The sequence below is a fragment of the Nonomuraea sp. 3N208 genome (genome assembly GCF_052245935.1).
Lineage (GTDB): Bacteria > Actinomycetota > Actinomycetes > Streptosporangiales > Streptosporangiaceae > Nonomuraea.
Genome location: NZ_JBQQBR010000057.1, coordinates 1 through 57,671, shown reverse-complemented (window position 1 = coordinate 57,671; position 57,671 = coordinate 1). Strand labels below are relative to the sequence as shown.

The 57,671-nt window shown below is 66.6% G+C and carries 50 protein-coding genes and 2 pseudogenes (1 of these 52 running past the window's edge); 28 read left to right on the top strand and 24 right to left on the bottom strand.

Features of this window, described 5'->3' with window-relative positions; all coding sequences use genetic code 11:
- On the bottom strand, window positions 1–1,187 hold the 5' portion of the coding sequence (locus tag ACTWPT_RS52010) for an ATP-dependent DNA helicase UvrD2 (RefSeq protein WP_443185019.1). The gene continues 832 nt to the left of window position 1, outside the view; 1,187 of the gene's 2,019 nt are visible here — the first part of the coding sequence; its start codon is at window positions 1,185–1,187; the stop codon falls past the left edge of the window.
- A 170-nt stretch (window positions 1,188–1,357) separates the two neighbouring features.
- On the opposite strand from ACTWPT_RS52010, the gene ACTWPT_RS52005 reads away from it, so the two are divergent.
- The gene (locus ACTWPT_RS52005; protein ID WP_443184995.1) at window positions 1,358–2,263 is read left to right on the top strand and encodes an alpha/beta hydrolase; all 906 of its coding nucleotides are present in this window, start codon (window positions 1,358–1,360) and stop codon (window positions 2,261–2,263) included.
- An 84-nt stretch (window positions 2,264–2,347) separates the two neighbouring features.
- Complete coding sequence (locus tag ACTWPT_RS52000; protein ID WP_443184994.1) at window positions 2,348–2,599, top strand: glutaredoxin family protein; 252 nt, start codon at window positions 2,348–2,350, stop codon at window positions 2,597–2,599.
- 101 nt (window positions 2,600–2,700) lie between these two features.
- Here the strand turns inward: ACTWPT_RS52000 and ACTWPT_RS51995 are convergent, their stop codons facing one another.
- A complete protein-coding gene (locus ACTWPT_RS51995; protein WP_443184993.1) occupies window positions 2,701–3,012 on the bottom strand; it encodes a hypothetical protein in 312 nt (103 codons plus the stop codon).
- Window positions 3,013–3,075: 63 nt separating this feature from the next.
- Window positions 3,076–4,050, bottom strand: coding sequence for an NAD(+) diphosphatase (gene nudC / locus ACTWPT_RS51990; RefSeq protein ID WP_443184992.1), 975 nt, complete (start codon window positions 4,048–4,050; stop codon window positions 3,076–3,078).
- A 144-nt stretch (window positions 4,051–4,194) separates the two neighbouring features.
- On the opposite strand from nudC, the gene ACTWPT_RS51985 reads away from it, so the two are divergent.
- From ACTWPT_RS51985 to ACTWPT_RS51970, 4 genes are read left to right on the top strand one after another with little or no spacing between them, the layout of a single operon-like run.
- The gene (locus tag ACTWPT_RS51985; RefSeq protein WP_443184991.1) at window positions 4,195–5,340 is read left to right on the top strand and encodes an ATP-grasp domain-containing protein; all 1,146 of its coding nucleotides are present in this window, start codon (window positions 4,195–4,197) and stop codon (window positions 5,338–5,340) included.
- Window positions 5,337–6,821: an IucA/IucC family protein gene (locus tag ACTWPT_RS51980; protein ID WP_443184990.1), complete on the top strand. Its 1,485-nt coding sequence runs from the start codon at window positions 5,337–5,339 to the stop codon at window positions 6,819–6,821. Before ACTWPT_RS51985 ends, ACTWPT_RS51980 begins: the two co-directional genes overlap by 4 nt.
- A complete protein-coding gene (locus ACTWPT_RS51975) occupies window positions 6,822–8,363 on the top strand; it encodes an IucA/IucC family protein (RefSeq protein ID WP_443184989.1) in 1,542 nt (513 codons plus the stop codon).
- Entirely contained in the window at window positions 8,360–9,424 is a 1,065-nt protein-coding gene (locus ACTWPT_RS51970; RefSeq protein ID WP_443184988.1) for a type III PLP-dependent enzyme, read from the top strand. Before ACTWPT_RS51975 ends, ACTWPT_RS51970 begins: the two co-directional genes overlap by 4 nt.
- Window positions 9,425–9,712: 288 nt before the next feature.
- Here ACTWPT_RS51970 and ACTWPT_RS51965 read toward each other — a convergent pair whose 3' ends face one another.
- Together ACTWPT_RS51965 and ACTWPT_RS51960 are read right to left on the bottom strand one after the other, a co-directional pair.
- On the bottom strand, window positions 9,713–12,985 hold the full coding sequence (locus tag ACTWPT_RS51965) for an ATP-dependent helicase (RefSeq protein WP_443184987.1): 3,273 nt from the start codon (window positions 12,983–12,985) through the stop codon (window positions 9,713–9,715).
- Window positions 12,979–16,131: an ATP-dependent helicase gene (locus ACTWPT_RS51960; RefSeq protein WP_443184986.1), complete on the bottom strand. Its 3,153-nt coding sequence runs from the start codon at window positions 16,129–16,131 to the stop codon at window positions 12,979–12,981. The genes ACTWPT_RS51965 and ACTWPT_RS51960 overlap by 7 nt, the downstream gene beginning before the upstream one ends.
- Between ACTWPT_RS51960 and ACTWPT_RS51955 the strand changes: the two genes are divergently transcribed.
- Together ACTWPT_RS51955 and ACTWPT_RS51950 are read left to right on the top strand one after the other, a co-directional pair.
- Window positions 16,036–16,569, top strand: a complete 534-nt coding sequence (locus tag ACTWPT_RS51955; protein WP_443184985.1) for a group II intron maturase-specific domain-containing protein — start codon at window positions 16,036–16,038, stop codon at window positions 16,567–16,569. The genes ACTWPT_RS51960 and ACTWPT_RS51955 overlap by 96 nt on opposite strands.
- 732 nt (window positions 16,570–17,301) lie before the next feature.
- A complete protein-coding gene (locus tag ACTWPT_RS51950) occupies window positions 17,302–17,868 on the top strand; it encodes a hypothetical protein (RefSeq protein ID WP_443184984.1) in 567 nt (188 codons plus the stop codon).
- Between the two features lie 1,097 nt (window positions 17,869–18,965).
- On the opposite strand, the gene ACTWPT_RS51945 is transcribed toward ACTWPT_RS51950, so the two are convergent.
- Entirely contained in the window at window positions 18,966–19,898 is a 933-nt protein-coding gene (locus ACTWPT_RS51945) for an inositol monophosphatase family protein (protein WP_443184983.1), read from the bottom strand.
- 17 nt (window positions 19,899–19,915) lie between these two features.
- Window positions 19,916–21,058, bottom strand: a complete 1,143-nt coding sequence (locus tag ACTWPT_RS51940) for a hypothetical protein (RefSeq protein WP_443184982.1) — start codon at window positions 21,056–21,058, stop codon at window positions 19,916–19,918.
- A gap of 159 nt (window positions 21,059–21,217) precedes the next feature.
- Here ACTWPT_RS51940 and ACTWPT_RS51935 point away from each other — a divergent pair, with 159 nt between their 5' ends.
- The 3 genes from ACTWPT_RS51935 (at window position 21,218) to ACTWPT_RS51925 (ending at window position 22,861) form a co-directional block, all read left to right on the top strand.
- Complete coding sequence (locus ACTWPT_RS51935; protein ID WP_443184981.1) at window positions 21,218–21,622, top strand: hypothetical protein; 405 nt, start codon at window positions 21,218–21,220, stop codon at window positions 21,620–21,622.
- The gene (locus tag ACTWPT_RS51930) at window positions 21,619–21,828 is read left to right on the top strand and encodes a hypothetical protein (protein WP_443184980.1); all 210 of its coding nucleotides are present in this window, start codon (window positions 21,619–21,621) and stop codon (window positions 21,826–21,828) included. The genes ACTWPT_RS51935 and ACTWPT_RS51930 overlap by 4 nt, the downstream gene beginning before the upstream one ends.
- A gap of 433 nt (window positions 21,829–22,261) precedes the next feature.
- Window positions 22,262–22,861, top strand: a complete 600-nt coding sequence (locus tag ACTWPT_RS51925) for an NUDIX domain-containing protein (protein WP_443184979.1) — start codon at window positions 22,262–22,264, stop codon at window positions 22,859–22,861.
- A 141-nt stretch (window positions 22,862–23,002) separates the two neighbouring features.
- On the opposite strand, the gene ACTWPT_RS51920 is transcribed toward ACTWPT_RS51925, so the two are convergent.
- The 9 genes from ACTWPT_RS51920 to ACTWPT_RS51880 all read right to left on the bottom strand — a co-directional run bounded on the left by ACTWPT_RS51920 (window position 23,003) and on the right by ACTWPT_RS51880 (window position 32,926).
- Window positions 23,003–25,750, bottom strand: a complete 2,748-nt coding sequence (locus ACTWPT_RS51920; protein ID WP_443184978.1) for a CDP-glycerol glycerophosphotransferase family protein — start codon at window positions 25,748–25,750, stop codon at window positions 23,003–23,005.
- A gap of 208 nt (window positions 25,751–25,958) precedes the next feature.
- The gene (locus ACTWPT_RS51915) at window positions 25,959–26,273 is read right to left on the bottom strand and encodes an MGMT family protein (RefSeq protein WP_443184977.1); all 315 of its coding nucleotides are present in this window, start codon (window positions 26,271–26,273) and stop codon (window positions 25,959–25,961) included.
- The gene (locus ACTWPT_RS51910) at window positions 26,261–26,620 is read right to left on the bottom strand and encodes a hypothetical protein (RefSeq protein WP_443184976.1); all 360 of its coding nucleotides are present in this window, start codon (window positions 26,618–26,620) and stop codon (window positions 26,261–26,263) included. Before ACTWPT_RS51910 ends, ACTWPT_RS51915 begins: the two co-directional genes overlap by 13 nt.
- 67 nt (window positions 26,621–26,687) lie before the next feature.
- Complete coding sequence (locus ACTWPT_RS51905; protein WP_443184975.1) at window positions 26,688–27,851, bottom strand: S8 family serine peptidase; 1,164 nt, start codon at window positions 27,849–27,851, stop codon at window positions 26,688–26,690.
- Window positions 27,845–28,747, bottom strand: a complete 903-nt coding sequence (locus ACTWPT_RS51900; RefSeq protein WP_443184974.1) for a hypothetical protein — start codon at window positions 28,745–28,747, stop codon at window positions 27,845–27,847. The genes ACTWPT_RS51905 and ACTWPT_RS51900 overlap by 7 nt, the downstream gene beginning before the upstream one ends.
- A gap of 53 nt (window positions 28,748–28,800) precedes the next feature.
- Window positions 28,801–30,012: a S8 family serine peptidase gene (locus ACTWPT_RS51895; protein ID WP_443184973.1), complete on the bottom strand. Its 1,212-nt coding sequence runs from the start codon at window positions 30,010–30,012 to the stop codon at window positions 28,801–28,803.
- A gap of 20 nt (window positions 30,013–30,032) precedes the next feature.
- Window positions 30,033–30,749, bottom strand: a complete 717-nt coding sequence (locus tag ACTWPT_RS51890) for a hypothetical protein (protein WP_443184972.1) — start codon at window positions 30,747–30,749, stop codon at window positions 30,033–30,035.
- A 48-nt stretch (window positions 30,750–30,797) separates the two neighbouring features.
- Window positions 30,798–31,979, bottom strand: a complete 1,182-nt coding sequence (gene moeZ / locus ACTWPT_RS51885; protein WP_443184971.1) for an adenylyltransferase/sulfurtransferase MoeZ — start codon at window positions 31,977–31,979, stop codon at window positions 30,798–30,800.
- A gap of 47 nt (window positions 31,980–32,026) precedes the next feature.
- Complete coding sequence (locus tag ACTWPT_RS51880; protein ID WP_443184970.1) at window positions 32,027–32,926, bottom strand: alpha/beta hydrolase; 900 nt, start codon at window positions 32,924–32,926, stop codon at window positions 32,027–32,029.
- A gap of 364 nt (window positions 32,927–33,290) precedes the next feature.
- Here ACTWPT_RS51880 and ACTWPT_RS51875 point away from each other — a divergent pair, with 364 nt between their 5' ends.
- The 11 genes and pseudogenes from ACTWPT_RS51875 to ACTWPT_RS51825 all read left to right on the top strand — a co-directional run bounded on the left by ACTWPT_RS51875 (window position 33,291) and on the right by ACTWPT_RS51825 (window position 42,354).
- Window positions 33,291–33,638 carry a hypothetical protein gene (locus ACTWPT_RS51875; protein ID WP_443184969.1) on the top strand — a complete coding sequence of 116 codons (348 nt, stop codon included), beginning with the start codon at window positions 33,291–33,293 and terminating at the stop codon, window positions 33,636–33,638.
- 503 nt (window positions 33,639–34,141) lie between these two features.
- On the top strand, window positions 34,142–34,501 hold the full coding sequence (locus ACTWPT_RS51870; RefSeq protein WP_443184968.1) for a hypothetical protein: 360 nt from the start codon (window positions 34,142–34,144) through the stop codon (window positions 34,499–34,501).
- Between the two features lie 501 nt (window positions 34,502–35,002).
- Window positions 35,003–35,326 (top strand): annotated as a pseudogene (locus ACTWPT_RS51865) (MmyB family transcriptional regulator); the annotation flags it as partial.
- Between the two features lie 37 nt (window positions 35,327–35,363).
- Entirely contained in the window at window positions 35,364–35,573 is a 210-nt protein-coding gene (locus ACTWPT_RS51860) for an MmyB family transcriptional regulator (protein ID WP_443185018.1), read from the top strand.
- Window positions 35,574–36,060: 487 nt separating this feature from the next.
- Window positions 36,061–36,408, top strand: a complete 348-nt coding sequence (locus tag ACTWPT_RS51855; protein ID WP_443184967.1) for a hypothetical protein — start codon at window positions 36,061–36,063, stop codon at window positions 36,406–36,408.
- A 520-nt stretch (window positions 36,409–36,928) separates the two neighbouring features.
- Window positions 36,929–37,222: a hypothetical protein gene (locus ACTWPT_RS51850; protein WP_443184966.1), complete on the top strand. Its 294-nt coding sequence runs from the start codon at window positions 36,929–36,931 to the stop codon at window positions 37,220–37,222.
- 1,506 nt (window positions 37,223–38,728) lie between these two features.
- Entirely contained in the window at window positions 38,729–38,983 is a 255-nt protein-coding gene (locus ACTWPT_RS51845; RefSeq protein WP_443184965.1) for a hypothetical protein, read from the top strand.
- A complete protein-coding gene (locus ACTWPT_RS51840; RefSeq protein WP_443184964.1) occupies window positions 38,973–39,401 on the top strand; it encodes a hypothetical protein in 429 nt (142 codons plus the stop codon). Before ACTWPT_RS51845 ends, ACTWPT_RS51840 begins: the two co-directional genes overlap by 11 nt.
- A gap of 451 nt (window positions 39,402–39,852) precedes the next feature.
- The gene (locus ACTWPT_RS51835; RefSeq protein ID WP_443184963.1) at window positions 39,853–40,260 is read left to right on the top strand and encodes a hypothetical protein; all 408 of its coding nucleotides are present in this window, start codon (window positions 39,853–39,855) and stop codon (window positions 40,258–40,260) included.
- A complete protein-coding gene (locus ACTWPT_RS51830) occupies window positions 40,260–42,053 on the top strand; it encodes a DUF4012 domain-containing protein (RefSeq protein WP_443184962.1) in 1,794 nt (597 codons plus the stop codon). The genes ACTWPT_RS51835 and ACTWPT_RS51830 overlap by 1 nt, the downstream gene beginning before the upstream one ends.
- A gap of 157 nt (window positions 42,054–42,210) precedes the next feature.
- The gene (locus ACTWPT_RS51825; RefSeq protein ID WP_443184961.1) at window positions 42,211–42,354 is read left to right on the top strand and encodes a hypothetical protein; all 144 of its coding nucleotides are present in this window, start codon (window positions 42,211–42,213) and stop codon (window positions 42,352–42,354) included.
- 286 nt (window positions 42,355–42,640) lie between these two features.
- On the opposite strand, the gene ACTWPT_RS51820 is transcribed toward ACTWPT_RS51825, so the two are convergent.
- The 7 genes from ACTWPT_RS51820 to ACTWPT_RS51790 all read right to left on the bottom strand — a co-directional run bounded on the left by ACTWPT_RS51820 (window position 42,641) and on the right by ACTWPT_RS51790 (window position 51,327).
- Window positions 42,641–44,113: a polysaccharide biosynthesis tyrosine autokinase gene (locus ACTWPT_RS51820; RefSeq protein ID WP_443184960.1), complete on the bottom strand. Its 1,473-nt coding sequence runs from the start codon at window positions 44,111–44,113 to the stop codon at window positions 42,641–42,643.
- Window positions 44,114–44,117: 4 nt separating this feature from the next.
- Window positions 44,118–45,152, bottom strand: a complete 1,035-nt coding sequence (locus ACTWPT_RS51815) for an MraY family glycosyltransferase (RefSeq protein WP_443184959.1) — start codon at window positions 45,150–45,152, stop codon at window positions 44,118–44,120.
- Complete coding sequence (locus ACTWPT_RS51810) at window positions 45,149–46,123, bottom strand: NAD-dependent epimerase/dehydratase family protein (protein WP_443184958.1); 975 nt, start codon at window positions 46,121–46,123, stop codon at window positions 45,149–45,151. Before ACTWPT_RS51810 ends, ACTWPT_RS51815 begins: the two co-directional genes overlap by 4 nt.
- Before the next feature lie 28 nt (window positions 46,124–46,151).
- Window positions 46,152–47,147, bottom strand: coding sequence for an NAD-dependent epimerase/dehydratase family protein (locus ACTWPT_RS51805; RefSeq protein WP_443184957.1), 996 nt, complete (start codon window positions 47,145–47,147; stop codon window positions 46,152–46,154).
- 18 nt (window positions 47,148–47,165) lie between these two features.
- Complete coding sequence (locus tag ACTWPT_RS51800; protein WP_443184956.1) at window positions 47,166–48,335, bottom strand: glycosyltransferase; 1,170 nt, start codon at window positions 48,333–48,335, stop codon at window positions 47,166–47,168.
- Window positions 48,336–48,820: 485 nt separating this feature from the next.
- On the bottom strand, window positions 48,821–49,939 hold the full coding sequence (locus tag ACTWPT_RS51795; RefSeq protein ID WP_443184955.1) for a glycosyltransferase: 1,119 nt from the start codon (window positions 49,937–49,939) through the stop codon (window positions 48,821–48,823).
- 425 nt (window positions 49,940–50,364) lie between these two features.
- Window positions 50,365–51,327: a deacetylase gene (locus tag ACTWPT_RS51790; RefSeq protein ID WP_443184954.1), complete on the bottom strand. Its 963-nt coding sequence runs from the start codon at window positions 51,325–51,327 to the stop codon at window positions 50,365–50,367.
- Between the two features lie 730 nt (window positions 51,328–52,057).
- Between ACTWPT_RS51790 and ACTWPT_RS51785 the strand changes: the two genes are divergently transcribed.
- A complete protein-coding gene (locus tag ACTWPT_RS51785; RefSeq protein ID WP_443184953.1) occupies window positions 52,058–53,482 on the top strand; it encodes a lipopolysaccharide biosynthesis protein in 1,425 nt (474 codons plus the stop codon).
- A gap of 226 nt (window positions 53,483–53,708) precedes the next feature.
- Here the strand turns inward: ACTWPT_RS51785 and ACTWPT_RS51780 are convergent, their stop codons facing one another.
- The gene (locus tag ACTWPT_RS51780; RefSeq protein ID WP_443184952.1) at window positions 53,709–54,134 is read right to left on the bottom strand and encodes an integrase core domain-containing protein; all 426 of its coding nucleotides are present in this window, start codon (window positions 54,132–54,134) and stop codon (window positions 53,709–53,711) included.
- Between the two features lie 65 nt (window positions 54,135–54,199).
- On the opposite strand from ACTWPT_RS51780, the pseudogene ACTWPT_RS51775 reads away from it, so the two are divergent.
- From ACTWPT_RS51775 to ACTWPT_RS51755, 5 genes and pseudogenes are all read left to right on the top strand, one after another.
- Window positions 54,200–54,310: pseudogene (locus tag ACTWPT_RS51775) on the top strand (IS3 family transposase); the annotation flags it as partial.
- A gap of 115 nt (window positions 54,311–54,425) precedes the next feature.
- Window positions 54,426–54,785, top strand: coding sequence for a DDE-type integrase/transposase/recombinase (locus ACTWPT_RS51770; RefSeq protein WP_443185017.1), 360 nt, complete (start codon window positions 54,426–54,428; stop codon window positions 54,783–54,785).
- A gap of 132 nt (window positions 54,786–54,917) precedes the next feature.
- Window positions 54,918–56,267 (top strand): IS21 family transposase, encoded by a 1,350-nt coding sequence (istA, locus tag ACTWPT_RS51765; protein WP_443184951.1) that lies wholly within the window; start codon window positions 54,918–54,920, stop codon window positions 56,265–56,267.
- An 85-nt stretch (window positions 56,268–56,352) separates the two neighbouring features.
- Window positions 56,353–57,126, top strand: a complete 774-nt coding sequence (istB, locus tag ACTWPT_RS51760) for an IS21-like element helper ATPase IstB (RefSeq protein WP_443184950.1) — start codon at window positions 56,353–56,355, stop codon at window positions 57,124–57,126.
- A 48-nt stretch (window positions 57,127–57,174) separates the two neighbouring features.
- A complete protein-coding gene (locus ACTWPT_RS51755) occupies window positions 57,175–57,429 on the top strand; it encodes a hypothetical protein (RefSeq protein WP_443184949.1) in 255 nt (84 codons plus the stop codon).
- Window positions 57,430–57,671: the final 242 nt, after the last annotated feature.

The window sequence follows — 57,671 nt, the reverse complement described above, 5'->3', positions numbered from 1 at the left end:
GAGCGCGCGGCGCCGCGCAGCAGGACGACCGCCTGGCGGACCTCGGGGCGTTCGAAGAAGCGCTCGGCGCCGCGCAGCATGTACGGGATCTCGGCCTTGGACAGAGCCTCCTCGTACGCCTCCGACTGGGAGTTGACCCGGAACAGAACCGCGATCTCGCGCGCCGCCACACCCTTGTCGAGCAGTTTCCTGATGGCCCTGGCCACCCCAGCGGCCTCGGCCGGCTCGTCGTCGTAGTCGGCGAACACCGGCTTGGGCCCGTCCGGGCGCTGGGCGAGCAGTTCGAGGCGGTGCGGCGACCTGCTCTTGGCAATGACCAGGTTGGCGAGGTCGACCACCTGCGGGGTGGAGCGGTAGTCGCGGACCAGCTTGATGACGGCGGCCTGCGGGTGCTCCACCGCGAACCCGGTCAGATAGCGCGGGCTGGCGCCGGTGAAGGAGTAGATCGTCTGGTTGGGGTCGCCGACCACGCAGATGTCGTCGCGCCCGCCGAGCCAGGTGTCGAGCAGGAGCTTCTGCAGCGGATTGACGTCCTGATATTCGTCGACCACGAAATAGCGGTATTGCTGGCGGATCTGCGCCGCCACCTCCTGGTGCTCGGTCATCACGGCCGCGGTCAGCTCCAGGATGGTCTCGAAGTCCACCAGGTGACGCTCGCGCCGGAGATGCTCGTAAGCCTCGTAGAGCCGGGCGATCTCCTCGGCCGGCGTGGGCGGCGTGCGGTGGTGCTTGGCCGCGGCGGCGACGTAGTCCTCGGGGCCGATCTGCGTGACCTTGGCCCACTCGATCTCGGACGCGATGTCCCGCAACTCGGACCGGTCGGGATTTTTCCGGATCTGGCGGCATGCCTCCGCCAGCACCGGCAACTTCGACTCGATGATCGAGGGCGCCTGGCCGCCGATCACCCGTGGCCAGAAATAGGTGAGCTGCCGTAGCGCGGCCGCGTGGAAGGTGCGAGCCTGCACGCCGGGCGCTCCCAGTGCGCGCAGCCGCTGGCGCAACTCGCCTGCCGCCCGCGTGGTGAACGTCACAGCCAGGACGCTCTGCGCGTCGACGGCACCGCTGCGTACCGCGTGCGCGATGCGATGGGTGATCGCCCTGGTCTTGCCCGTGCCCGCGCCCGCGAGCACGCACACTGGCCCCCGCACGGCCTCGGCAACCGCACGCTGCTCGGGGTCTAGGCCCATCAGGACGTCGTCCACCACATTCGTCACCCATTCATCTTCCCAGTACTGGCGGCCTAGGACCTTATTCTGGCAACATGCCTGCCGGGTTATGTTCCTAGTCAACGAGATGCAAAGAACTGGTCTCTTCCCCCACAATGGGGCCGACCATCTGCATGGGGGAAAGGAAGGCCGTGCGAACTGCGGTTTACGTGGGCGCTCTTGCGCTCGCTGCCGTGGTGCTCACACCTGTCGCCGCGACCGCGACGACAAAGGAGCCCACACCCGCCCCTGCCGTGACCAACCCGGTCGACTCCGACGGCATCGGCGGCCTGAGCACGGAGACGGTCGCGTACGGCAGCCACCGGCGCCAGCAGATGGACGTCTGGTGGACCCCCGACGGCATGCAGCGGCCCGGCGTCTTCCTCATCCACGGCGGCTGGTGGTCGAGCGGCGACAAGAAGTACATGAAGGAGATCACCCGTAGCTACGCCGAGCTCGGCTACACGGTCTTCAATCTCAACTACCGCCTGTCCGGCGACGCGCCCTGGCCCGCCCAGCGCACCGACGCGCTGGCCGCGATCGCCGCGGCGCGCAAGCACGCCGACCGGTGGGCGTTCGACCCGAACAACTACGTGCTCGTCGGCTTCTCCGCGGGCGGCCACATCGCCGCGGCCGTCGGCACCTACGGCGACGGCATCGGCGGCCTCAAGGGCGTGGTGGGCGTGTCGCCGATCATCTCGCCCCTGCGGGCCTACTCCGACGGCGAGGACACCACCGACACCAGTAAGCGCAAGCTCCGCGAGTCCGCGATCCGCCTGGCCGGCGGCTGCGCCCCCAAGGGCAAGTGCTCGCGAGTCTGGGCCAGCATGGAGGTGGCCTGGCACGCCAGCCGCCACGACGCGCCGGTGCTGACCGTGCACGCGCAGGACGAGTTCGTGCCGCCGGCGCAGAGCATGCTGCTCAAGCAGATGCTCGGCCAGGTGGGCGTGCCGGTGACGGTGCTCACCCAGCCGGGGGCCAACCACAGCGCGCCTCTCTACCGCGAGCCCGGCGTGGCCGAGCGCGTGCAGACGTGGATCGCCGAGCGCATCGGGTAGCTTCACGAAGCTCGCGGATTAACCACGCACTTCGCGTTGTTGCACGGAGCGTCTGTCTTCCTGACCTTGGAGGGATCCCCCAACATGGCGCTCACCGTCTACAGCACCACCTGGTGCGGCCCATGCAAGCGGCTCAAGGCCCAGCTGACCCGCGAGGGCATCAGCTTCCGCGAGGTCGACATCGAGCGTGACCCGTCGGCGGCCGAATTCGTGATGAGCGTCAACAACGGCAACCAGACCGTGCCGACTGTGGTGATCGAGACGCCGGATGGGCGGGTCGTGCGGACCAATCCGTCGGTCGGGGAGGTCAAGCTGCTGCTGGAGAGCGCGGCCTGACCTTCTCGGGTATGACACGAGCCCCCGGCCGGGAGGGCAGGGGGCTCGTGAATTAGCATGGCCGCGAGGACCTGGGTGCTAAGGTCACTCAGGTCCTCAGATCAGTGGGCGTGGTTGTCGATCTTCTCTTCGAGACGGGCGATGTCCGCCTTGAGTTCCGTCCGAACGTGCCCGATCTCCGCCGTGAGCTGTCCCTTCATGACGCCGAGGTGGGTCTTGAGCCCGACGTCACGCACCATGTTGTCCTCTTTGAGCTGGGCCACGGCTGCGGAGATCGCCCCGCTCACCACATCGACGATCTTCTTCGTCTGAAGCTGGATCTTGTCGTCGATCGCGACCTCGACAGCCGCGAACTGGATGGCGAGCTTGTGCCGCTCGAGCTCCATGAGCTCTCGCATGTGTGTTTCATTCATGGGCATGACTTTACCCTTTCCCTGACGCCTCGTGTTCATGGAATCACGCAAAGCGAAATCGCGCTACCAGTCGCCCGACAGGGGGCCGCCGTACCAGGTCTCGATGAGGCGGCGGGCGATCGACACGGGCGGCGGCAGGCGCAGCTCGCCTGACTCCAGCGCCGCCGCCAGCTCCTCACGCGAATACCAGCGTGCCTCGGCGATCTCCTCCGCGTCGGGCGTGAGCGTGGTCGAGGTCGCCTCGGCGAAGAAGCCGAGCATGAGGCTGCGCGGGAACGGCCACGGCTGGCTGCCGAGGTAGCGGGGATTGATGACGGTGATGCCGACCTCCTCCGCGACCTCGCGTACGACGGCGTGCTCCAGCGACTCCCCCGGCTCCACGAACCCCGCCAGGATCGACAGCCGCCCCTTCGGCCATTGAGGACCGCGGGCGAGCAGGCAGCGGTCCGCCTCGTCACGGACCAGCATGATCACGGCGGGGTCGACGCGCGGGAAGTGCTGGCTGGCGTCCTGCGGGCAGACGCGGATGTGACCGCCCGCCTGGACTTCGGTGCGGGTCCCGCAGCGCGGGCAGTATTCGTGGGTCGCGTGCCAGGCCTCCAGCGCCACGGCGTAGACCAACAGGCCCGCGTCGCGGTCGCCGAGCAGGCCGCCGACCTGGCGCAGCCCGGCCGCCACCGGCCGGCCCTCGGGGGCGTCGCTCAGCGTCATCGCGAATGTCACGCGGCCGTTGACCTCGCCCTTCGGCACACCGGGCAGCGGCGCGGCGACCGCGAAATAGGCGACGCCGTCCTCGACTCCCAGCAGATAACGCTCCCCGGGCGGCGCGTCGGCGGGGCCGTACAGCACGGCCCGCACCTCGTCGCCGATCCGCTGCACCAGCGTGTGACCGTCGTTGATCACCAGCACCCTGGTCGTAGGGTCGGACCACGCTTGCTCCAGCCACCGCTCGTCGGCACGCAGCGCCGAGGACCGGTCAATGGTGCCGCGCGCCAGAAGCAAGGGTCCGATGAGTTGCTCTTCCGCGGTCGTCTCCACTGGCCGCCCCCTCCCAAATCCCATGTCATCCTATGACCTTGCGGTTAGCCCCTGATTAGGGAATCCGGGTCCCGGAGTGATCTCGGTACGGCTAAGATCGAGCAGTTAGGTTAGCCTTACCTGATCCCCGGGGGTGCCTTCGCGTTGCGGCTCTACCTGACCGCGCTCAAGCCGACCGACTCCGTGACGGACGGCTTCCTGCCCGCGGCCCGCGCGCTGGGCTGTGAGGTGACGATCCTGACGGATCGGCCGGAGCGGCATCCGGACGCGGTGGCGTGCGACGTACGCGACCCACGTGCCCTGATCGACACGATCGAGCGGCTCGGCAGGCCCGGCGCGATTTTCTCCAACTCCGACCACCTACAGGCGGAGACCGCGCTGGCCGCCGCCTACTTCGGGCTGCCTGGCAAGGACTGGCGGGCGTGCGTGGCCGCCAAGAACAAGTTCCTGATGCGTCGCAAGCTCGTCGAGACGGGGGTCGAACAGGTCAGGTCGGTACGGCTCGCGCCCGGCGACCCGGTGCCTGACGGCCTGCCCTACCCGGTTGTGCTGAAACCCCGGGAGGGTGTGGCCAGCGAGGACGTCATGCTCGTCGAACGCGACCTGGCCGGTGCCGTGGCCACGGTCAGGAGGCGGCGGCCGGGTGAGGCGCTGGTCGTGGAGGAGTACCTCGAAGGTCCGCTGCGGACACTCGAGACGCTGGGTGATGGCGACGAGGTGCGGGTGCTCGGGGGATTCGAGACGACGCTGGGCGCGCTGCCGTACTTCGTCGAGGAGCGGCTGGACTGGGTGCCGCAGCCGGATGACGAGCACGTGCTGACGGCGCTGCGGGCTCTGGGGGTGGGATTCGGGGCGTGTCACACCGAGTACGTGCTCACGGCCGATGGGCCCCGCGTCATCGAGGTGAACTATCGGGTGATCGGGGATCACTGCGACTTCCTGATGGGGGACGTGCTCGGAGTGCCGTTGTTCGAGTGGATCCTGCGGGTGCATCTCGGCGAGCGGTTGCCGACCATGCCTGCCGTGCCTTCCGTGGCCCGTCACGGGTGCGCGGTCAGCGTCGTGGCCGACCGGGCGGGGACGATCAAGGCCACACCGGAGTTCGAATTCGTTGAGCGCGGTGACGTGCGGCTGTGGCATCGGCCGTTGCGGCACGTGGGCGACGTCGTTTCCCTCACCCATACGAACCGGGACTATCTGGGCGTCATCCGGGCGGTCGGGCCGGATCGGGTACGGGTGGACGCGGTCGTGGAGGAGTACCGGGCCGCGCGCCCGTGGGTGATCGAATGAGCGATCGGGAGGCTTATCTGGCCGCCCGGGTGCTGGACGCGTTGCTCCGTGAGGACTACGGAGGGCTGGCCTCGCGCGTCACCAGGACCAAGGACGGCGTGGGGATGCTGCTGGCGGACGGGCGGTGGGTGCGGCTGGCGCCAGGCGTGCTGTTCCAGGACTTCGTCGTGGCGGAGGACGAGCGGCTGGGACTGGAGCAGGTGCTGGAGACGCTGGTGGAGGTGGCAGATCCGGCCGATTCCGAGGGCGTCGCGGCCTTCTTCGAAGAGTGCCTGGCGGCGTTGACGGCGCTTGAGCTGCACGACGCGCACGCTGTTGAGGTCCTTCGGCGGGGGCCGTCTTATGAGGCTTTGGCGGCTTTTGTGGATCATCCGGTTTACCCGACGTCGCGGGCGCGGTTGGGGTTGTCGGAGGGTGACCTGCTGGCGTATGCGCCGGAGTTTGCGCCTTCGTTCGAGCTGCGCTGGGCGGTGGTGCCGCGCCGTGCCCTAGCGCCGGGCTCCGCCGCGCACCTTCCCGCCGACGCGGCGGTGTGGGACGCCGGTCCTGATGAGGTGCTCTTTCCCGTGCATCCGCTCACGGTGGATGAGGTGCGGAAGGTGGACGGGGTTCGGGTGCTGGATGAGGCGCGGGTCACCGTGCGGCCCACGCTCTCCATGCGGACCGTCGAGCTGGGGCCCCGCACGCACCTCAAGCTGCCGCTGCCGATCAGCACGCTCGGGGTGCGGAATCGGCGGTCGATCAAGCCGGGGACTCTGGGCGACGGGGCGAAGGCCGAGCTGTTGCTGCGGGAGCTGGCCGACCCCGATGTGGTGCTGGCCGACGAGCAGACCTACGCGCACGCCGGCCATGAGTATCTCGCGTGGATGGTCAGGCGGCTGCCGGAGGGAAAGATCGTGCCGGTGGCCGCGCTCAACGCACCCGGCGTGCTCACCGCGGTCGGCGACGTCATTCCCGCATATCTGCGGCTGCTGCTGCGCTGGAACGTGCGGCTGTTCGTGCGGTACGGCGTCGCCCTGGAGGCTCACCAGCAGAACCTCGCCCTGGTCTTCCAGGGTGACCGCATGCAGCTGCTGGTCAAGGACAACGACGGGCTGCTGGCGTCCCCGGCGAGGCTGCGCGCCGCGGGGATCGAGGCGCCCGCGTTCGCCGACGAGCGCATGCTGAACGACGACCCGCACGCGCTCGCCGACGTGTTCGTGACCATCACGCTGCACCTGGCCGCCGCGGCCGTGGCGTTCGGGGCGCTGCCGCACGCCCAGGCCGCGGCCCTGCTACGCGACACGCTCGCCGAGGCGCTCGCCGAGTACGGCGACGACCCCATGGCCAGGCTCCTGCGCGCCAGGACCCTGGACGCGGCCCGGCTGACCGGCAAATCCATGATCACGGCCGGGACGCTGGTGGCCAAGGAACGTTCCGGCGCGCGCGACATCAACAAGTACTACGGCACCAGCGGCCCCAACTACCTGAGGAGAGCTTGAATGCCGAGCTCGGACGGACTGGTCATCGACGCGCCCTCCGCCCTGGCCGAGGAGGCGACGCTGGCGGCCCTGCTGCGCTGCTGCGTGCGGGAGGTGGCCGGGCCGCGCGGCCTGGTGTGGCCGGCGCCGCCGTACCTGCTGTTGCGGGTGGCGGGCACGCTGCTGCGGGCCCGCACGTACGGCGGCGCCGCGCTGCGCTTCGATGGCCCGCCCGAGCGGCTCCAGGACGGCGTCTGGCGGCCGCTGACGACCGATGAGCTGGTCGGGCTGGTCGAGGCCGGCCTGCAGGGGCACAACGCCGAGTTCGCCGGGCAGGTGGCGGCCAGCAGAGAGGCGGTTGCGGCGATCCTGCGGGCCAGAGCCGGGGCCGAGCCACCCGCCGATCCTTGGCTGGCCTCGGAGCAGGCCCTGGTGTACGGGCACCCGTTCCACCCGAGCCCCAAGGCGCGGGACGGGGACGGCTGGCTGCGGTACGCGCCCGAGGCGCACGCCGCGTTCCCCGTCCGGCTGCTCGGCGTGCGCGAGGACGTGCTGGCCGAGGAGGGCGACATGTCGGCGCTGGAACGGATGGGCCGGGCTCCGGGCGGTTACCGGCTGTTGCCGGCGCATCCATGGCAGCTCGACCTCCTGCGGCCCGCGTTCGGGGCCGAGCTGATCGATCTGGGACCCGGGCCGGTCGTGGCGCCTACTTCGTCGGTGCGGACGGTGTACGCCCCGGAAGCGGAGGCCTGCCTGAAGTTCTCCCTGAACGTGCGGATCACGAACTGTGTTCGGAAGAATGCCTGGTATGAGCTGGCCGGAGCTGTGGAGCTCTCGTCACGACTCAAGCCCATATTTGATGAAATATCGGCCAAGCACCCCGCCACCCGCTGGCTACCCGAGCCCGGCTACCGCTCGGCCGCCCTGGGCACCCGGCTTCACGAGGGCCTGGGCGTGATCGTCCGGCAGAGCCCGTGGGCCGCCTGCGACCCCGGCGTGACCCCGGTCATGGCCGGAACACTCGCCCTGGACGCCCCGGCACGGGAACCGCTGGCGTGGTGGTCGGCGTACGTGTCCGCGGTGGCGCTGCCCGTGGTGGAGCTGTACTTCGCGCACGGCGTCGTACTGGAGCCCCATCTGCAGAACGTCCTGGTCGGCCTCGACGCGGCCGGGATGCCCGCGCAGGCCGTCTTCCGCGACCTGGAGGGCACCAAACTCGTCGCCGGCCGCCATGACCTCGGCGGGCTGCGCCCCGAGGTCGCGCGGGCCCTCACCTACGACGCCGAGCGCGGCTGGGCCCGCGTCGTCTATTGCCTGCTCGTCAACCACCTCACCGAGATCGCCGCCACCGTGGCCGGGCCCGACGACGGACTGCTGCGCGAGTTGTGGCGGATCGCCCGCGACCTGCTCGCCAAGCTCGCCGCCGACCTCGGCTGGCCGCTCCCGCTGTCGGACCTGCTGGCCGGCGCCCCGCTGCCTGCCAAGGCCAACCTGGGTGTGCGCTGGGCCAGGGCGGCCGACCGCGCCGCCGGTTACGTCCCGATCGCGAACCCGCTCGCATGATCCCCGCCCGCGTCCAGGACGCCGCATCGGGCTTGACCGCTCCTGCCTACGTCTACGACCTGCCCGCGCTGGAGGCGCACGTCGCGGCCGTGCGGCAGGCGCTCCCGGGGATCGAGCTGTACTACGCGGTCAAGGCCAACCCGGACGCCGAGCTGCTGCGCGTGCTGGCCGGGCACGTGGACGGGTTCGAGGTGTCGTCAGGCGGCGAGCACGCGCACGTCACGGGCCTGTTCCCGGGTGTTTCCGTGGCGCTCGGCGGGCCCGGGAAGACCGACGCCGAGCTGCGGCTGCCGCACCACCGCATCCACGTCGAGTCACCGAACGAACTGCGCCGCCTCCTCGCCACGGGGCTGGAGGCCGACGTACTGATCAGGGTCAACCCCGACCTGCCGGTCGAGGGAGCGGCGCTCACGATGAGCGGGCCGTTCGGGATGGACGAGGAAGGCGTGAAGGAGTGCCTGCCGCTGTTCGGTGAGCGGGTACGGCTGCGCGGCCTGCACACCCACCTGGCCAGCGGGCTGGACGCCGCCCAGTTGCTGCGGCTGGCGGGGACGCTGCTGGACAACGACCACGAGGAGGTCAATCTGGGCGGGGGCATGGCGGTGTCATACGAGTCGCCGGAGTCCAGGTTCGACTGGGCCACGTACGGGGCCGGGCTGGCGGAGCTACGGCGCGGGCGGCGGCTGCGGATCGAGCCGGGCCGGGCGCTGACCGCGTACTGCGGCTACTACGTGACCAGGGTGGTGGATGTGAAGCGGGTGCGCGGCGAGGCGTACGCGATCGTGCTGGGCGGCACCCACCACCTGCGGACGCCCGTGACCAAGGGCCACGACCAGCCGTTCGCGATCCTGCCCATGGGCACGGGGCCGGGCGTGACGGACGAGCCGATCACGTTCGTCGGCCAGCTGTGCACGCCGAAGGACGTTTTCGCCCGAAAAATCGCGACTTCTGCTCGGGTTGGGGACATGGTGGTGTTCGAGATGGCCGGGGCCTACGCCTGGAACATCTCGCACCACGACTTCCTCATGCATCCGAAGCCGGCGTTCCACTATCTATCGTGATGCGGGCCAGTGCTCCCGCCTTCAGGCGGGAGGTGAAGGCCCGCGCGTGAGTGCCCCCTGGGGACGAGCGCGCCTTTGACCGTAACTTCTTGCACTGTCTCGGCCACGGTGGGTATGGTTCGAGTGATCGAACGGGAAGGCGATAACCAAGCCCATCGGGAGATCGTGTCCTTGTCGGTACAGCTAGGCCGCCGGAACGGCGGTGACAGCGTGTGGAGACTCGGGGTTGCCCGGGTCGGTGAAGCGCGAACCCCCGCACCTGAGGGTGACGGGAAGAATCTCCACCGTTCACGGTGGAGAGGAGTTCAAGAGCTTGACGCTCTCGATGAGCGCGACCAGGCCGGCGTGGTCGAGCAGGTTCACGGGGCGCACGGTGCGGTTGGCGCGGACGTAGTGGAAGGCCGCGGCCACCTTCTCCAGGGGCACGCCGGCCAGGTGCGACCAGGCCAGCCGGTACGCCGCCAGCTGCACCGAAGCCCCCTTGGCCGCCTTGCCCCTGGGCGGCTGCCCGGTCTTCCAGTCCACGACCTCGTAACCGCCGTCGGGCAGCTCGAACACGGCGTCCATCCGCCCGCGCACCAGCCGGTCGCCGATCATGGTCTCGAACGGCACCTCCATGTCGACCGGCCGCCGATCGGCCCACTCGCTCTGCTCGAACCGCTCCTGCAGCTCGGCCAGGCGCACGTCCGCCTCTTCCAGTTCGTCGTACAACTCGAGGTCGTCGATCAGCCGCTGCTGATCCCACCGCGTCTCCAGCCACTTGTGGAACGACGTGCCGCGCCGGGCCAGCGGCGCGGGCTTGCCCGGGACGGGGCGGCGGATCCTGCGGGCCAGCTCGCGCGCGTCGGTGGCCAGCGTGACCAGCGACGACACGGTCAGCTTCGCCGGCAGCTCGACGATCGTGGCCGGCCGGCGCACGTGCAGCTCCCGCTCGCGCAGCAGCAGCTCCGTGTCGCGCTCCCAGGCCCGCAGCCGCTCCTCCTCGTACGCCCGCAGCGGCTCGTCGTCCTCGGACTCGGGCTCGGCCGTCGTGCCGGCCAGCGCGTCCTCGACGAGCCGGGCGCCGTCGAGCACGGACTCGTACCGCAGGCCCTCGGGCGTGACCGGCCAGACGGCTTCTGGGGGCTCGGCGAGCAGCGGGTTGGTGGCGCCCTCGGCCACGTCCCCGGCCCAGAACGCGACGCGGTCGGCGGTGTCGCGGATCTCCAGCAGGAAGTCCGACGGCTCCAGCGGCTTGGTGGCGGTGCCCCAGCGGTAGCCGGAGGCGATCAGTTGGTAGTGGGCGCGGGTCACGGCCACGTACGCCAGCCTGCGTTCCTCCATCAGATCGCGCTCGCGGCCGTGCTCGTCGAAGCCGGCCAGTTCCTCCTTGCTGAGCCCGCCCAGCCTGGGCAGGTCGGCGACGTCGCCGCGCAGCGGGTACGGGAGCTTGCGGGGGTTCTCCGTCCACCGGCTGTTCATGACCGGCGTGGCGGGGAAGATGCTGCCCGTCGTGATCGTTCCCTTCGAGCTGACCAGCTGCGACAGCCCCGGCACGACGACGATCGGCCACTCCAGGCCCTTGGAGGCGTGCACGGTCATCAGCTTGACGCTGTTGCTCTCCCCGACCCGACCGGCCTCCAGCCCGAACTCCTCGCTCTCGGCCGCCTGCAGATAGGCCAGGAACGCCCCGAGCGTCGGATCCTCGGCGTCGCCCGCGAACCTGGACGCCGCGTCGAGGAACGCGTCCAGGTCCGCCCGCGCCGCGAACGCGCTCGCCGTGCCGCTGCGCGCGGCCACCTCGACGTCCAGGCCGAGCTTGCGCTCCACCTCCGTGATCAGATCGGGCAGCGGCTGCGCGGTGTGCGCCCTGAGTTGCCGGAGCTCGTGGGCGAGGGCGACGAGCCTGGTGCGGGCCAGCGGCGACAGCGACTCCAGCCACTCGTCCCGGTCCGGCAGCTCGTCCAGGGCGTCCACCAGGCTCCCCCGCTCTTCGGCCAGGTCGGCCACCACCTGGTCGAGTGGGTCCTCCGCCCGGTTGCTCTCGCTCAGCTCGCGGGCCAGCTGCCTGGCGTGCTCTCCCAGCACCCGCAGGTCGGCGGGCCCGATCCGCCAGCGCGGCCCGGCCATCAGCCTGGCCAGCGCATCGCCGGCGGTCGCGTCGTACAGGACGCGGAGGGTGGCGACGATGTCGCTCACCTCGGGCACGGTCAGCAGGCCGCCGAGGCCGACCACCTCGACCGGGATGTCACGTTCCTCCAGCGCCCGGCGCAGCGCCGGGAACTGTGAGCGTTTCCTGGCCAGAATCGCGACGTCCTGCGGCTGGATGGCGAGGGTCTTCTTGCGTTCCTTCTCGCCCCACGGCAGGCCGTCGGGGGCGACCTGCTGGCCGAGGATCTTGGCGATGCCGTCGGCGACCCACCTGGCCTCGTCCTCGGCGGTCTCATGGAAAGCGCAGGTCACTCGGCCCCGGTCGACCCGGTTGGGGCCGGGGACGAGGACGGGGACCTCGCGGGCCTCCATGCGGAGCGGGAGCTGGACGCGGGCGGCCACGTCAAGGACGCGGTCGCCGTTGCGGAAGCTGACACTGAGCTGGCGGACGGGGGCCGGATCCCCCGAGCCTGTTCGGAAATCTCGGGAAAAACGACGAAGGTTGCCTGCGGAGGCGCCGCGCCAGCCGTAAATCGACTGGCACGGGTCGCCCACGGCCGTGACCGCGTGGCCGCCGCCGAACAGCGAGCGCAGGAGGACCAGCTGGGCATGGCTGGTGTCCTGGTACTCGTCGAGCAGGACCACCGCGTAACGCTCGCGCTCGATCTGTCCCACTTCTTTGTGGTTGGCGGCGATCCTGGCGGCCAGCGCCATCTGGTCGCCGTAGTCGATGACCTCCCGGCTCCGCTTCAGCCGCTCGTACGCCTCCACCAGCGGCAGCAACTGCTCCCTCGCGGCGTGCACGTCCACCGGCTTGCGCTGGGCGAGCGTCTTCCTGCCCGGCAGCACGTCGTGCCGTTCGCGCAGCCACTCCCCCACCCGCCGGACGTCGGCCGGCGTACGCAGGTGCTCCGACAACTCGCCGGCCAGCTCCAGCACGGCAGCGGTGACCGACGGCGGGCCCAGCTCGATCTTGTCCATCGGCCCGTCGTACATCGCCACCACCCGCGAGGCGAGCTGCCACGACACGGCCGGCGTGACCAGGCGCATGGTCGGCTCCAGGCCCTCACGCAGCGCGTGGTCGGTGACCAGGCGGGCGGCGTAGGCGTGGTAGGTGGAGACCGTCGGCTCGTTGTCGAGCGCGCCCGGCTCGACAAGACCCGCCTCCGCCAGTCCGGTGAGGCGTTCCCTGACCCGGGTGGCCAGCTCGGCGGCGGCCTTGCGCGTGAAGGTCAGGCCCAGCACGTTCTCCGGCTTGACCAGGCCGTTGGCGACCAGCCAGACCACGCGCCCTGCCATGGTCTCGCTCTTGCCTGAGCCCGCGCCGGCCATGACCACCATCGGCTCGAGCGGGGCCTCGATGACCACGGCCTGCTCGCTCGTGGGGGGAAGGATGCCGAGCTTGCCGGCGAGTTCGACGGGGGTCAGCACACCTGGCCCCCGTTGTCGTTGACCGGGCAGCTCGCCCTGGCCGCGCAGGTGCGGCAGCCGTCGTTGACCTTGGCCTGGAAGAACGGGCCCGACATGCCGGTGGCCACGGTGTCCACCAGGTCGCCGGCCCAGCCCGGGTTGTTGTCCTCGCTCAGCGGTTGCTGCCCCTGCTCCAGGGCGTCGTTCTTGCCGCCGGCCTTGCCCAGCTGGACGAGCGCGGCGCCGCCCGGCTCGGTCATGCCGTGCCGGGCGAACGCGCCCAGCAGCGCGGCGAGCTGGTAGACGCCGAGCTGCGGGTGGCGGTCGATCTCGCCGGCCTTCGGTTTGGAGCCGCCGGTCTTGAGGTCGATGATCACGGCGCGGCCGTGGTCGTCGCTCTCCACGCGGTCCACCCGGCCCTTGATCTGCACGCCTTCCGACACCATGGCGGTGAACGACTCCTCCATGGCCTTCAGCTCGCGCGGGTTGTCCTTCTGCCAACGCAGGAACTTGCCGATCATCTGCTCGGCGACCTGGCGCTGCTTGCGGTTGTACCAGGTGCCGCCGAAGTCGAGCTCGTGCCAGACCTGGTCTAGGCGCTCGCCCAGGAGGTCCTCGCTGGGCAGGTCGGTGTTCGCCAGCACGGCCAGGGCGTGGATGACGTTGCCCAGGCCCTGCGCGGTGCTGGTGCCGGCGGCGCCGACGGCGGTCTCCAGGAGCCAGCGCAGGCCGCACTTGGTGAAGCTCTCGACCGCCGACGGCGAGATGCTCACGATGCCGTCGGGCCAGCTCAAGGGGCGGTCGTCGGAGATGGGCGTGAGGGCGTACCAGTCGTTGGGGTGGGCGCCCTGGACGCCTGCGGCGGCGAGGCGGGCGAGTTGCTGCGCCGCTCTCTGCCGGAGTCTTCGGGGTTTGGTTGGGTCTGTCACCGCACTGCGGAGGTCCGCCACCAGGGCGGGCATGTTCAGCCAGCGGGCCCGGTCGTCCATCGTGGCCGTCTCCACCGCGCCAGGCAGCAGCTCCGACAGGAACCTGGACGCACGCTCGTCGGTGTCCTCACCGCCCACGGCCGTCACCACCAGTCTGCGCCTGGCCCTGGTGACGGCCACGTAGAACAGCCGGCGCTCCTCTGCGAGCAGCTTGGAGGCCAGCGAGGCGGCGTTCGGCTGAGCGCCCTCGACCACCTCGACGAGGTCCTCCACGCCCAGCATCGACCCGCGCAGCCGCAGGTCCGGCCAGACCCCCTCCTGGACGCCGGCGACCACCACGACGTCCCATTCGAGGCCCTTGGAGCGATGGGCGGTGAGCACGCGTACGGCGTCGCCGTCGGGGGCCCGGTCGGCCAGCGTGTCACCGGGGATCTCCTGTGCGGCCAGGTCGTCGATGAACACCTCGGGGCCCGCCTTCGGCATCCGGTCCACGAACCTGGCCGCATGGTCGAACAACGCCACGACCGCGTCCAGATCGCGGTCCGCCTGCGCGCCCCTGGAGCCGCCCGACATGCTCAGCTCGGTCCAGCGCTGGGCCAGCCCGCTGGCGTGCCACACGGCCCATAGGAGGTCTTCCGCCGTGCCCTGCTCGCGTACCGCCTCCCTGGCCACCGCCAGCAGCTTGGCCACCCGCTCGGCCGGCACGGCGACGTGGGGCTCGATCCTGGTGAGCTCGCGGACGTCCTGCACGGCCGCGACGAGCAGCTCGCCCGACGAGCGTGCCTCGCCGGCGTCGGACGCCTCGTTCTCGGCAATCTTGAGTGCCCGGCGGAGACGGCGCACGCCGATCATGTCGGTGCCACCGAGCGGGCCCGTCAGCAGCTCCTCGGCCACCCCTTCGTCGAGGTGGGCGGGGTCGAGCACCACCCTCATCAGGGTGAGCAGCGGGCGTACCCCGGGCTCCTGGGCGATCGGCACCTCGTCCCCCGCGATCATCGTCGGCACCCCGGCGTTGGTCAACGCCCGGCGCAGCAGCGGCACCTGCCGCCTGGCCGAACGCACCAGCACCGCCATCCGGTGCCAGGGCACGCCATCGATCAGGTGGGCCCGCCGCAGCGTGTCCGCGACGATCGCGGCCTCCTGGCTGGTGCTGTCGGCCAGCAGCACGCGTGCGTCGCCCTCCGGCGTGTCCGGCAGCGGGACCAGGTCGCGGTGGCCGGCTCCCGGCCCCGCAGGAAGGCGGGTGGCGACCCTGCGCGAGGCCTCCAGCAGGCCGGCGCCGCTCCTGCGGCACACGCGCAACGCCAGCACCGGCGCGTCCTGGCCGTCGAGGGTCTTGAACCGCTCGGGGAACTTCATGATCCCGTGAACGTCCGCGCCCCTGAACCCGTAGATCGACTGGTCGGGGTCGCCCACCGCCACCAGGTCACGCCCGTCGCCCGCGAGCTGGGCCAGCAGCAGCTCCTGCGCCGGGTCGGTGTCCTGGTATTCGTCCACGAACACCACGTCGTGCGCCGCCCGTTCGCGCTCGCGCACGTCCGGCCTGGCCAGCAGCGCGGAGGCGGCGCCGATCAGCTCCGCGTAGTCGTAGGTCTCCTCCGGGTCGAGGTCGAACCTGTCCTGGTAACGCTCGGCGAACCGGCCGGCCGCCACCCAGTCGCCCCTGCCGTGCCGCCGGCCGAGCTCGACGAGCCGCTCGCCGTCGAGTCCGCGTTCGTTGGCCCGCGACAGGAAGTCCCGCAGCTCCTCGGCGAACCCGCGGGTCTTGAGCGGCTCGCGCAGCGACACCGGCCAGTCGAGCCCGCCGCTCTCCAGCTCGCCGTGCAGCAGCCGCCTGATCTCCAGCAGCTGCTCGGGTCCGGTCAGCAGGCGTGGCGGGGCCTTGCCCTCGAGGATCGACTCGCGGCGCAGGAGGGCGTACGCGTAGGAGTGGAAGGTCAGGGCGAGCGGGGTGCGGGTGGTGCGGCGCAGGCGTGCGGTGACGCGCTGGCGCAGCTCCTCGGCGGCCTTGCGGCTGAAGGTGAGGATGAGCACCCGCTCGGGGTCCAGGCCGCGGCGCTCGATCCTGTCCACCACGCTCTCCACGATCGTGGTGGTCTTGCCGGTGCCCGGACCTGCGAGAACGAGGAGGGGTCCGCTCTGGTGTTCGACCACGGCACGTTGGTGCTCGTCGAGCACAGGGGGCACAACAGGTCCGCCGTTGCCGCGCCGCACCAACCGCCAGGTCTGACCACTCACAACCCTAGATTCCACCAGACCACAGGGGTAGATCGTGCCGACTTGCCCGGTCTCCCCACGCGAATCCGCCTACCGTACCTGCGCCAATCCCGACTTTTCCGACGACACGCCGCCCGTACCTTTCCAGACATAGCGCGATATATCGCGTGCAGACTGGAAAGGAGACCCGGCTTTAAAGACATTGCCAAGCTGATCAACGTCAAGGCCGGGCCGTGGGCTGCCTACTTCGGGCGCTTTCGCCCTTCAGGGGCTGCTCATGTGCTGTCACACATCGATCAGTACCTGGTTCGGTGGGCCAGACGGAAGTACAAACACCTGCGGCGATCTCCACGTCGGGCGTGGGAGACCCTGAAGAAGATCATGAAATCTCATCCGGGGCTCTTCGCGCACTGGAAGTGGAATGCGCTCAGGCGATCAGTGCCGGCACGAGCTGGATGACAGGAGCCGGATAAGCCGAGAGGCTTACGTCCGGATCTGTGGGCCACCCGACCGGTATGAGCTTGCGCAGCGTGCGCGCTGGATCACCACGTGAACGGAGGGCTACCCTCGCGCATCGTCCGGGCCAGGGCCTTCATCTTCCAGACTGCAGCGTCCCCGAAATGCGAGCAAGCATAGCTTTTTGCTCGGCCACGCGATCGCCCCAGGAGCCTGCGGAGAGCGACTGTCCAGATGCATCACCCGCCCCACAGAATTACAAGGAAATCAAGCCTTACTCAGAGCAAAAGATCGTGTTAACTTTGCCGCCGAAACCCCTCAAGTATGTGGAGGTAAAATGGCGGAAAGTTCTTCAGGGTTACCAGATGGGACAGCTGCAAGGCGGGTAACGTTCCTGGCCATCGTGGCGCTACTACTGCCGTTGTCGGCGTTTAGCCTCGCAGGTTCTCCCGCTGCGGCATCCCCTGCTCGGACCGAAACCGTGGTGCTGGCCGCTGAGGGGCAATCGAAAGTCCACCGCCCAACACTGGAAAGACTCAAGCGGGACGCGGCCCGCAAGGGGATCTCCCTGGAGCAGGCCGTGGACGCTTACATCGCGCAGAAGGCAAAGACTGATCCAGCGGCGACCGCGAATTGGCCGGACGGCCCGGTACCTCCGCCTCGGTCTCCACTTCTGCCGCGGACCCTTACATTCGGGGTGGGGGGAATCTGGGAGACTGCACGTCCAACTTCAACGTGGTAGCCACCTGGGATTATGAGACGCGGCGCCATGGCACGGCTGGGCACTGCGCTAACGGCGCATCGACGAGGACATACTGCAACTATTCCATCGATGGCGGCAACTGCACCGGGATCAGCTTGACCAACTCATGTTGGTTGGGTTGCGCCTACGGTGAAGCTGCGCTGTACACCCGGGGCGGTCTGACGCTCACCCGGACCTTCTACTGGAGCTCCAACCAGAAGGCATATGTGGATGCCGAGGATCCCGTTCAGTGGGTCGGTGATGACGTATGCAAGTGGGGGAAGAAAACCGGGACCACTTGCGGCACTGTACAGAGAACCAACTGGTCCAACGGCACCGCAGATAATCTCTTCGTCACCGACCAGCCCGCCGGAACCGAGTGTGACCATGGTGACAGCGGTGGCCCGGCCTTCATGGGAGGTCCGTCGGCAGGCTTCACCGCATATGGCATCGTCGTCGGACAGGGCGCGCTCGTGGGCCAGACGGGCCTGTACTGCGCGTACAGCCACGTGACGGTGTACCGCGATGCCTTCGGCTACAGGATTTGGAACCGAGAATAGAGGGGCAAGGAGTAGCGTAGAGGGCTGGACCGCGGTCTTATAGGGCGGTCCAGCCATCCCTCGCCAGAAGGGGTTGTCTCCGTGAGACGACTATCCGCAATCGCTGCGATGCTTGTTGCGGCCGTGAGTTTAGTGGCCTGCACCGCAGACGCCCGCCGAAGCGGATCATCCGCGGCCGCCCCGCCTAAACCGTGCCCGTCGGACAAGGTATGCCACGCCGTTATTGGCACCGACCCGGCCATCGCTGTATATCAGGGGGAGTTCTACTCCACCTTGATGCCGTTGACGGCACGGCTTGAATGGGTGGAAAGTGAGTCCTGCCTTGTGGTTACGAGACACGGCGATCACTATCGGCAATTCAGGACGCTAGTTCCCCTATGGCCCGAGGGTACGAAACCGGTCCGAGCACCAGACGGCAAACGAGGCATCGAAATTCCCCAAGTTGGACAGATCCTCGAGGGTGCATTATTTACGGCGGGCGGCACAGATTATCCGCCTAATCTCAAACCACCCGTCCCTCGGATCTCTACTCTTACCCAACCGCCTGGCGCGTGTACCGCCCATGACGGATTTTTCGTCATCGAACCGTCTGCGATTAGGCGTTTAGAGAGTTAGTCTCGCGGGCCCTTTACGCCAGATGCGGCGCATCGCGCCTCCTGGGCGTAGTAGTACGTGATGCGACCGTCCTGCCACACGACGACGGCGGGCCCGTCGAACTGATTCTTCTCGATATAGGCACGCGGGCCGCTCATTGTTCTCGTCCTCACACCGCGCGGTTTGGAGCATCGTACGCCGAGTGGAATAACCGCCAGGTCGGCAAGCGCCGATACCTTGTCACGCAGCATCGCCGAGCTGCTGTCCGCAGGAGGACTGGAGGCACGATTCAGGAGCTTGGCCACTCAAGCAGGCCACTGGCCGGACGCCCCACGAGTGCCCAGGTGCGTCCCTATTGCTTGCCTATCCGCATCCATCCTGAGCAGGCGACTCAGCTGAGATCCGGGCCGGCGTTCGCCGCGGCGATGGCGTAGCCGTGGCCGGCCCTATCCTGGGATATCTGGCTTCGACCGTGGCTGGCCTCTTCCTCATCTACAACCTCTTCAACTGAAGGTGATAGCAGACAGGATGTCTCGGGCCAGAGGCAGGCTGGAGGCGGCGACGAACTTGTATCGGTCCTCCATGGCCTTCGTGATGTCGGCCACAGTGCCAAATCCGTAGTCCAGTGGAATGGGACGGCCTTCCAGATCCAGGACCGTCCCACCCGCCGCCTGAAGGATGTAGTGACCAGGAGCGAGATCCCACGTGGCGAAGCCCTTGGCAAACTCGATCATGGCATCACTGAAGCCCGCCGCGATGTGGCATAGCCCGATCGATCCGAAGTCCACGCCGATACGGCCTCGCCTTGCCCCGTCTGCCGCTGGGCGGCTCAACTCCTCCATCAGTCCGGCTTGCTGTGCGAGCGGTATGAAGCGCTCGCTGGGTTTCATGAAGAAGTTCGTAACGAGGGACTCCCCCAGCGGCGTCGACCGGTCCAGCCGTAGGGCGTGAGGAGTCCCGTCCTGGGTGATGACGAAGGCACGCTCCTGGCCGTCATCGTCACGGGCCGCGGCGTAGATCTGTAGGTGATGGAAGATGTCGCCCACTACGGCCGCGATCGGACGCGCGAGGCTCCGCGAGTAGATCAGGACATGCGTGTAGCCGTATAGCGCTCGAACTGCCATCTCACTCGTGTCGAGTGGGTCCACCAGGACGCAAAGGTCCGGCTCCGGATCATCTCCGATGACTTGGGGGTCTGCCTCCTCAGAGGCGTAGACGTACGAGGGGATGATCTCGGTCAGCAACTCCCGGTAGCGCTCATGCATCCAAAGGTCGTACTTGGACAGGAAGTTGTCGGAGTGTCGGGTATTTCGGCTCTCTGAACGGTTGCCCGACAGTGCAGCCTCGATAAGCCGCGGCCGAAGCTCGCGGATCACCGTCGCCACGAGCCCCGCGAGCTGGTGAGCAATGCCGAAGAGAGGGGGATGGGATGTCACGACGCACCTCCGTGCCGTCAGCGTAGCTCTAGGGGTGGCTCGATCCCAGGAGGGCTCATCGTCGCGGCGATGAACACGGCCTTGAAGTCCGCAGCCCGCATGATGCCCGCGCCAGTGAGATCGTCAAAGCGCGCTACCTCAAGGTCCCGTTCCTTCGTCATCGCGCCAAAGACAGCGAAGTAGATTTCGGCACCCGGGTAACGCTTTCTGATCTCTCGCGTAATGAAGCCAACTACATCGGCGTGCTTGACCTCGAAGTCACACAAGATGATTGAGGGCGCGTCTGGTAGGTGCGGGCACATGGATGCCTGATCGAGCTCGATGAAGTCGCGGCTCTTGTTGCACTTGAGGTAGCCGATGGGGCAGCGCCCGAACTGGGCGGATGCAAGGAAGGTTGCCATGACGAGGCCGGCCTCGTTGATGCCGAAGCACGCATCGACGTCTAGCCGGCGCCCCACGTTCTTAATCTGGTGAATGAGCCGCTCGATCCCGTAGCCGAACGATGCCCAGCCCTGGTTAAGCAGCTGCCCCGGTCTGGGGTTGGGGAGGGTATAGAGCCATCTGTCTGGGCTGCCGAACTCCATGGTGGGGACGACAAGGTTGAAGTCCGCGCCGATGATGCTCTCTTTAGCGGCGTTCACCTGTCCGTTTGACCTGGCCTGGCGCCCTCTGGGGTCTGCTTGCGGTTCCTCCCCCACGGTGGACGAATCGGCCTCCGCGTACCTCCTAAGCGAGAGCTGATCTTCTGGTGTGAGACGTTCATATGCCTCCGCCACCAGATCAATGGGAGCGATGTGCTCATTTGCCACGCCAAGAGGACCACTGCCGTATGCAGTGGCAAGGACCAGCAGGCTTGAGAAGCTTGGAGGCGATCCCGCTCCGCCACGTTCACGTGCCCAGGTCTCCCAGGCATTGATTGTTGTACCGCCCAAGCTGGTCTGATTGCCTGTCACCTGGTTGTACCTATCAGCCGCTTGCACCTGAGAAAGCCCGCACACGTAGCGGTAAGCCTGAAGGCTAGGTATGTCCGGGTGCTGATTGAGTAGCTCTATTGCGGCCTTTTTGACAGAACCTGCCTCTTGCCACAATTCTCGCCCGATACGTGCCAGTTTGCGCCCCTGTGCTTGCGGGCTTTCCTCTATTCCTCGTCGGGTAGGCATCCTTGGCCTCCTCATCGGCTCAACGCTAGATTACCCATTTCGATGGGCAATCACTTGAGATCCGTAAAAGTGCGCAGGTCAGGGCTACCTTGAGATCCGATTGTTTGTGGACGCCCTCAAAGGTGCGGGTGAGGCTCACGCGCTCCTACCGTCAAAGGTATGGGCGTTACGCATACAACCGCATCAGCCGATTACCTGCTAGGCGAGCCGATACCGGAGGAGCAGGCGGCGGCACAGAACGCCGCCCTAGATCGGGTTCTAGAGCATCTGACCGCCGTAAGTGTCCATGCGCAACTGATCAAGCGCCTCGTGCTCCGGTGCGAGACCAAACCCGATCCCTTCGCTGAGACGCTTTGGTATCCGCCGCAGCTGATCATCTACGCGGATGCGGGCTGGAAAGTTGCGACCATAAGCATCGGTCCCCGTTCCGGTAGCTACATGGTCGAGCTGGCGCGCGTCGGCCCCGAGAACGAGCCGCAGGCCAACAGGGTAGAGGTCGTGCCGGCGTGCCTGCCGAGCCGTATCGCCCGTCTCGTGGCGCAGAACGCGGGGGTAGCGGCGTGATCACCCGTGATGAGCTGCGGAAGGCTGACAAGCTGCGTTCGGTGTACGGGAACGCATGGGAAATCTGTACTGACGTGCCTGATGTTCTCTACGCGTGGCGACACGAGAACCTTGCCAAGCTGGACGGCCATCTAGTCAACGTCTTGCGCGCGGGCGACATTGACGAGCTGGCGAACAAGCTTGCCGAACAGGAGGCGCCGCAATGAGCAGCGGGCAGAGGCGTCCGCCCGTGAGCGTGCCGGCGTTTCCTACAGATCTGAAGAGTTCCAGAGGCCTGAGAAGGCGCGGGAGCGGGCCGAGGCGATACGAGAGGCGTGGCGGGAAGACCTCGCCACCCCATACGAAGGACCGTTGCAGCGGGCGTCATAGACGCCCCCGGCTACGGCTTCCCCGCGTTCTTAGTCGGGGCGCCAGCCCCCGGCCAGAAGGCAGACGAACCCCCGGTTTTCCTGCCTGAGGATCGCGAGCGCCCGCGCGATCGGCCGCCCCGCTGGTCGGGGGCGTCAAAGCAAAAGGCCCCCGGGCTCAGTCCGGCAGTCTGGCTTCCCCGCACACGACATCCACGTGTCACCGCTCGCTCTGGGGGGTACCTGCGAAAGCGAGGTGCGCACGGAACGTGCGTCCTTGTAACGTAGGGTCATGTTCTGGCAGGTCCACTCCGAGAAGACCCTGTACGCCGCCGCGCGGGTGGACGTCCGGGTCGCGGACGTGGAGCTGCCCGACGGGCGGCATCTCGATCATCACCTCGTCCGCACCGCACCCGCGGCCGGGGCGGTCGTCACCGACGAGCAGGACCGGGTCCTGCTGATCTGGCGGCACCGGTTCATCACCGACAGCTGGGGGTGGGAGATCCCGCTGGGGGAGGTCGACGAGGGTGAGATGCCGCAGGCAGCCGCGGCGCGGGAGGTCGAGCAGAAGACCGGCTGGCGTCCGGGCCTCCTGCGCCCGCTGCTCGCCGTCCAACCCGCCAACGGCTTCACCGACGCCCTGCATCACGTCTACTGCGCCGAATCGGCCACGCACGTCGGCACGCACGCGGATCCTTCACGGGCCGACCGCATCGACTGGCTCCCCATGTCCGGGATCCGCAAGCTGATCGACAACGGCGACATCGTCTGCGGCACCACCTTGTCGTCCCTGCTCTATCTCCTGCTCGACCACATGCCTGGGGACCGCGAGCCGACGTTCGACCCCACCCGTCAGATCCTCCTCCGCGACATCCCGGGCCTCCAGTTGTAACCCCTGAGCCGGTCAACTAGACGCTCCGTCACGGCGAGCAACCCGTGAGCCTTCACGACCGGCCATGACAGACGGCAAGGGTCTACGGCGCGTGCGGTGACGTTGGGCGACCGTAAAGGATGGCGGGTTTGGGGTTGGGTGTCACGAGAACAGGTGGTCGACCACCCGAGCGGTGGCTTTGCCGTCGTCACGGGGAGCAAACGTCGCGCGGAACGCGTCGTAGCGGTCGGCGTGTGCTGCGGCGACCGAGTCGATCGACCGTAGAGCATCGATCACCTCGGCCGACGTCGACAGCACCGGGCCCGGCGCCTGCTCGGTCAGGTCGAAGTACATGCCCCGCTTCGACGAATACTTCGCCAGGTCGTAGCCATAGAGCACGATCGGGCGGCCGGTGCACGCGAAGTCGAACATCACCGAGGAATAGTCCGTGACCAGGACGTCGGCCACCAGCAGCAGATCGGCCATGTCCGGATATGTGGTGACGTCGTGGGCGATGTCGGGGACGGCCGGGATGGCCTGCATGGGATGGGCGCGGACCAGGATCTCGTGGTCGGCGCCCAGCGCCTCGCGGGCCTTGGCCAGGTCCAGCTTCACCATGGCGTTCTTGCGGTCGTAGTCCCGCCACGTCGGCGCGTACAGGATCACCCGCTTGCCCTCCGCCAGCCCGAGCCGCTCGCGCACCGCGGCCGCCAGAGCGTCGCGGTCCGGCGAGTTGAGCACGTCGTTGCGGGGCAACCCGCTCTCCAGGATCTCGCCCTTGTAGCCGAACGCCTTGCGCAACACGGGGGTCGCCCACGGCGACTGCGACACCAGCAGGTCCCAGCCGCGCACCTCCGCCGCCTGGCGATGCCAGATCGGTGGCTTGGGGTCGCGGTTCATGTGGGGCTGGTCATTGCCGATGATCTTGGCTGGGGTGCCGTGCCAGGTCTGCACCACCATCTGGTCCTCGCGGGCGCGGAACCAGGCGGGCAGGAACGAGTTGGTCACGATGTGGCGGGACCTGGCCAAGGCGGCGTGGTGCTCGCGGCTGCCGGCGCGCACGACGGTCGCGTTGCCCGGCGGCACGAACGCGCCGTCCTTGACGATCCAGATGTGCTCGCGGTCGTCGCCCCGCCGCAGCCGCTCCTCGTAGATGGCGCGGACGCTGTCGGCGTAGAGCCGCCCGTCGTTGACGACGTAGACGGTCGCGTCCGTCAGCGGCTCCGTGCGCTGCGCCGGGTAGAAGACGCGCCGCAGCACATGAGTGCCCGCGACACCACGTTCGTCGGCCGGACGGGCCTCCTCCACGGTGACGACGGGCACGTCGAAGCGCGTCGAGATCATCCGGTACGTGCGTCCGTCGAACGTGCGCGGTTTCTCATCGAGGCCCGCCAGGGCGGCGTGGTCCATGCGCAGCGGGACGATCTCGCCGGATGGGTGGCGTACCGACATGTTCCAGGTGCCCGATGCCAGCGGCACGGGCTCACCGAAACGGTCCATGGCGGCGGGCTCGACGCGGACCGAGAAGTCCTCGCCGGAGCGCTCCATGGGAAGCAGGTAGGACAGGCCGGACCGGTGTCGCAGGGTGAGCGTGCGGGGGCCGGGCGCGTCCGGGTAGTGGCCGTGCAGCACGAGCACGGAGCCTTCCCAGACCGCCGAGGTGATCACGGGGCGGATGCGGTGGGCGGAGACCACGACGCGGTCGCGGCGGTCGCCGAGCACGGTGATCTCGCGGTCCCCCACGACCGTGCGGGTCTCGACGAGATCGGCGAGCATGACCGAGGCCGCCGGGTCGCCCTTGGGCTCGACCCAGAGCCGCCGTCCGTCCTTCTCCTGCAGCAGGGAGGGCACGGCCAGCCCGACCACCACCTGCGTGCCGTCGCCGGACGACGTGAAGTCGGCGGCGATGCGGTGGCCGCCCAGCCTGGCGTGGCCCTTGGTGACCGTGCGGCCGGGCAGGGAGATCTTCAGCTCGAGGCGGTCGTCGTCGAGGGACACCTCGGTCAGCTCGGCCCGGTTGGGCTGGAGCACGACCTGCAGCGCCCGGTCGGACGTCCAGACCGGCCTGATCCACCACCCGGGCTTGAGCTTGCGCCCGGCGGGGCGCTCTGGCCGGCCGAGCGAGGAGCCGCGCAGCAGGCCGGTGGCCCGCGCGCCACGGCTCCAGAACACGATCTCGGCCCGCCACGTCGTGGTGTCGGGCACCGACGGCCGGTGCCGCATGCGGCGGCGCACGGCGGAGACCACACCGCGCACGGCGCCGCGCCAGCGCAGCGGCCACGGGCTCAGCTCCGCGCTGAAGCCGGACCAGTCGTAGTTGCAGCCGGGCTCGCGCGCCCCGTGAGTGGCCTCGGGCTCGTAGACTCGGCGCGTGCGCATGCGGATGGGCGGCAACCAGCGCGGCCCGCGCAGCACCACGGTCGCCCAGTTGAACCTGCGGCTGCGGACCGACAGTCCGGCGAGGTAGGCGAAGCCCGTGACGCGTAGCTTGCCGTTGACCCAGTTGATGTCGTCGATGTGGGTCACCGGCACCATGTCGGCCCGGCGCAGGCGGTAGAGGGCGGGCGGCAGCTCGTCACGGAAGGGCAGGTCGGCGTACCAGCTCAGGCCCTTGCGGATGCGCTTGGACGGCTCGGCCGCCGCGGTCACGACCTTGGTGAGCGTGTCGCCGTCGACGAGCTCGTCGTCGGGGCGGTGCTCGATCAGGTGCACGATGACCCGCCTGTCGACCGGCAGGTCGCGTTTGACCCCCGCGTCTACGCCCGCGAGGTACGGGCGCACGAGCGCGAGCATCTCGCGCCGCCGCGCGGAGCCGCGCTTGACCGCGAGATCGATGCGGGCCCCGAGGGGGCCGCTGAGCACCTCGGTGTCGAACGCCGCGTCGCGACCGCCGGGGCCGACCATTCGCATGACCGCTTCGAGAGGCTCGCCACGATCGCAGAGATCCTGGACAGCCTTCAGGCGGTCGGCAAGCGAATAACCGCCCTGGCTTTGGGCTGTGACGCCGGTGGCCATAGGGGAGGCACCGCCTTTCGGGCCGCCATCATTGTTCTGCCCATGGTAATGCGAGTCACATGTCACAGAATCGCCCGTTCGGCAAAACCGCAGGTCAGTCCACTTACTGAAAATCCCCTGAACGCCCGTCCCAGCGCGCCAGGCGCATATCGACGCGTTCTCCGCGCAGTGGAGTGCCTTCCTCGCGCCAATGGGCCAGGCAGCGTTGCAGATGGTCAGGGGCGGCGCCGCTGCCGTCGGCATGGACGACGCGCCACCAGGGCACGCCACCGCCCCACGTGGACATCACCTTGCCGACCTGGCGCGGGCCGCCTTCGCCCAGGTATTCGGCGATGTCCCCGTACGCCATGACCTTGCCGGGCGGGATGCGTTCGATGAGGTCGAGCACCCGCTCGGCGAAGGGGCTCAGGGGCTCCATGCGGCCGGGCCGGCGTCGATGATCGCCTCGAGCTTGCCGATCTCGACCACGCCGCCCCCTGTCTCGACCTCGATGACACCCTCGCGCAGCTTGTAGACCTCGCCGTCCTCGCCCACGAGCCGGGCGCCCAGCGCGGTGGCCAACCTCAGGAGTTGTGCCACCTGCCAGTCGGAGCCGGGCTCGCCGACCACTTGGCCCGCCCAGCGCGCCACCGGGTGCTTGCCACCCGCGTGGCCGGTCACGATCTCGTCTGATCCGCGCAGCTCGAAACCGGCCGGCGCGATGGCCCTCGCCAACTCCGCGAAGGCGAGTGGCGACTCGCGCACCACTCGCAGCTCGTATCCCATGACGGGGGACCCTAGCGGATCTCTTTGCCAACGAGAAACCCGCTGTCGTGCCTGGTCCAGGCCGTTCTCACGGTTCCTTTCGCTGGTTGAGCACGATGATCGCACCGCAGAACGTGATGAGCGCCAGTAGCACCCCGCCCCCGTAAACCCACATGTGCCATGGGTCGGGTCCCGGCCGGGTCGGCACAGGTGAGTCCTCGCCCTGGCCGAAGTGTTCCTTGCCGGACGCCCCCACGCTGCGCTGCACACTGGTCAGCCGCTCGGCGGCGTTGAGCGCGGCGGCGGCGTCGACCACGCCGAATCCGGTCTGGTCGTCGTATCCGGTGGCGGGCCGGCCGCGCGCGCTCATGGCCAGCGCCTGGGCGACCTGCTCGGGCGCCAGGGCCGGGTAGCGGGACTTGATGAGCGCGGCCACCCCGGCCACGAGCGCGGCGGCCGAGCTGGTGCCCTCCGACAACTCGTAGCCGCTCTTGCGCTTGACCACGGGCACCTCCATGCCGGGCGCGGCCACGAGCACCGACAGGTTGTCGCTGCTGAAGGGGGCCTTCCTGCCCTGCTTGTCGGTGGCCGCCACGCCGATCACGCCGGGGTAGCCGGCCGGGAAACTCCAGTAGGAGGTGCCCTTGTCCCTGGCGTAGCCGGTCTGGCCGTCGTTGCCCACGGCGGCGACCAGCACGACGCCCTTGCTGAGCGCGTACGAGACGGCCTCGCGCTCGGACTTGATCGGCCCGTACGAACCGATCGACATGCTGATGACCTTGGCGCCGTGGTTGGCCGCGTACCGCACGGCGCGGGCGAGCGGGCTCTCGGCGGCCATCTCCTCGTCCTCCAAGGGCGGGACGCCGAACTCGATGTCCGGCTCCTCGTCCGTGACCATGGGCAACGACAGGATTCGGGCCTCCGGTGCGACGCCGACCAGCCCGTCGTCCTCGCCGGACCCGGCTATCAGGCCGGCCATGGCGGTGCCGTGCCTGCCGGGCGGCAGGTCGCGGGCGATCGAACCCGACGTCATGTCGGGGCCGGCGCTGACGCGTCCCTTCAGCTCCTTGACCTCGGCGTCCACGCCGCTGTCCACGACGGCGACGGTGACGCCCGCCCCCTTGGTGACGGTCCACGCCTGCTCGACGTTGAGCGCGTCGAGCACCCACTGCTGCTGGTCCCTGACCGGTTCGGCGCTCGGTCCGATGAAGACCAGCAGCGCGGCGGCGATCGCGCGCACGGCGGTCAGCACACGTTCCCCTGCGTGCAGGGCGGCACCTTCGGGGGGTCCGCGAGGAAGTAAGCGATCTGGTGGCCGATCGACTTGGCCGCCGGCCACAGCTCGGGGTGCAGGATCTCCTCGGGCGGGATGGAGGCCCTGGTCCGCCCGTCGGCGTAGCCTGCCGTCGAGAACACGATGTACGGTCCCGCGCCGACCCAGCTCGTACGCTGCCGCTGGTCGGGCCCGAACCGCTCGCTCACGGTGCCGGGGAAGGCGACGGGCAGCACGCCGACGCGGTCGTCCTGGGTGAGCTCCTCGGTGGCCGACACCCTGGACGCCTCGTCCCTGAGCACCGCCACGCCCACCGTGAAGACGAACGACGCCGTCTGGTCGATGTACGTGGCCCGCAGCATGGTGACGCAGCCGTGGCTGTCGAGCACTCCGGCCACGGAGGCGTCCACGCCCTTGCCGCACTGGGTCTCGGGGGCGATGCCGACGCGCCTGGCGTACTGCTGGGCGCGGTCGAGCCCGAGGTACTTCACCTCTTCGGGGAAGACGCCCGTCGCCGGCCACGCCTGCCAGCGCCTGGCGATCTCCTCCTGCTTGTACTTGTTCTGTTCTGCGGAGGTCAGCGGGCGCGCCCGCGTCTCGTTGAGCAGCCCGACCGTGCCGAGCAGCACGATGGCGGCCGACATGGTGATGATGACGCCGAGCAGCGCCACGAAGATGCGCCGGTAGCGGATGCCCTGCTGGAGCGCGTCGAGTTCGGCGCGCTGTTTGGCGGCCGTGCCCCTGCGGGAGCCCGCGGCCGGCCAGGCACGCACGCGTGACCGGCGGCCGGTGGTGGCGCCGAGCGGGTTCCTACGTCCCGGCGTGGATTCACCCCCGGCGCGCGGCAGTCCTGAGATCGACCTACGTGCCTTCACCACCGCCTCTTCCTGCGTTCGGCCTGTCTATTTCGTCCCCTTTAGTGGAGAGATCATGCGTCTTGCGAGCTGTGCGCCCGTCGTACGCGTCTGACCAGGGTGAATATGACGGTCAGAGCCGCGATCGCACCTGCGGCCGCCGCGGCGGCGATGGCCGCGTAGACCCTGACGCGCTCGTCGTCCCGCACGATGACCTTGATCGGACCGGCCTGCCCGCCGCCGGCCACCGGCTTGGCGGGGTCCTGGGCCTCGGCGCCCGCCGCGGTCTCGGTGTGCCCCGCCAGCCGGCCAGCCTCGACCAGGGCGCGGGCGGCGTTGACGACGCCGAAGCCGGTGGCCGTGTCGTAGCCGCCGGGCGGGCGGTCGGTGGCGCCGGCGGTGAGGGCCTGGGCGACAAGCGGCGGCGACATGTCGGGATATTTCGCCTTAATGAGGGCGGCGACGCCGGACACGAGCGCTGTCGCCTGCGAGGTGCCCCTGCCGACCCAGTACTCGTCGCCGGGGCCCGCGCCCATGATGTCCACACCGGGCGCGGCGACCTGCACCGAGGAGTTCCAGTTGGAAAACGTGGCCCGCCGCAACCGCCGGTCCGTCGCCCCCACCGAGACCACCCCAGGAAACGCCGCCGGGTAGGAGTAGGGCGCGAAATCGCCGTCGATCTTCCGGTCCCCGTCGTTGCCCGCGGCGGCGACGAGCACGACGCCCTTGGAGATCGCGTAGCGGATGGCCGCCCGCTCCTCCTGGGTCGCCAGCTCCTTGGAGATCGACATGTTGATCACGTCCGCCCCCTCGTCGACCGCGTACCTGATGCCTCGGGCCACGACGTTCTCGAAGCGCTCCGCCGAGTTGAACTCACGGAAACCCGGCTCCTCGTCCTCGAGAATGACCCTTACTGACAGTACGTCCGCTTCGGGCGCGACGCCGATGATCCCCAGCTTTCCTTGGCGGCCGTGACCGTGCCCGGCGATCAGCGAGGCCATGTACGTGCCGTGCAACCTGCGCGGAGCCACGCCGGGCGGGTTCGCGCCCGCGGTGAAATCCTTGCCCACCCGGACCGAGCCGATGAGGTCGCGATGGCGTGGATCGACGCCAGAGTCGAGCACCGCCACCGTGACCCCGACGCCCTTGCTGACGCGCCACGCCTGGGTCAGCTCCAGCGTCTTGATCACCTGCCGCTGACCGCCACGCACGTCGTCGGCCCGCGCGGGTGCGGCGACGAACAGCAGCATCCCGGCCGCCGCCGCCGACACCACGCGTCTCAGCACGCTTGCTGGGCTGCCCTGGCTCAGCACTGCCATTCCTCAGCGGTGCAATCGGGCATCTTGGGCGTGCTGAGACCGGTCAGCACATGCTCGGAGATCTCTGTGGCGAAGGCGAAGACTTCCGGGCGCGGCTCGCCGACCGCGCTCCCCGGCCGGCCGTCCACCTCACCGGCCGTGGTCAGCACCAGGTACGGTCCCGCCTGCCGGACCGACCCGGTCTGGCGCACGGCGGGAGTGAAGCGGTGGGCGATCGTGTTGCCGAAGGGCAGCGGGCGCAGCCCGGGCACGGGTTTGCCGCTGTCGGCGAACGCCGACTTGGCCCGCGCGGCGCCCAGCTCGTCACGCAGGGCCGCCACGCCGACGGTGACGAGCACGCCACGCAGCGCGTCGATGTAGGTGGCGCGCAGCAGGCCGCGGCAACCCGCCTTACGCAGGGCCTTGGCCGCCTTGGCGTCCACGGAGTCGCACGCGGTGTGCGGGGAGATGCCGATCCTGCTCGCCCGCTCCTTCCCGCCCTGCTCGGCGGAGTACGGCAATGTGGCGGGGAAGATACGGCCCGCGGGCCAGGTGCGCCAGCGCTCGGCGACCTCCCGCTTGGCCGCCGCGTGCAGTTCGGCGGCGCTCGGGCCGCGCGTGAGCTCGGTGCTCGCCGCGCTGCCCGCCACCCCGGCGGCCACCGCGCAGACCAGGGTCAGCGCGGAGGCCGCCACCAGGGTCGGCCAGAGGCGGGCTGAGTTCACGCCCTCGACCCTAACCGGGTCGTCCGGCAGTACACCGCCAGAGAAGGCTCAATAGCTGGGCAGGCTGGGGTCGACGGTCTTGATCCAGCTGAGCACCCCGCCGCCCACGTGGACGGCGTCGGAGAATCCGGCGTTCTTGACGACCGCCAGGGCCTCCGCCGAGCGCGCGCCCGACTTGCAGTGCAGGACGATGCGCTTGTCCTGCGGCAGCTTCTCCAGGGCCGAGCCGTTGAGGAACTCGCCCTTGGGGATGAGCGTCGCGCCGGGGATCGAGACGATCTCGTACTCGTTCGGCTCACGCACGTCCACGAGGAAGATGTTGTCCCCGCGGTCCTGCATGTCCTTGAGCTCCAGCGCGGTGATCGTGGAGCCGGTGGCGGCCTCGGCGGCCTCGTCGGAGATCGCGCCGCAGAACGCCTCGTAGTCCTCGAGCAGCTCGGTGACCGTCGGGTTCTTGCCGCACAGGACGCACTCGGGGTCCTTGCGGACCTTGACGTCGCGGTACTTCATCTCCAGGGCGTCGTAGATCATCAGCCGCCCGACCAGCGGGTCGCCGATGCCGGTCAGCAGCTTGATCGCCTCGTTGACCTGGATGGAGCCGATCGACGCGCAGAGCACGCCGAGCACGCCGCCCTCGGCGCACGAGGGCACCATGCCGGGAGGCGGGGGCTCCGGGTAGAGGCAGCGGTAGCACGGCCCGTGCTCGGCCCAGAACACGCTGGCCTGGCCGTCGAAGCGGTAGATCGAGCCCCAGACGTACGGCTTGCCGAGCAGCACCGCGGCGTCGTTCACCATGTAGCGCGTGGCGAAGTTGTCGGTGCCGTCGACGATGAGGTCGTAGCCGGAGAAGATCTCCATGACGTTTTCCGTGGTCAGCGCCGTGTTGTGGATGACGACCTCGACCAGCGGGTTGATCTCGCGGACCGACGCCGCGGCGCTCTCGGCCTTCAGCCTGCCCACGTCGGACTGGCCGTGGATGATCTGGCGCTGCAGGTTGGACTCATCGACCACGTCGAAGTCGATGATGCCGAGGGTGCCGACGCCCGCCGCCGCGAGGTACATCAGCGCGGGCGAGCCCAGGCCCCCGGCGCCCACACACAGCACCTTGGCGTTCTTCAGCCGCTTCTGCCCCGCCATGCCCACGTCGGGAATGATCAGGTGGCGCGAGTAGCGGCGCACTTCGTCGACGGTCAGCTCTGCGGCCGGCTCGACCAGCGGTGGCAACGACACTTTCTACGCTCCCGTTATCCAGGGGATCCCTGTCCTCACCTTGAAACCTAGCTGGCGAGTGGGGCATTCCCCAACCGAGTCTCACCGATCAGACGGCGTGCTTCGGCCGCCACGACCTGCGGCATCTCCATCATCGCCACATGACCCGCCGTCGGCAGCAGCACGATCCTGGCCTTCGCGAACGTACGCAGCGCCTTCGCGGCCATGGCCGGGCGCACGAGGCGGTCGCGTCGGCCGTGCATGATCAGGGTCGGCGCCTGGACCCTGGCCGCCTGGCGCCAGAGACTGTCCTCACCACGGCGGAAGTATTCGGCCACGATGCTCCGGGCCGAGCCGATCATCGACTGGGCGGCGTACGGGAGGTCGTCGCGTCTGCGGAGCTCGTCGATCGCGTCGCGCAGGCGTACCGGATGGACGGCGTTCACATCGGCCCAGACCATGGACACGGTGGCGTTGACGCGCTGCTCGGCCGGGACCAGGCGCATCTTGCCCGCCACCCACTCGCCCAGCATGGGGATCGCGGCGGCGGCCACGCGGATGGGCCCGTACCTGGGCAGCAGATCCGGGAGGGCGGGTGAGATGAGGGTGAGCGAGCGGACCAGGTCGGGGCGAGTGGCGGCGACCCTGACGGCGATCGCGCCGCCCAGCGAGTTGCCGAACAGGTGGGCCGGGCCGGTCTGCTTCAGGAGGCCGGTCACAGCGCCGGCGTGCGCGGCCACCGTGTAGTCGCCGTCGCCGGGCGCGGGTGAGTATCCGGCGCCAGGCAGGTCGAGCGCGTGGCCGGTGACCGTGTCCTTGAGCTCGTCCATGAGGTCGGTCCAGTTGGTGGCCGAGCCGGCCAATCCGTGGACGAACACCGCTTGCTCGGCGGGCCCCTCAGGGGTGGACCTGACGTGCACTGAGTCCAGCATGCGTCCTGGCCAGTGCGGGATCGGCTTGGCTGCCATGCCCCCTCCTCGTCGTTCACTCCCACTCTGCGCGTCGTTAACCTCCACGATAACCATGCCGCGGCACCACACGGCGTCATTTCGGACATTTCGTACTTATCGCCATTTATTAGGGCATATGGCGCGCTTTGTCGCGGGCCCCCCGCATGAGGAGAGGTGGACAAATCATCTCAATTCATTTCATTTAAGTTTAATGGGAGCAATGAGAGCGTTCGTGTATAGCAAAAACGTTCGAGGCCTGTTTGCGATACCTACGCATCGGACATCAAAGGGACAGATGACGCATTGTCGCCATCCACGACATTTTCCGATCAACTAGAAAATGTCGGGAACCAGGGCAATCGATCCTTTGGGGGGGAACTCAATGCCCACGTTCAAGACAATCGTCGCAGGGCTGGCCATCAGCACAGCAGCGACCGGCGGCGCCATCAGCCTGAGCTCGCTGACCACAGCCTCGGCCGCCAGCGCGACGACCGCCTCCGCCGCCACCACCACGGCCGGCCTCTTCACCGGCTGCCGCAAGCGCTGCGGCTGGGGCTGGGGCGGGGGATGGGGCGGACGCGGATGGGGCGGACGCCACCACTCTCGCCACCACTCGAAGGTAAAGATCCACATCCACAACAACAACCAGCAGAGCCAGAATCAGGGTTCCCGCCAGGACCAGGATCAGAGCCAGTTCCCATGGGACGTCCTCAACGATGAAGAGGACTGACAGTTCCAGGCAGTGACCTGGAGCGATCGGCAGGCGGTCCTGCGAAACCATCCCGGTTGACGTGAGCCGTGACCGAAGTCCGTGAGGGTGATCGCGCAGCGTCGAAGCGATGAGCCGACGCAGGACGCCGACACGGAGCACCGGCACTGACTCAAGGGCCGGACCAGGAAAGGCGCCCACCAAGCGCTCAGGCCACCGGATCGCAACATATGCGCCCTCGGCAATTCGCCGCCGAGGGCGCATTCACGTGTTCCCAAGCTCCACGTAGCGGACGGACGGCCGCCGCACCCAAAGGGACAAATCAGCTCAATCTACTTGATAAATACCCAATAATAGCAACGAGACTGTTAGTGAGTCGCAAAACATCACGAGGCCCGTTACGCGACATTAGTACCCGGAAACAAGAATGGACACGGATGACGCATTAGCCAGCCATCCACGGTGTTTGCCGATCAATCGGGAAACGTCAAGAACAGGGCAACCGAACCTTTGGGGGGATTCCAATGCCCAAGTTCAAGAGTGTCGTCGCAGGCCTAGCCCTCAGCGCCGCCATGGCCGGCACCGTCGCGGGTCTGGACGCACTGACCACCACCTCGGCCGCCGGTGCGACGACCGCCTCCACCGCCACCACCGCCACGGCCGGCTACCTCGCCGGTTGCCGCAAGCGCTGTGGATGGAGCGGATGGATTCGCCACGGCCGCTACCGGCTGAAGATCCAAATCCACATCCACAACAAGAACCAGCAGAGCCAGACCCAGGCGGCCCGCCAGGACGAAGATCAGGATCAGGATCAGTCCCTGCACAATACGGCGGACAACGAGGCGCAGAACACGGCGCTGAACACGGCGACCGGCAGCCCTTAGGGCGAGCGCACAGGGCTCCGAACGGTGCAAGCGGGGCTCTTACGACCGTATCCCGACTGACGTGAACCCGCGGCCGAGTGCCTGCGTTACCCAGCGGCATCACCCGCTTCGACGAAGCGATGAGCGACGTTGGATGCGCAGGTACTCTGCTTCACTCGCTCTCCATCATCGAAAGCCGTTCCCGGCTTCAGGCACAAAAAGAGGGAAGGCGGCCGCACGACCCCCCTCCGAACCGCAGGGCCGGCTCTTCCCTCTCGAAAGCACCCTCACATACCACGCCGCTGAGCTGGAAGGATCGGCTATTCCTAGGAAGACTCTTCCAAGGAAGTTCCTCCGCACCAATGCCATGATCAGCCGTTATGGACAGCATTGAGGTCGCCTCTCCCAAGGGACCGCTGGCCGATTTCCTGACCGCCCGGCGCGCCGCCGTCACCGCGGCCGAGCACGGCCTGCCCGAGCCGCCGTACCCCCCGACGTGTCCCGGGCCTGCGCCGGGAAGAGGTGGCCCAGCTGGCCGGGATCAGCACTGACTACTACACCCGCCTGGAGCAGGGCCGGGTGCGCACCGCCTCCCGGTCGATCCTGAACGCCATCGGCCGAGCGCTACGTCTCAACGACGATCAGCAGCGGCATGTGTTCCAGCTGGCCTACCCCCAGGCGCTGGAGCAGCCCGGCGAGACCGACCGGCACATCACCCCGCAGACGGCCCGGCTGCTGGCCAACCTTGTCGACACCCCCGCCCTGGTATTCGACCGCTACCTGGACATCCTGGCCTGGAACCGGCTGGGCACCGCTCTGCTGGGCAACCTGGCCGCCATGAAACCGGCCCACCGCAACTACGCGCGCATGATCTTCCTCGACTATCGCGTCCGGTCTCTTCTCCGGCCGCAGCCGCCTGCGCCATCCTGTCGTCGGAGAGCTCAGCGTCGACTGCCAGGCCCTGACCGGCATCGACGATCAGGAACAAGCCATTGTGCTGCTCACCGCCCCACGCGGCAGTCCCGATCATGAAGCGACCAAACGACTGGACGCCTGGGCCGACCGGCAACAACTCCAACCGAGCCATCCCTAACCGGACGCGCTGTGTCCACGTCCGACTCGTCTTCGCCACTCACACGGTGCCACGGGTCTGCGGGTCGACGGCCCTCACCATCGCCGTACTCCCCCAGGCGCCGTAACGCACGACCATCACCGCAACCCGCAACAGCAGTCCAAGATCGATAAGTGTAGTTTGCCAGCAATGCAAGGAATCGTGGGACCCAGGGAGGTGCACCCTCGGCGCATTCGCCAGCGAGGGCGCATTTACGCGTCTCACCAGAGGAGCAGTTCGTCACATTGAGAGCAATTCGGACAAATCATATCAACCCATTTCATAAATACTTAATGATAGCAATGAGAGCGTCAGAGTAGAGCAAAACGACACGAAGCCCGTTTACCCCACAGTCGGCCGGGAAATATGAAATGCAACGGATGGCGCAATCGCCACCATCCGCAATATTTTCCACGCAGTCCGGAAAATATGAAGAACAGGGGCAACAGAACCTTTGGGGGGAAATTCAATGCCCAAGTTCAAGACTGCCATCGCGGCTCTCTTCGCAGCCAGCGCAGCCATGACCGGCGCTGCCGCGCTGACCACCTCCTCACCTGCCAACGCCACGCCGGGCGATGGCTTCGTCGCCGGCGGGCACGGGGGCTGGGGCTGGGGCGGCGGCGGCCACGGCAAGAGCCGCCACAGGCACAAGCAGAAGGTCCGCATCTGGATCCACAACAACAACCACCAGACCCAGAACCAGGCCCACCGGCAGGACCAGGACCAGGACCAGTTCCAGAAGGACAAGAACGAGAACGAGAACGAGCTCAAGAACAAGCTGCTGCAGATTTACCCGCCGGTGCCGGACGGCGGTTGAGGGGAGTCTGACTCAATCGTCCCCTAGTAAGTAGCGCCTTGCATGAGCGCGTTGAACAGTCGAGTGGCGATCAGGCGACCTTATCCCGGTCGTCGCGAGCCGCACCAGAGTGCCTGCGTCCCGCAGTGGCATCACTCGCTTCACCGAAGCGATAAGCCGGCGCGGAACGCAGGCACTCCACTTTTACCGGCGCCCACGGGGAGACCCTCGTGGGCGCTTCTCTATAGGATCCATATCATCCAATATGCGCTCTCGGACTTCGCTTCCGAGAGCGCATTTCTGTGTGCAGATAGCCGCTTCACCACCCCCCGGGAAGCGATACGAACCGGTCACCTCGTCCACAAACACCCAAATAAGGCGATGAGAGCGTTGAAATCGGGCAAACTACCACTAGTCCTGTTTAGTCCGGATCCCCCCGGGAATGAAATGGACAGATGGCACATTAGCCGTCATCCAGAATATTTTCCACGCAGTCCGGAAAATATGAAGAACAGGGGCAACAGGACCTTTGGGGGGAAAAATGCCCAAGTTCAAGACCACCGCAGCTCTCGCGGTCATCACCGTCGTGTCCGGCGCAGTTGCCGCGCTGACCGCTTCGACCGCCAATGCCGCCGCGGTCACGTCGGTGTCCAACGGCTTCACGACGGGCCACGGATGGGGCGATCACAACCGCCACCGCAACAAGCAGAAGGTTCGCGTCTGGATTCACAACAACAACCAGCAGAGCCAGAGGCAGCACCACAAGCAGTCCCAAGACCAGGACCAGTTCAAGAAGCTCCAGGATTCCATCCTCAATGAGGAGGACGAGGACTGAGTGTAGTGATCCTGCAACGCTCGGCAGAAGCGTGCTGAGCGACCGCAGGGCGGGTCATGCCACCGGATCCCGATCGGCGTGAACCGCGGCCGAGGTGCCTGTGTCGGCAGAGGTCACACGCTCCGGCGAGGTGATGCCAAAACGAAACACAGGTACCTCGGCTTAATCATGCGCCAGGACCGGTCATACACCTGATGGGCGCAGTCGTTCATGGTGCGAGCCGCGGTTATGCGCTGTGAGCGACGATGCGATCTCATGATGGGAATCCATCTCAATCAGGGCGGGCGGTTCTCGATATCGACGATACGAGAACCGCCCGCCTTATTACGACGTCACGGATAGACAGCCGCCCATCGAGTGCAGTTGGTCAGGGGACCGCTGATCGAGAACAGCACTGGCACCTCAGGATCCGCCGGCGCAGTTCCTTTGCTCTGGACATCACAACGCGTCTCCCAGATGCCGCCCGTTGTCCGCGCCCTGATCAGCAACTGGATGTCGCCGTTACCAGCGAGGCCGCTTTGACCACTCGCGACGGAGATGTTGTGCACGTAGCCGCCCTGGCTTCCTGGCACCCTCCTGAGACTTTGCCATCGCTGCCCGGCAGGTAGGCGAGGGTCGTAGACCCACGGGGCACCGCGGTCGGCCGCGACGGCGAAGAGCCGGCCTTCATACGTGCCCGTGGTGCCCCGGAGTGCCACGAACGCTGAGTCGTACCATGGTCCGCTCCCCCAAATTGCCTGCTGGTGGGCAGCGCCCCCCTTCGATCCGGTGGCTGCTTGAGCGGACGTCGTCGCACCTGAGAGTCCCACGGCCCCGCAGGCCATCGTGGTCGCGACGGCCCACGTCAGCAGGCGACGGGTGGCGCCCGCGCGTGCGGCCGAGCTGCTCATACGAGAAACCAATTGATTTCCCTCCATTGCGAGAATTTGCTGTTCCGGGACACCGCGTTGCCATGCGATGCACTGCGAAGATACCTGGCCACATAAACCCGAACGCATGGACATACATGCAATGAAGGCAAAAGAAGCGGAATGGCGATACAAAAAAATGTCCGCGCAGCATCCACCTTTCCCGATCTGACTACCCAATCTGCACCACATATCGACACACGGTCTAATGTCGCACTATTGCAGTAGTGCGGCAGTAGCTTCCTTCCCCTACGGGATTTGAAGATCGAGTCACGTTGAGGTGTGGCCATGTGCGGCTGCGGTGTAACGCTGGGCGATAGTCGCTGTCAGACGGCCAGGAGAGTCCCGGGCGAGGGTGTCGATGGCGGCATGGTCGGCGCGGGAGAACGAGCGTAGACAGCTGCCAGTCGAGGGATCGGGTTCAGTGATCTGGGCAAGGCCAGGGGCCAGGAATCGCTGGGCCGGCTGGGTGAAGAAGAGCACGTGCGCGATCCCGGTTGAGGTGACCCGGTAGGTGCGGCTGCGCGGGATGCGTGCGACGGTCGGCGACTTTCGTTGTGCGCGGGACAACATGTGGGGCCCGTCATATGATGAACATATGATGAGCACTAAGCCGATCACCATCACCGTGGACGAAGGGGTTCACGCCTACGTGCAAGCGCAGGTCGAAGCCGGACGTGTCAGGTCCGTGTCCGCGTTCTTCAACGAAGCCGCGCAACATCGCATGGAAACCGAGCGGCAGGCCGATCTCGCCTGGCGCCACGCTGTCGAGAAGGCCCATCAGGACCCCGAAGTCGTCGAGCGCGCCGCACGCCGGGCACGCAAGGCGCGGGAGATCTTGAATGCCCGCTGACGGCTACGTCCTCGACGCCCCCCTGCTCGCCGAGGTCGGTCGCGGCGGCAACGACGTAATCGCCCTGCTCCAGCAACTCGACGCCGACAACATCTCCATCATCGTGCCCGCTCTGGCCGTCACCGGCGCCACGATCGAGACGGCGGCGACCAACGACCAGCTCGCCGTCGTACGTGGGGTTGGCCGGCTCGACTCCGCGCACTTCGCCGCGCTGGGTGCGTTCGACGACACCACCGACCTGGCACGGATGCGGCTGGAGGTGGACGCCCCAGAAGAACTCTGGGACGTCCAGACCGCGCTCCAAGCCGTACTCCGGAGCTGCCCTATCCTGACCACCGACGCCACTAGATGGCAGACCACGCTCGACGAGCTCGCCGGCCAACTTACGGTGGTCGAGGTCTCCCAACTCGGTGACTAGCCGCTTAAAGAGCCCCGGTCGCTATTCATCCCTGAAGAAGCGGGGCCGCACGGTGGCGTGCGATCAGGCCGAGCCCGGTCCGGCCGCCTGGAAGTAGAGGCCTCGCTCCTTCATGCATCAGAGATGCGTCACCCGCGTGGCCGGGCGCAATCATGGGCTGCACGTGGCCGCCACGTCCGTAAGAACGGCCTGCGGGCCGCGCAAGCTCTCCACGACGCCCTGCTCGGCATCCCTGGATGCCGGCCCACGCCGTCGCAGCATGGCCTGAACAGTCACACGGCCACGACGGATCGTCAACATACGGAGAACGATCAGCGAGTATTCGGTAAGGAAGAAACGGCGAAAACGCCTATCTCCTAGCCGGCCGCATATAACGGTTTCGTAGTGAACATGCCGCTGACATTCCAGGCGAAATGTTCGAACAGCCGACAGAGCGTTGTGGTGGGTCGAAATGGCATGGGAGATCACGAGATCGATTCTGCTCGCGGCAGCGCTCGGGGGTGGAATCACATTTGGAACCATCGGATCGGCGACGGCCGCGTACTGCAAGCCGTACCCGCCCTCCCCGCACTCCCCGACGCAAGAGCAGGCGACCCAGATCCAGAACGCGAAGCAGACGGCGACGTGGCAGCAGAGGAGCAACTCAGCGGTAGCCGTCCACGTCCACTATCACGACGACGGTGACGACCACGAGCACAGCGTCCCCATGTCGGCCGTGATGAGCCCGCCAAGGGCCGGGGCACCCGTGGAGGCCTCGATCGCAACAGGTGCGGCCATGCTGCTCGCCGGAACCGCCAGCACAGCGATCGTCATGCGGCGTCGCGAAACCAGCGGTGTGAGGAAGGAGTCGATCAACTAATGAGAAACAGGAAGCGTCGGCTCGTCGTCATAGGCCTGCCTGCGGCAGGCCTCACGCTGGCCGTGGGCTGGACGGCGTACCTTGGCTTGAGCGTGCGGAGTCACCTGGAGGCGGCCGAGGACGCACTGGTGCGGCTGCGCTCGAGCAACCAGGCAGGGGCAGCCGCGGCGCTGGCCGACGCGCAGCGCCATGCCGAAGAAGCACGCCGGATCACCAGCGGTCAGGACTGGTCATTGATCAGTCGCATCCCACCGATGGAAGAGGGCGCGGCGACCGTCCACGGGCTCGCCGCCGCCGCCGCCGATCTGACCGGTGTACTGACGGATGTCCACCGCGTCGTGACGAGACTGATCTCGGTGAAGGGACTCTCCCTCGACAATGTGGAAACGCTCCCGGCCAGCCTGGAATCGGCGACCCCGGTGCTGCGCAACGCCGCCGGCCGCATCGAGCAGATCCGGTCCGGCCTCGCCGCCACCCCGGCCGACACCGGCCTGAACGCGCTGAACGAGGCCCGCGCCACGGCGCTGAGCGAACTGGACAAGCTACGGGGCTGGCTGGAGGTGGCCAACGACCCCATGGTGCGCGAAACCGCCGCCTTGCTGCCAGAGATGCTGGGTTACAACGGGCCGCGTCGCTACTTCCTGGCGTTCCAGACCAACGCCGAGGCGCGAGGAACCGGAGGGCTGGTCGGCGCGTTCGGCATCCTGAAAGCCGACCGTGGCCATCTCAACATCGAGCGGCTCTCTTCCAACAACGGTCTGGAGTCGGGTGTCGTTCAGGTCACCCACTACGGCCGCGCCTACCGTGAGCGTTACGGTCGCAGTCCGATGGCCCTGCTGGCCAACTCCAATCTCTCCCCGCATTTCCCGTATGCCGCGAAGACTTGGGCAGCGCTGTGGAAACGTCAGACCGGCGAGCGACTGGACGGCGCGGTCGCGACCGATCCGATCGCCCTCTCCTACCTGCTGAAGGTGATCGGACCCGTCACACTGCCCAACGGTGAGAAGGTGACCGCAGAGAACGTGGTGGACCTCACCGAGCGGGAAGCATATGCGCGGTACACGAATCCCGTCGAGCGCAAGAAATTCCTCATCACGATCGCCAGCGCCGTCAGCAAGGCGGTTACCACTTCCCACCCGGATCCCCTTGCCCTGGTATCCGCTCTTTCACAGATGGTGGAGGAGCGGAGAATCCAGATCTGGAGCCACAAGGGCTCTGAACAGCGACGCTTGGCGGCGACCCCGCTCGGCGGCGTACTCCCCCAGAAACCGGGGCCGTTCGCCGGGCTTATGATCATCAATTCAGCTGGCACCAAGCTCGACTACTACCTGGATCGCTCGCTCCACTATGAGCTGGGCCCGTGCCGGAGCGACGGGACGCGCGTCTCCAAGGTGCGGATCCAGCTCAACAACAACGTGCCGCAGGGCAACCTGCCCAAGTACGTCAAAGACCGACTCGATCTCCCCTGGGATCGCCGTGATGCCAGGTCTAACGGGTCCAACCTGCTGTGGGTGTCGTTCTATGCCGGGGTCAACGCAAAGGTGCAGGCCATGCGGATCGACGGCAAGCCGGCTCAGATCCGCGGACTAACCGAGCGGTCCCACCCTGTTTACGACACTCTGCTGGAGTTCGCCCCTAGGCAGTCAAGGACGCTGGAGTTCGACCTGCTCGAACCCTACTCGGCCGCGCCACCGGAGGTTCCCGTTCAACCGCTGGTCCGCCCACAGCAAACCCGCATCACTGAGGACCACACCGGCTGCCCAGCGCAGCCATCCAACCAGGACGTGCAATAGCAGGCAAAGACGGGCGTACCGAGAGCCTTGCCGATCTTCCCGCGGGAAACGGCTGAACCATTACCCGAACAGCCCCGGCTTCGATGGAGACCTTGGTGTCCAGCCGTTTCCTTCTTTCTGGCGAGCGCGGGCACGCATCAGGAGCCCAAACACCCAGATGATCGAGCGTGCACTTCGAGAGCTGAGCCTGCTCAACGGCGATCCCAGGACTTCGCTTCTCATCGGCTCACCCAAGCTGGTTGCCGCGCCCGACCTCGTGCTGACTGCCACCCAGGCACAACGTGCCGAATCGGTGACGTGACACCGGCCAGTGGCTCCAGGTCATCCCTCGAATTCTGAACCCTCGTCTGCCCACTAACTGCGGAACTCGGGTTGGAGCCTCATTATCTGGTGACGAGCGCGGGCGCGCACACGAAGCTGGGGCGTGCGGGCCAAACGCAGGAACAGGGTGGGCCGCGCGGCCAGGACGGCCTGCGTCAGCGGCTTCACGTCCCGTTGGCTCACCGCCGAGTTGCCGATCCCGTCGTTGAGCTACCGGACGGGGGAGAGAAGATCGCCAACCTCGCTCGCCGCCCCGCTCCAGTTACTCACCCGGAGACCGGCGTCGTGAGCTCTCCCTTGGTCTTGAGCTCCGCCTTTTGACCGTGGCCGTAGCGACTGGCCCTGGCCGGCACAGCATTCAAGACAGTTCCTACCAGGCGGGCGTCAACCGATGACAGCGCTTCCTTGGCGCGAATGACGTGGTCCTGCCGGGTCTTGCCGTACCGTGCGACGAGCATCGCACCATCGCAGGCGGCTGTGAGCGTCGCCGCGTCGGTGACGTTTAGTAGCGGTGGTGCGTCGATGAGCACCATGTCGTAGCTCTTCACGAGTTCCTTGAGTATCTGCTCCATACCAGGCGAACCGAGCAGTTCGCTCGGATTGGGCGGGATCTGGCCACTCGGCAGTATGTGAAGATCGAACTCTCCCCACCGTTGTATCGCGCTCCTCAGCTCTGCCTTGCCGATGAGCACATCCGTCAGGCCCGCCACAGTCTCGATGCCGAAGTAATCCGAAATGCGCGGACGGCGAAGGTTACCATCGATCAAAATCACCCGTTTTCCCGCCTGCGCTAGGGCGATCGCAAGATTGGATGAGGTCGAGGACTTCCCTTCACGCGGGAGACAACTGGTGACCACAAGCGACTTGGGTTGCCGGTCGATATCGATGAACTGCAGATTCGCACGCAGCGAGCGATACGCCTCAGCCCGCAACGAGCTGCCCTTGTCACGGACGATTAGAGGGCGACGCTCTACATCCTTGTCAAAGCCGATGATGCCAAGTGTGTGGCTCTGCGACAAATGCTGGAGCATCTCGGAGGTCTTAATAGTGGTGTCCAAACGATCGCGGAGTATAATTGATCCAACGCCGACGAACAGCGCGATCAGCACTCCAAACGCGACGTTCACCAATGGCCTCGGGCTGACTGGTTCATTGGGCATCCTCGGCTGATCAACCACCAGTATTTTGACGCTGGAAGGGCGGTCGGCGGTCGGTCGCTCCATTTCGTCTACCAGCACGGCGAACCTGGTGCTAAGGGCATCGGCGAGGCGCATGGCACGGACGGGGTCGCCATCGGTGACTGTCGCCCGCAGGAGCAAGGTATCCGGTATGGCTTGCACTGTAATGTTCTGCTGGACGGTTCTGATCTCGCCCTCGGTGGCTACGATCTGCCCGATCAGGCGTCCACTGGACAGCAGGTTGGCATAGGACTTCATCTGCTGCTGAGTTATCGGCTGCGAGACTGGCTGCTGCATGTTCTTGGCCATCATGGCAATCACCGCGGCCTGGCTGATCAGGCGACCACTGGACAGCAGGTTGGCATAGGACTTCATCTGCTGCTGAGTTATCGGCTGCGAGACTGGCTGCTCAGTGCTCTTGGCCATCATGGTGATCGTCGCGGCGTATTTTGGCGGCGTGTTCGCGGTAATGATGACCGCTGATGTCACACCAATGACCAACGAGATGAGAACGAGCCACCAGTCACGACGCAAGAGCCTGAGACAATACAGCAGATCCACTGGATCAACCTTGCCTTTCACGGTTTCCGGGCATGGGGTGCTCTATCGACTCATACGCACTCACACCCTGTAGCAAATGGATGAGGAGGATAGCGGCCCCCGCCGTGATCACCGCCGTGACTGGCGGCGATATCCACTGCAGAGCCATCGCCAGGCAGCACGTGCCCGCAGCGGCAGCCGCCAGCCCGAGCACGACAGCGACCATGCGGGGGCCAAGACCCATCCGGCGCAGCCGGTGGGACACGTGATCGGTGCCACCCGCCAGAGGAGAGCGCCCCGCCCTCAGCCGCGAGAAGAACACGACACCTGTGTCGACGGTTGCCACGAACGTCGGGAGTAGCAGCCCGGCGAACATCGTGTCCAAATCTTGCCCCGACACCAGGAAGACGGCGGAGCAGGAGATTATGAATCCGATGAACAGGGATCCGGAGTCGCCCATGAATATCTTCGCGGGTGCCCAATTGTGCGGCAGGAAGCCGAGACTAGTGCAGGCGAGCACTATCAGCAGGAGCCCCAGCGACGGCTGACCCGACACGAAGGCCGTTCCCGCGAGGAAAGCCGCAGTGACCGTGGCGACCGCTCCCAGCGCACCGTCCATGTTGTCGAGCAGGTTGAAGGAGTTGGCCACCACGACGATCCACAGCACTGTGAGAGAACCGTCCAGCCACCCGCCGAACACGGTGACGTGGACTCCAGAGGAGACGACTCCACTCGCCGCCACAGTCCCCACAGTCAGCTTGGTGAATGGCTGCATCGGCCTGATGTCGTCGATCAGACCCACCAAGGCCATCACCGTGGCGGCCAGCAGCACGGCGGTGATGCGCTGATCGGCGAGGCCGAGTGCCGTGACCGCGGGGACGAGCGTGCCCAGCGTGATCGCGATGCCACCGAGATAAGGAGTTGGGCGAGCGTGTGCTTTGTTTGCGCTGGGGCGATCGGTCAGCCCCCATCGCAGCGCGAGGCGCTTCAGTGGGACGACGGCCAGGCAACAGGTCAGAAACCCGGCCACGGCCGTAACCCAGGCGGTCGTGGTGTTCATGGGACGGATGCCGGAATGTCTTCGCGGGCTTCCTTTACGACCTCGGTAAGGATTTCGTCCAGGGTGTGCCGTGGAACCCAGCCGGTGAGCTCGCGAAGCTTTGTGGTGTCGGGCACCCTGCGTGTCATGTCCTCGAAGCCCTGGATGTACGCCTCGTCATACGGGATGAGTTCGATCCCGGACGTGGATCCGGTGTGCCGGATGATCAGCTGTGCCAACTCCAGGATGCTCACCTCCGCCTCCGAGCCGATGTTGAAGGTCTGCCCCACCGCCGCCTCAAGATCTAGGAGCCTGAGCAAAGCGTCGACGACGTCCGCGACATGCGCGAAGCAACGGGTCTGGCTCCCATCGCCGAAGACCGTGAGGGGAGTACCGCTGATCGCCTGCCGTACGAGGCGCGGGATGACCATGCCATAGGCCGGGCTCTGCCGCGGTCCCACGGTGTTGAACAGCCTCACCACGATCGTCTGAAGACCCCGCTCCCGGTGATAGGCATTGGCCAGGATCTCGTCGACGGCCTTCGCCGTACTGTAGGCCCACCTCACGACGGACGGGGTGCCAAGGATACGGTCAGCGTCTTCCCGCAGCGGCCCTGAAGAGTTCTTGCCGTAGATCTCGCTCGTGCTGGTGATCAGGAGCTTTTTCCGGTACCGATACGCGGCCTCGATGACGATCTCCGAACCGCGAATGTTAGTCGTCAGGCATCGCAGCGGCTGCTCGACGATCAGCTTGACACCGACCGCCGCCGCGAGATGGATGACGACGTCACACTGGCGGGCCAGTTCGTCGACCATGAGCTCGTCCAGAACGGACCCGTGCACAAAGCGGAGGTTGGGATGCGGCTGAAGGTTCTCCCGCCGCCCGGTCGACAAGTTGTCCAGAGCCACGACTGAGTCACCGCGGGCGAGCAACGCATCGGCCAGATGCGACCCGATGAATCCTCCACCGCCCGTTATCAGGTAGGTGCTCATTGCTGCTTTGTTCACAGGCTTCCCCTTGTCACATATGTGGAGAGGTCTTATTTCTGGGGCGAAGCGGCAGGTCAACATGGGCACTGGGCCCCGATGCCGCAGCCTTTTCGAACCAGGCCACCGTCACGCGGAGTCCTTCGTCGAGGTCTACTGGGCGCACTGAGGGAAACAGCCGCAACATCAGATGGGGGGAGGCCTGTGACTCCCGGATATCACCGATCCGGGGAGGCAGGGAGATCGCCTCGATCTGTCGGCCAAGAACCTCGCCCAGGACTTCCTTGAGATGCTGCACGGTCACGCGGGTGCCGAATGCGAGATTCACCGGCTTGGTATGCGCGACCTTGCGGATCATCGCCTCGACCAGCACCTCCGCTACCGATCCCACGAAAGTGAAGTCCCGAGCCTGATTCCCGTCGCCATAGATGGGCACCGGACGGCTGCGCAGAGCCGTCGATACGAATGTTGGAACCACGGCCGCGTAGGCGTGGTCGGCCAGCTGCAGCGGGCCGTACACGTTGAAGAACCTGAAGGCTAGGACGGGCAGGCTGAAGCTATGGGCGTACGCCAGCGCATATGCCTCGGTCGCCAGCTTGCTTGCGCCATAGGGACTGAGCGGCCGGGTAGGAAGGTCCTCATGCTTGTGCGGCTCCTGGGAGTCTCCGTAGACAGAGGACGACGACGCGAGGACCAGGTAGGGCTTGGCCGTACGGCATGCCTCGAGGACGTTGAGGGTGCCCGTGGCGTTCACCGTGTGCGAGGCCATGGGATCTTCCAGCGATCGAGGCACCGAGGGCCGGGCGGCCAGGTGGACGACCGCGTCGGCGTCTGCGACGAGATCGGCCAGGAGATCGTCCTCAAGGATGCTGCCCTTCACGAAATCCACTTCGACGCCGTCGAGATTGGCGAGACTTCCACTGCTCAGGTCGTCGAGGACAGCGATCTTCTCGACTTCCTGCCGCGCTGCGAGCGCGCGGCACAGGTTCGCTCCGATAAAGCCTGCGCCACCAGTTACCAGCACTCTCATCTGCTCACTCCTTCGTGCTCAGGCCGCGACGAGTCGATCCCGCCGGTCCTGGACCAGCGATCGATAAAGGGCTTCGGTATCCGCGACGAGGCGATCCACGGAGAAGGAGGCATTCGTCCAGTCGCGGGCGGCCTCACCCATCCGACGGGCGAGAGTGGGGTCGGAGAGCAGCCTCACCGTGCTTTCGGCCAGCTGACCTGCGTCAGTCGAGGCCAACAGACCGGTCTCGCCGTCCTTGACAATTTCCGCGACACTCCCCACTCGCGTGGAGATGCTGGGCCTGCCGGCCATGCCCGCCTCGATAAGGGTGAGCGGCGTGCCCTCGTTGTCGGAGGTCAGCAGCACTACGTCGGCAGCGGAGTAGACCGTCTCCACGTCCTTTCTCCAGCCGAGTAGATGGAAGGATCGCCGCACGGATTGGATGCTCCGTTCAAGCTGCTCCTGCAGTTCGCCTCCACCGCAGACCAGGAAATGACAGTCAGGCACTCGCTGGAGCACGGCTCTGGCCGCCGCAACAAAACGATCAGGCCGCTTGATCTGGGTCAGGCGCCCCACGTAGGTGACAACTGGCGCGTCTGGCGGCAAACCTAGAGCGAGACGAGCCGCAGAGCGGTCGGGGACGGGACCGAGTTGAACGCCCGGCCTGATCACCACATATTGTTCGGGACGGCCGATGCCTGCCTCGAGTAGATCGTCGCGAACCCGCACTCCGACGGTCACCAGCCGATCGGATCTGGAAGCGAGGAACCGTTCCGATCGCACGTAGAGAGCACGCTTCGCTGGCGAGAAATAGCCGTGGAGCAGGTGCCCGTGGAACACATGCACCCGAGCGGCCCCGACACCGGACAGGAGCGACGCCAGCCGCCCGAGGGCGCCAGCTTTGGCCGTCCGGGTGTGAACAACGTGCGGCCGGAAGTCACGCACAGCGGCCCTCAGCCGGAGAAGAGCACGGAAGTCGTCCAAGGGCTTGACCGCGCGGCCCAGGCCCGCCACTCGGCGAACCTGCACCGTAGAAGCCTTTAGGTCGAGGTGATCCCCCTCATCGGCGTCCACATGCCCCGTGTAGAGCCGGTGATCGAACTCAGCCTGGTTCAGCCGCTCACACAGTCCCGCTACCTGTGTGGCGGGGCCGCCCACGTTCAACCGGGCAATGATCTCCATGACACGGATCCGGCTGTCCGGTTTCATGCGGGCTCCTCAGCAACTGTCCTAGTCAACGTTGGAGACGCTAACCCGACGTTTGTGCCACTCCACTCATCACGTCGCTATAGCGGCGAAGTGTTTCCTCTTTCCCTACCTGGACATGGCCCAGAGACCGTCTCTGCCTCAGCAGCTCCAGCACATGCTGCAAAATGGACCGTCTGCACGAACATGGATCGCACCGGAGCCGGGCGGCCAGCTCCCGCCGACTCGCCTGTGCGTGGCCGATCCCCTCAGAGGCGAGATCGAACTCCTGGAAGAGGTCATCGGTGACCCGTTCGCGCACCACTGCGGCGCGATCCCAACTTGCCGGCACCGCGCTCGCCGACGGAATCGCCGACTACGCGCTTACAGGAAGCCTCGGCAGAGCGGCCAGGGTGGACGCGGGCGTACTTCCAGGGGCGAAATCGCCGTCTGCGGGTACGTGGCGACCTGCCACAGGTTCCTAAGCCGTTGAGGCGGCGGCGCCTTCATCACGCGCGCCTGCGTGCCAGCAGGTCACGGTAGATCCCAACATGGCTGTCAACCATTGTGTCGACAGAAAGATGACAACGCGCCCAGGCCGCGGCCTCCGCGGCAAGATCGCGAGCGTGCTCGAGATCCGCCAGCGTCGCGGCCAAGGCATCTGCCAGAGCCGCGGGATCCCCCGCCGGAACCACCACGCCGCGACCATCGAGCAGCTCGGGCGTTCCACCGACGGCGGTCGCCACTACGGGAACAGCCGCGGCCATCGCTTCCATGACGGAGTTGCTGAGACCCTCCGCGAGCGACGGCGACACCACGACGTCCGCGCGTCGCAACAGCGCCGGGACGTCCGTACGAACGCCCAGGAAACGGATGTCGACGGACAGGCAGCACGCCCGCTCCTCTAGAGCGGGGCGATCCTTTCCGTCCCCCACCAGGAGAAGAGTGCAGGCGACGCCCCGCTCGTCCAGGAGTGCCATGGCCTCGAGAAGGTGCTCGTGGCCCTTCGGGTAGCGCAGATTGGCTACGCAGACGATCACGGGTAGGTGGGTGTCCGCGACCGCCGGTTCGACATGGTCAAACGTCTCCTGTGGCAGACCGTTCAGGATCACCGTAATCTTGCGCGGGTCGAGCCCTTCCTGGCGCAGGCAATTATCGGCCACGGCACGGGCATTGGCGATCACCATGTCGGTGATACGCGTGGCCGCCCTTTCAACGGCGAGCAACACCTTCCTATTCTCCTTGAAAGTGCCCATGCTACGCCTTCCCGCGACAACCACGGGGACTCCCGCGAGCCGAGCCGCCGGAGCTACGGTCACGTATTCATGGTACAGGAACGCATGAACCACATCTGGTGCCTCCTTTCTAAGAAAGGAGACCAACCGGCAGAAGGCCACCAGGTTGCGGGCCACGTCCACACCGATGCCATGCAGCCGCTTGAAGCCGAGATAAACGACGGGGACGCCAGACTCGCGCAGAACGGTTTCATATGGTCCCCCATGGTTCATCACCAACACGCAGGTCCTGATGCCGCACCGGTGCAGGCCCTGAGCTAGGAGAACAAGCTGTTTCTCGGCCCCGCCCAAACCCAGGTTTCCCGTGACCAGGCAGACCTTGGCAGGACTCACTCCAGAATCCAAAGACCGCCCGTCCATTGCCTGGGCGTGCGTCATCCGCCGGTAACAAGACTCATCCATGCGGCCATGGGCGGGATGCCGCGGACTATCGTTCGAATAGCCCCACGTAAGCCAGCTCTCTCGTGTTTTGTGAGCAGCATTATTCGAGCGCTTAACCATTTTCGTCACATAGGCATTTCATGGAAGAAATCTTTTCGCGTCCGGCCGAGGGTCGACACGCTGGGAAGAGCACGCAGTCCAGGACGAGTGAAGCCCGTCGCGACGCGTGCCGGGAGAATCACGGGTCACCACCAATCGCCGTAACCGCAAAGCGATCACCTCACCTGGCGGCGGCGCCTCGGTCCCAGGCCGTCTGCGAAGGCGGAACACTCGTCGGGTGTGTTCAGTAAGGCCGGGGAAGAACCTTACGACAAATTTCATCGGTCGAACCGCGGTCGGCCAGTCGCCGGTCGTGTCGGATCGCCTACGAATCGGGCGTGATACTCGGCGAGAGTCACCCCGTCGAACTCCTTGTCGACAAAGGCGAAAAGGGCTTCCAGATCTGCATAGAGAGCCTCGATGCTCCGCTTGCTACGAAAGTACGGACTTCCGCCGGGCATGAGTTCCGAGGAATGGAGCATGAACTCCACGTAGTCGCGCCCTTCGGCTAGAGCCTGGGAGGCAAGCGCGCACATTCGCCGCCGACTGCTCGTGGCGGGTCTCATCCACACCACCTCGGGGGAGATCCAGTTCGCGGCACGCCGCACCAAGCTGCCCTCAGGAAGAAAATCCCTCCGCCGCCGGGCGACCACAGTCATGGGCACCTCAAGAAGAGCCGAATCGCCTTTTTTGCTGATGCATCCGGGGTCCAGAAAGTATGCCTCTTCCGGAAAGTCAGAGTAGTCTCGCGGTCCGCAGCCGTCCGGTGCCCCGCGGCTGTTCTTCCACGAGATATGCGGAGTCACGGAGCAGTCGACCAGATAACCCTGATCAATGAGAATCTGTGCATATCTCTCGTCGAGCATCCATCGGCCGGCTCGATGACTGATCACTGGCACCTGGAACACCTCGACGAGAAGGTCAGTTATCCTCTCGACCTTTTCTCTCATGACATCTTCTGGGAATTCAATCAAGAAAGGGTGACACATATGGTCCGCGCCGGTCAGGGAAACCAGCGGAGGCGTGGTCCACGGATGCAGATGCATGCCGATTTCTGCAACACCGCGCTCGACCACCGATCGACCGAACTCTTGAAACTTCTCACAACACGCCATCGCCCATTCCACCAGATAGGTAGGACGGAGCCGATACTCCTCGCACAGTTCCTGAAATCTCGACAGATAGGCAGCGTTTTCTGTCGAGACCTCGACGTTGTACTGCCACTGGTCATCCGCTTCCACGTCAATTGTGATAATGAATGCCGGGCGATCACGTATGGTCGTCATCGATAGTCAGGAGCCAGGCGCCCGAAGGCCTTTTTCCCATTCCCCTCTCACCCCGTACGCGCGATTGCCGCCCTTGCACCCAATTTCGTCCAAGCGCGATCAAAGTGCGGATCTCCCACCGACACGCCACCGCTATAGTTGCCTCGGACCGCTACTACGGCCCTCTGGATGCCGCTCCTTGCAAGCGACCCATCGGCTTATACGGTCGGTCTTGTAGCCGACGACAGGCATGGATAGGCCTCTCCGGATCGCTTCCAGAACGCGGCACGCTTTCCACCCTAGCTGGCAACACCATGCGACTCACGGAGGTGCAGCGGCCGCATGTCAAATGATTCGTAAAGAAATACTCATTTCTCGCAGCAAAAATCGACCATGACATATCACACCAATTTCCTCTTCATCGGCGCGTGCATGGGACCTGGATCCGCCCCATCGGTCACGCCCTGAATCAAGTAGCACGATCCACAGGGCTGCGCGCCAGGGCGCCGAGGCTCGCGCAGATCTCTCGCCTCGGCCACGAGTCGCAGATTGCAGCCGCCGGAAGCCCACTACGTCCATGTGGTCCGTGACCGCCATGATCCCGACCCTCCACATGCGCGTCGAACGACACACCTGCCGCTATCTGCACTCATCCAACAACACTGAGTAATACTTCAATTTCAGGGTAGTCGCAGGGGGGACCACAATGACGCCAAAGCTGTGGAGCCGGCGTTCACCGGGCCGCGCATCGCAGGACGTCCCGGCTACCCTCACAACGGCGTGCCCAGAGGCCCCCATTGCAAAGGCCGGTCCAGCTTCTGGCGCGACCACGACCGTTGGCAGAGCAGTCCAGACCCTGGCCAGCCACGCACTGCGACTGGCGCTCGCCGCTGTCACCGGCGTGGTCATCGCACGCGCCCTGCAGCCCGAGAGCCGCGGCGTTTACGCCGTGATTGCGACCACAGCCGGGATCGCCGTTCTCGCGGGCCAGTTCTCCCTGGAAAAGTCACAGATCGCACTGTGGCCGGACGCCTCCCGCCAGCGAGCTCTCATTGGCAACGGGCTGATCCTCGGCCTGTTGTTGGGTCTTGTAGCCGCGGCATCCACGCTCACATTCATGACCGTTTTTGCTCCGCTACCCGAGCCTCATCTGCTGATCATCGCGCTTGTGGCGGTGCCATTCTGCGTCGCGTGGAGCAACCTTCAATCCATTCTGCTTCTCCAGTCCCGCATTCGCCCGGTCAACCGGGCATCGGTCATGACCGGACTGTGTCAGTGTCTGCCGATCCTGCTTCTCGCGGCCGCTGGAACCCTCAACGTAACAGCCGTGATCGTCTGCTGGACGATCTCCACCGTCCTGCCATTTGTACTTTTCGTCCACGCTCTCGGCCGGTCGACCATACGCGGCAATATGACACTCGCGCGGCGGCAACTCGTCCTGTCAGGCCGCTATTACCTCCACCCCGTCGCCTTTCACCTGCTGCTGACCGTCGATGTCCTGCTGTTGAACGCGCTCGCCTCCCCCGCCGAGGTCGGTGTCTACACCGTGGCGGTCACAGTCCTTTATCTGGCACAGGTGCCAGCCGAAGCCGTGACGCAGATTTGCCTCCCGCGTCAGACTGTCGAGAGCAACCGTGACGCGGAGGTGGCAACCTGTCGCACCATTCGTCTCAACCTGCTGCTCTCGGCGATTGTGGTCGGTGGACTCGTGATCACAGCTCCGGTGTTGATTCCTCTCGTGTACGGCTCAGCCTACGGGGGCAGTGTGGCCCCCTTGTTCGCCCGCGCGCCGGGATCACTCGCGCTGGTCCTGCTCCGTCCGATCGAACAATATCTCGTGCGACTGGAGCGTCCATTGACCATGACGGCGATCCCCGTCGGCGCCCTCGCTGTCAACCTCGTGCTGAACATACTGCTGATCCCCAGGTTGGGGGCCGTCGGGGCAGGGCTGGCCTGGAGCGTGGCCTACCTCACTGTGGCGGGAGTTGAGGTTCTATGGTTCGCCCGCGTATCTGGAGTTCCCCCGAGGGAACTGCTACCCCGACTCTCCGACCTCGATCCAGTCCTTTCGCGACTCAGGTGCCGTGGCCGAAGTCACTCCGTTGGCGAGCCCAACGTCGATAAAGGTTGAGCCGCTGACCGACGACACGTCTGCCCTTTAGTCGGTCAACGACGTACAACCGTCATCCCCGCATCCCTCAAATGTGTCGGGAGAAGCACATGAACATGAGTCCTGAACTGGAGAAACGCGCCAGCGCATGGTGATGCGTCGTATCACTAGGGGTGGGTTGAATCGCCCCGGCTTCGGTGGAGACTTAGGTGTGCCCCGGGTTTGATGGAGTCGCGTTCCTGGATTGTCATGCCACGGTGGACGCGTTCTCGAACTGTATCGGGGTGAGCATGCCCAGACTGCTATGTCGTCGTTGTCGATTGTGCCAGACCTTCAGGTCGAAGATCGCGTTGGCGAGTTCGATGCGGGTGTTCCAGCGCTGGCGGTCCAGGAGTTCGACCCGCATCCGGGACCAGAACGACTCCATCATGGCGTTGTCGGAGTCCCCGACGCTGCCCATCGACGAGGGCAGTCGGCCAGGCCGTACCACGTCGGCCGAGCTGAAGCGGCTGCGCCGGGAGAACGCCGAACTGCAGCGTGCGAACGAGATCTTGAAGGCCGCGTCGAGCTTTCTTCGCGTAGCTCGACCGCCACGCACGCACTCCTGAACTTCATCGACCAGCACGCCGAGGTGTTCGATGTCGAGCCGATCTGCCGTGTCCTGACCGCGCACGGCTGCTCCATCTCCACCAGCACGTACTACGCCGCCAAGAATCGCCCGGCCTCGGCCCGCGCGCTTTGCGCGACGCCGAACTGGACGAGCACATCGCACGCATCCACGCTGATAACTACGGCGTCTACGGCCCCCGCAAGATCTGGTACCAGCTGCAACGGGAAGGCCACCGGGTGGCCCGCTGCACGTCGAGCGGCGCATGCGCGCCCTGGGCCTGCAGGGCGTCCGACGGGGTAAGAAGGTGCGAACCACCGTGGCCACCACCCTGGTCACGAGCGGGCGGCGGATCGGCTGCAACGGGACTTCGCCACGGCGCGGCCGAACGCCGCCTGGGTGGCCGACTTCACTCATGTGGCCGCCTGGTGCGGCGTGGTCTACGTAATGGCCTTCGTGGTCGACGTCTACTCGCCGGCGATCGTCGGCTGGGCCGCATCGTTGTCCAAGCAGACCAGCCTGGTGCTGGACGCCCTGGACATGGCCTTTTGGCGGCGCGAGCGCACGAGCAGGCCAGTCGAGCGAGGGTTGATCCATCACTCGGATACCGGCAGCCAGCTTGGGTTCAAGGGATCGTCGCAACACTGCTGCTCAGCAGCGAGTGTCGGCGTACGGATTCAAGTGCAGAGCCACGTACAAGTAAACGTGCAGAGATGATCATCGCGTCGGTCGTGGTGTCGAGCCCGTGATCGTGAAGCCTGGCGAGGTGGTTGCTGATCATCTCGGTGAGGGCGGGTCACGGTGGTGCTGGAGGCTGAGCGATGGCTTGATCTGCGTCGGTTTCGGGCCTTGCGGGAGTCGGGGGCGACGATCTCGGAGATCGCCCGGGAGACCGGGCTGAACTGGCGCACGGTGAAGAAGTACCTGGAGGCCGACGGTCCGGTGGCGCCTCCAGCAGCGGCGGCGCGGCCGAGTCGGCGTAATCAGGTGATCACTCAGTATGCGCCGGTGATCGATGCGTGGCTGCGGGCGGAGTTGCTGTTGAAAGCCACCGTCATCCACGAGCGGCTGGTGGAGGAGTACGGGTTCACCGGCAACTACCAGCGCGTCAAGCTCTACCTGCAGCAGGCCCGGCCGCGGATCGCCGAAGAACTCGGCTACAGCCCCCGCGAGCTGGCCAGGCTGCATCGCCGGTTCGAGGTGGTGCCCGGCGCCCAGGCCCAGGTGGACTGGGGCGATGAGGGCGGCATCTTGGCGCACGTGGGCATCGAGAAGGTCTACTCCTTCCACATGACGTTGTCGTACTCGCGCGATCCGTTTTGCTGCTTCACCACCAGCCAGGACCTGGCCACCTTCTGGGCCTGCCACCGGCGAGCGTTCGAGCATTTCGGCGGCGTGCCAGGCTCGATCGTCTATGACCGGACCAAGACCGTGGTGCGCCGGCACGTGGCCCCGGGCAAGGCGGTGCCGTTGCATCCGGAGGCGGTGGCGTTCGCCGGGCACTACGACTTCGATATCGACGTGCTGGCCGCCTATCGCCCGACCGGCAAGGGGCGAGTGGAACGCCAGGTGCTCATCGTCCGCGATCACGTGCTGGCGGGCCGGTCGTTCGCCTCGCTGGACGAGCTGGACAACGCGTTTGTGTCGTGGGTGCCGATGCGCCGCCGCACGGTCCATCGCACTCATGGCGAGGTGATCGCCGTCCGGGCCCGCCGCGACCATGCCGCGCTGCGGCCGGTCCCGGCCCGGCCCTACCTGGTCACCGACCGGCACCTGCGCCATGTCGGCAAGGACTGCCTGGTCGCCTTCGAGGCCAACCTCTACTCGGTGCCCGCGGCCCGTGTCTTCCCCCGGCAACTTGTGGAGGTGCGCGCGTCCTCGGCGACGGTCAGCCTGCACGCCACCATCCCGGACGAGCACGGCATCACGCTGCTGGCCGTGCACCCACGGGCCGCCGGGCGCGGCGCCCGCATCGTCGACCCCGAGCACTGGAAGGGACTGCCCGACGGACACACCCGCGCCACCACCACCAGCGCTGAAGAAGACCCCGCCGACGAGCTGACAGCCCGCCGACGCCAGCACGAGCAAACGGGCGCGCTGCGGTTCCTGCTGGCCCGCTCCGATGCCGCCGAGGTGAAGGTCGGACGGCGGCCGCTGTCGGTCTATGACCAGATCACCGGCACCGGGCCCTTCCGCTGAGCAGGGCCATCCACCACGCTACGGCACCCCTCTGTCCCCGATCAGACACCTCCCCCTTCTTCGCGCGAGTTAAGGACACCTTGAGTTGAGTGAGCTGGTCACCGCCCGGATCCGCACCATCGCCGCCAAGATGGGGCTGCCCCACCTGGCCGAGCACTTGGGCGCCTTCGTCGCCCGGGCCGATGAGGCCCAGATGGGCTATCTGGACTTCCTGGATCTGGTGCTGGAAGAGGAACACGCCGTCCGTGAGGAACGCCGGATCCGGCACGCCCTGCGGGTGTCGAAGATGCCGCACCACAAGACCCTCGACGACTACGACTTCTCCTACCAGCCCGAACTGGACGCTCGCAAGGTCCGGGACCTGGCCACCCTGGCCTTCGTCGAGGCCCGGGCCAACGCCGCCCTGCTGGGCCCGCCCGGAGTCGGCAAGACCCACATCGCCGTCGCGCTGGCGGTCGCGGCCTGCCGGGCCGGCTTCAGCGTCTACTTCACCACACTGGACGACATGGTCCGCCAGCTCAAAGCCGCCGATGCCATCGGCCGTCTCGGCTCCAAGCTGCGCACCTACCTTCGCCCTCAGGTCCTGGTGCTGGACGAGGTCGGCTACCTCCCGCTGGCCCGCGACGAGGCCAACCTGGTCTTCCAGATGATCTCTAAAAGGTATGAAAAGGGTTCGATCTTGCTGACGAGCAACAAGGCCTTCAGTGAATGGGGCCAGGTCTTCGGCGACGAGGTCCTGGCCACCGCGATCCTCGACCGACTCCTGCACCACTGCGAAGTCATCGCGATCAACGGCCCCAGCTACCGGCTCAGGAATCGCCTGGCCGCGGTCCAGGCCGAAGTCGCCGCCACCGGCTGACAACCCTGGCCACCCCACGACGCTGCCAGCCGAAGGAAGGGAAGCTCGATGCCACCGCCGATGCCCAAAGCCCAGCCGGTTCTACAGCTGGACCACGACGAGCTCACCGACCTGGTCCAGCTGCTCGCCCGGATCGACGAGTTCCTGCGCAGCGACGATGCCGTCGCCCGTCGGCTGGCCTGCTTCTGCTCCACCGGCCCCGGCGACACAGGCATGACCGCGGCCTACTGCCTGATCGACATCTTCAGCTTCACCGTCGAGGGCCTACGTCGAACGACAGAAAGAGCGAAACCCTGCCCCTGACAGCTCTGCACGTTTACTCGTACTCACCGCTGCACATCAAGGAGTACGCCGACAGCGAGTTTAGATGATCGCTGATGGCTTCTGCAGGCGTCTTCCATCCGAGGGTCATTCGGGGCAGGGCTCCGGCGTAGTGGGGTTTTGTCCCGTTTCTCGATCATGCGAGGTTGAGGACGGTGAGAGCGCGGGTGGCGTCGCGGGAGATGTAGCGGATGGCTTGGGCGATGTTGTCGGCGCCGTTCAGG

Bases quoted from the DNA above. Each gene is read 5' to 3' on its own strand.
- ACTWPT_RS51940 (WP_443184982.1), bottom strand. From the start codon at position 21,058: ATGCCTACCCGACGAGGAATAGAGGAAAGCCCGCAAGCACAGGGGCGC.
- ACTWPT_RS51850 (WP_443184966.1), top strand. From the start codon at position 36,929: ATGCCCAAGTTCAAGACCACCGCAGCTCTCGCGGTCATCACCGTCGTG.
- ACTWPT_RS51915 (WP_443184977.1), bottom strand. From the start codon at position 26,273: ATGGAGCCCCTGAGCCCCTTCGCCGAGCGGGTGCTCGACCTCATCGAA.
- ACTWPT_RS51980 (WP_443184990.1), top strand. From the start codon at position 5,337: ATGAGCGATCGGGAGGCTTATCTGGCCGCCCGGGTGCTGGACGCGTTG.
- ACTWPT_RS51810 (WP_443184958.1), bottom strand. From the start codon at position 46,123: ATGAGCACCTACCTGATAACGGGCGGTGGAGGATTCATCGGGTCGCAT.
- ACTWPT_RS51910 (WP_443184976.1), bottom strand. From the start codon at position 26,620: ATGGGATACGAGCTGCGAGTGGTGCGCGAGTCGCCACTCGCCTTCGCG.
- ACTWPT_RS51880 (WP_443184970.1), bottom strand. From the start codon at position 32,926: ATGGCAGCCAAGCCGATCCCGCACTGGCCAGGACGCATGCTGGACTCA.
- ACTWPT_RS51920 (WP_443184978.1), bottom strand. From the start codon at position 25,750: ATGCGAATGGTCGGCCCCGGCGGTCGCGACGCGGCGTTCGACACCGAG.
- ACTWPT_RS51925 (WP_443184979.1), top strand. From the start codon at position 22,262: ATGTTCTGGCAGGTCCACTCCGAGAAGACCCTGTACGCCGCCGCGCGG.
- ACTWPT_RS51970 (WP_443184988.1), top strand. From the start codon at position 8,360: ATGATCCCCGCCCGCGTCCAGGACGCCGCATCGGGCTTGACCGCTCCT.
- ACTWPT_RS51840 (WP_443184964.1), top strand. From the start codon at position 38,973: ATGCCCGCTGACGGCTACGTCCTCGACGCCCCCCTGCTCGCCGAGGTC.
- ACTWPT_RS51815 (WP_443184959.1), bottom strand. From the start codon at position 45,152: ATGAACACCACGACCGCCTGGGTTACGGCCGTGGCCGGGTTTCTGACC.
- ACTWPT_RS51805 (WP_443184957.1), bottom strand. From the start codon at position 47,147: ATGAGAGTGCTGGTAACTGGTGGCGCAGGCTTTATCGGAGCGAACCTG.
- ACTWPT_RS51845 (WP_443184965.1), top strand. From the start codon at position 38,729: ATGATGAGCACTAAGCCGATCACCATCACCGTGGACGAAGGGGTTCAC.
- ACTWPT_RS51800 (WP_443184956.1), bottom strand. From the start codon at position 48,335: ATGAAACCGGACAGCCGGATCCGTGTCATGGAGATCATTGCCCGGTTG.
- ACTWPT_RS52000 (WP_443184994.1), top strand. From the start codon at position 2,348: ATGGCGCTCACCGTCTACAGCACCACCTGGTGCGGCCCATGCAAGCGG.
- ACTWPT_RS51755 (WP_443184949.1), top strand. From the start codon at position 57,175: ATGCCACCGCCGATGCCCAAAGCCCAGCCGGTTCTACAGCTGGACCAC.
- ACTWPT_RS51825 (WP_443184961.1), top strand. From the start codon at position 42,211: ATGATCGAGCGTGCACTTCGAGAGCTGAGCCTGCTCAACGGCGATCCC.
- ACTWPT_RS51935 (WP_443184981.1), top strand. From the start codon at position 21,218: ATGGGCGTTACGCATACAACCGCATCAGCCGATTACCTGCTAGGCGAG.
- ACTWPT_RS51870 (WP_443184968.1), top strand. From the start codon at position 34,142: ATGCCCAAGTTCAAGAGTGTCGTCGCAGGCCTAGCCCTCAGCGCCGCC.
- ACTWPT_RS51830 (WP_443184962.1), top strand. From the start codon at position 40,260: ATGAGAAACAGGAAGCGTCGGCTCGTCGTCATAGGCCTGCCTGCGGCA.
- ACTWPT_RS51995 (WP_443184993.1), bottom strand. From the start codon at position 3,012: ATGAATGAAACACACATGCGAGAGCTCATGGAGCTCGAGCGGCACAAG.
- ACTWPT_RS51855 (WP_443184967.1), top strand. From the start codon at position 36,061: ATGCCCAAGTTCAAGACTGCCATCGCGGCTCTCTTCGCAGCCAGCGCA.
- ACTWPT_RS51835 (WP_443184963.1), top strand. From the start codon at position 39,853: ATGGCATGGGAGATCACGAGATCGATTCTGCTCGCGGCAGCGCTCGGG.
- ACTWPT_RS51975 (WP_443184989.1), top strand. From the start codon at position 6,822: ATGCCGAGCTCGGACGGACTGGTCATCGACGCGCCCTCCGCCCTGGCC.
- ACTWPT_RS51875 (WP_443184969.1), top strand. From the start codon at position 33,291: ATGCCCACGTTCAAGACAATCGTCGCAGGGCTGGCCATCAGCACAGCA.
- ACTWPT_RS51785 (WP_443184953.1), top strand. From the start codon at position 52,058: ATGACGCCAAAGCTGTGGAGCCGGCGTTCACCGGGCCGCGCATCGCAG.